The sequence below is a fragment of the Streptomyces scabichelini genome (assembly GCF_011045015.1).
GTDB classification, from domain to species: Bacteria; Actinomycetota; Actinomycetes; order Streptomycetales; family Streptomycetaceae; genus Streptomyces; species Streptomyces scabichelini.
Genome location: NZ_JAAKZY010000064.1, coordinates 1 through 47,985, shown reverse-complemented (window position 1 = coordinate 47,985; position 47,985 = coordinate 1). Strand labels below are relative to the sequence as shown.

At 68.3% G+C, this 47,985-nt stretch carries 40 protein-coding genes and 7 pseudogenes; 15 read left to right on the top strand and 32 right to left on the bottom strand.

The window, feature by feature from the left end; genetic code table 11:
• Both G5C60_RS52220 and G5C60_RS52215 read right to left on the bottom strand, forming a co-directional pair.
• Positions 1-136 (bottom strand): annotated as a pseudogene (locus G5C60_RS52220) (ammonium transporter); the annotation flags it as partial.
• A gap of 586 nt (positions 137-722) precedes the next feature.
• Positions 723-1,709: a helix-turn-helix domain-containing protein gene (locus tag G5C60_RS52215; protein ID WP_241266957.1), complete on the bottom strand. Its 987-nt coding sequence runs from the start codon at positions 1,707-1,709 to the stop codon at positions 723-725.
• Positions 1,710-1,879: 170 nt separating this feature from the next.
• On the opposite strand from G5C60_RS52215, the gene G5C60_RS21305 reads away from it, so the two are divergent.
• Entirely contained in the window at positions 1,880-2,704 is an 825-nt protein-coding gene (locus G5C60_RS21305) for an SDR family NAD(P)-dependent oxidoreductase (protein WP_338145880.1), read from the top strand.
• Between the two features lie 318 nt (positions 2,705-3,022).
• Here G5C60_RS21305 and infA read toward each other — a convergent pair whose 3' ends face one another.
• A complete protein-coding gene (gene infA / locus G5C60_RS21295) occupies positions 3,023-3,247 on the bottom strand; it encodes a translation initiation factor IF-1 (RefSeq protein WP_165261626.1) in 225 nt (74 codons plus the stop codon).
• Positions 3,244-4,035 (bottom strand): GNAT family N-acetyltransferase, encoded by a 792-nt coding sequence (locus G5C60_RS21290; protein WP_165261624.1) that lies wholly within the window; start codon positions 4,033-4,035, stop codon positions 3,244-3,246. Before G5C60_RS21290 ends, infA begins: the two co-directional genes overlap by 4 nt.
• Before the next feature lie 383 nt (positions 4,036-4,418).
• On the opposite strand from G5C60_RS21290, the gene G5C60_RS21285 reads away from it, so the two are divergent.
• The 3 genes and pseudogenes from G5C60_RS21285 to G5C60_RS54215 form a co-directional block, all read left to right on the top strand.
• Complete coding sequence (locus G5C60_RS21285) at positions 4,419-5,186, top strand: SDR family NAD(P)-dependent oxidoreductase (protein ID WP_165261622.1); 768 nt, start codon at positions 4,419-4,421, stop codon at positions 5,184-5,186.
• The gene (locus tag G5C60_RS21280; protein WP_241266956.1) at positions 5,180-6,133 is read left to right on the top strand and encodes an AraC family transcriptional regulator; all 954 of its coding nucleotides are present in this window, start codon (positions 5,180-5,182) and stop codon (positions 6,131-6,133) included. Before G5C60_RS21285 ends, G5C60_RS21280 begins: the two co-directional genes overlap by 7 nt.
• 121 nt (positions 6,134-6,254) lie before the next feature.
• Positions 6,255-6,461 (top strand): annotated as a pseudogene (locus G5C60_RS54215) (IS630 family transposase); the annotation flags it as partial.
• A gap of 259 nt (positions 6,462-6,720) precedes the next feature.
• On the opposite strand, the gene G5C60_RS21275 reads toward G5C60_RS54215, so the two are convergent.
• Together G5C60_RS21275 and G5C60_RS21270 are read right to left on the bottom strand one after the other, a co-directional pair.
• Entirely contained in the window at positions 6,721-7,089 is a 369-nt protein-coding gene (locus G5C60_RS21275; protein WP_241266955.1) for a hypothetical protein, read from the bottom strand.
• A gap of 61 nt (positions 7,090-7,150) precedes the next feature.
• Positions 7,151-7,951 (bottom strand): SDR family NAD(P)-dependent oxidoreductase, encoded by an 801-nt coding sequence (locus tag G5C60_RS21270; protein ID WP_165261620.1) that lies wholly within the window; start codon positions 7,949-7,951, stop codon positions 7,151-7,153.
• An 86-nt stretch (positions 7,952-8,037) separates the two neighbouring features.
• Here G5C60_RS21270 and G5C60_RS21265 point away from each other — a divergent pair, with 86 nt between their 5' ends.
• Positions 8,038-8,889 (top strand): MmyB family transcriptional regulator, encoded by an 852-nt coding sequence (locus G5C60_RS21265; protein ID WP_165261618.1) that lies wholly within the window; start codon positions 8,038-8,040, stop codon positions 8,887-8,889.
• Between the two features lie 232 nt (positions 8,890-9,121).
• Here the strand turns inward: G5C60_RS21265 and G5C60_RS21260 are convergent, their stop codons facing one another.
• The 4 genes from G5C60_RS21260 to G5C60_RS21240 form a co-directional block, all read right to left on the bottom strand.
• A complete protein-coding gene (locus G5C60_RS21260) occupies positions 9,122-9,862 on the bottom strand; it encodes a DUF1963 domain-containing protein (protein ID WP_165261616.1) in 741 nt (246 codons plus the stop codon).
• Between the two features lie 153 nt (positions 9,863-10,015).
• A complete protein-coding gene (locus tag G5C60_RS21255; protein WP_165261614.1) occupies positions 10,016-10,495 on the bottom strand; it encodes a MarR family winged helix-turn-helix transcriptional regulator in 480 nt (159 codons plus the stop codon).
• 11 nt (positions 10,496-10,506) lie between these two features.
• Positions 10,507-11,568 carry an alkene reductase gene (locus G5C60_RS21250; protein ID WP_165261612.1) on the bottom strand — a complete coding sequence of 354 codons (1,062 nt, stop codon included), beginning with the start codon at positions 11,566-11,568 and terminating at the stop codon, positions 10,507-10,509.
• Between the two features lie 244 nt (positions 11,569-11,812).
• On the bottom strand, positions 11,813-12,655 hold the full coding sequence (locus tag G5C60_RS21240; protein ID WP_165261610.1) for an alpha/beta fold hydrolase: 843 nt from the start codon (positions 12,653-12,655) through the stop codon (positions 11,813-11,815).
• A gap of 113 nt (positions 12,656-12,768) precedes the next feature.
• Here G5C60_RS21240 and G5C60_RS21235 point away from each other — a divergent pair.
• Positions 12,769-12,874, top strand: a pseudogene (locus tag G5C60_RS21235) (IS5/IS1182 family transposase); the annotation flags it as partial.
• A 46-nt stretch (positions 12,875-12,920) separates the two neighbouring features.
• On the opposite strand, the gene G5C60_RS21230 reads toward G5C60_RS21235, so the two are convergent.
• The 4 genes from G5C60_RS21230 to G5C60_RS21210 form a co-directional block, all read right to left on the bottom strand.
• Complete coding sequence (locus G5C60_RS21230; protein ID WP_165261608.1) at positions 12,921-13,340, bottom strand: thioredoxin domain-containing protein; 420 nt, start codon at positions 13,338-13,340, stop codon at positions 12,921-12,923.
• Positions 13,341-13,620: 280 nt separating this feature from the next.
• Positions 13,621-14,445 carry a hypothetical protein gene (locus G5C60_RS51195; protein ID WP_206439799.1) on the bottom strand — a complete coding sequence of 275 codons (825 nt, stop codon included), beginning with the start codon at positions 14,443-14,445 and terminating at the stop codon, positions 13,621-13,623.
• 152 nt (positions 14,446-14,597) lie between these two features.
• Entirely contained in the window at positions 14,598-15,584 is a 987-nt protein-coding gene (locus G5C60_RS51190; RefSeq protein ID WP_241266954.1) for a helix-turn-helix domain-containing protein, read from the bottom strand.
• Positions 15,585-16,417: 833 nt separating this feature from the next.
• Positions 16,418-17,428, bottom strand: coding sequence for an NADP-dependent oxidoreductase (locus tag G5C60_RS21210; RefSeq protein ID WP_206439798.1), 1,011 nt, complete (start codon positions 17,426-17,428; stop codon positions 16,418-16,420).
• Positions 17,429-17,539: 111 nt separating this feature from the next.
• Between G5C60_RS21210 and G5C60_RS21205 the strand changes: the two genes are divergently transcribed.
• The gene (locus tag G5C60_RS21205) at positions 17,540-18,133 is read left to right on the top strand and encodes a TetR/AcrR family transcriptional regulator (protein ID WP_165261604.1); all 594 of its coding nucleotides are present in this window, start codon (positions 17,540-17,542) and stop codon (positions 18,131-18,133) included.
• 178 nt (positions 18,134-18,311) lie between these two features.
• Here the strand turns inward: G5C60_RS21205 and G5C60_RS21200 are convergent, their stop codons facing one another.
• From G5C60_RS21200 to G5C60_RS21160, 9 genes are all read right to left on the bottom strand, one after another.
• The gene (locus G5C60_RS21200) at positions 18,312-19,025 is read right to left on the bottom strand and encodes a GNAT family N-acetyltransferase (RefSeq protein ID WP_165261602.1); all 714 of its coding nucleotides are present in this window, start codon (positions 19,023-19,025) and stop codon (positions 18,312-18,314) included.
• Between the two features lie 91 nt (positions 19,026-19,116).
• On the bottom strand, positions 19,117-19,920 hold the full coding sequence (locus G5C60_RS21195; protein ID WP_165261600.1) for a mycofactocin-coupled SDR family oxidoreductase: 804 nt from the start codon (positions 19,918-19,920) through the stop codon (positions 19,117-19,119).
• Between the two features lie 211 nt (positions 19,921-20,131).
• The gene (locus G5C60_RS21190; protein ID WP_165261598.1) at positions 20,132-20,458 is read right to left on the bottom strand and encodes a LysR family transcriptional regulator; all 327 of its coding nucleotides are present in this window, start codon (positions 20,456-20,458) and stop codon (positions 20,132-20,134) included.
• Positions 20,459-20,673: 215 nt separating this feature from the next.
• The gene (locus G5C60_RS21185) at positions 20,674-24,759 is read right to left on the bottom strand and encodes an amino acid adenylation domain-containing protein (RefSeq protein ID WP_165261596.1); all 4,086 of its coding nucleotides are present in this window, start codon (positions 24,757-24,759) and stop codon (positions 20,674-20,676) included.
• 68 nt (positions 24,760-24,827) lie between these two features.
• Entirely contained in the window at positions 24,828-25,652 is an 825-nt protein-coding gene (locus G5C60_RS21180) for an SDR family oxidoreductase (protein ID WP_165261594.1), read from the bottom strand.
• 24 nt (positions 25,653-25,676) lie between these two features.
• Positions 25,677-26,393, bottom strand: coding sequence for a thioesterase II family protein (locus tag G5C60_RS21175; RefSeq protein WP_241266953.1), 717 nt, complete (start codon positions 26,391-26,393; stop codon positions 25,677-25,679).
• A gap of 460 nt (positions 26,394-26,853) precedes the next feature.
• Complete coding sequence (locus G5C60_RS54210; RefSeq protein ID WP_420907396.1) at positions 26,854-27,327, bottom strand: alpha/beta fold hydrolase; 474 nt, start codon at positions 27,325-27,327, stop codon at positions 26,854-26,856.
• Positions 27,328-27,539: 212 nt separating this feature from the next.
• On the bottom strand, positions 27,540-28,643 hold the full coding sequence (locus G5C60_RS21165; RefSeq protein ID WP_165261592.1) for an FAD-dependent monooxygenase: 1,104 nt from the start codon (positions 28,641-28,643) through the stop codon (positions 27,540-27,542).
• Between the two features lie 286 nt (positions 28,644-28,929).
• Entirely contained in the window at positions 28,930-29,715 is a 786-nt protein-coding gene (locus tag G5C60_RS21160) for a GNAT family N-acetyltransferase (protein ID WP_165261590.1), read from the bottom strand.
• A 312-nt stretch (positions 29,716-30,027) separates the two neighbouring features.
• On the opposite strand from G5C60_RS21160, the pseudogene G5C60_RS21155 reads away from it, so the two are divergent.
• Positions 30,028-31,114 (top strand): annotated as a pseudogene (locus tag G5C60_RS21155) (PQQ-dependent sugar dehydrogenase); the annotation flags it as partial.
• Between the two features lie 657 nt (positions 31,115-31,771).
• Here G5C60_RS21155 and G5C60_RS21145 read toward each other — a convergent pair.
• The 3 genes from G5C60_RS21145 to G5C60_RS21135 are packed head-to-tail and all read right to left on the bottom strand — an operon-like array spanning position 31,772 to position 35,521.
• Entirely contained in the window at positions 31,772-32,815 is a 1,044-nt protein-coding gene (locus tag G5C60_RS21145; protein WP_165261588.1) for a LacI family DNA-binding transcriptional regulator, read from the bottom strand.
• A gap of 52 nt (positions 32,816-32,867) precedes the next feature.
• A complete protein-coding gene (locus G5C60_RS21140) occupies positions 32,868-33,803 on the bottom strand; it encodes an ROK family protein (RefSeq protein WP_165261586.1) in 936 nt (311 codons plus the stop codon).
• Positions 33,800-35,521 (bottom strand): class I mannose-6-phosphate isomerase, encoded by a 1,722-nt coding sequence (locus G5C60_RS21135; RefSeq protein ID WP_338145879.1) that lies wholly within the window; start codon positions 35,519-35,521, stop codon positions 33,800-33,802. Before G5C60_RS21135 ends, G5C60_RS21140 begins: the two co-directional genes overlap by 4 nt.
• 240 nt (positions 35,522-35,761) lie before the next feature.
• Here G5C60_RS21135 and G5C60_RS21130 point away from each other — a divergent pair, with 240 nt between their 5' ends.
• The 5 genes from G5C60_RS21130 (at position 35,762) to G5C60_RS21110 (ending at position 43,430) form a co-directional block, all read left to right on the top strand.
• Positions 35,762-37,075: an ABC transporter substrate-binding protein gene (locus G5C60_RS21130; protein ID WP_165261584.1), complete on the top strand. Its 1,314-nt coding sequence runs from the start codon at positions 35,762-35,764 to the stop codon at positions 37,073-37,075.
• Positions 37,072-38,037, top strand: coding sequence for a carbohydrate ABC transporter permease (locus G5C60_RS21125; RefSeq protein WP_165261582.1), 966 nt, complete (start codon positions 37,072-37,074; stop codon positions 38,035-38,037). The genes G5C60_RS21130 and G5C60_RS21125 overlap by 4 nt, the downstream gene beginning before the upstream one ends.
• A gap of 3 nt (positions 38,038-38,040) precedes the next feature.
• Complete coding sequence (locus G5C60_RS21120; protein ID WP_206439797.1) at positions 38,041-38,856, top strand: carbohydrate ABC transporter permease; 816 nt, start codon at positions 38,041-38,043, stop codon at positions 38,854-38,856.
• A 36-nt stretch (positions 38,857-38,892) separates the two neighbouring features.
• Positions 38,893-40,086: a glycoside hydrolase family 76 protein gene (locus tag G5C60_RS21115; RefSeq protein WP_165261580.1), complete on the top strand. Its 1,194-nt coding sequence runs from the start codon at positions 38,893-38,895 to the stop codon at positions 40,084-40,086.
• Positions 40,087-40,193: 107 nt separating this feature from the next.
• Positions 40,194-43,430 carry a glycoside hydrolase family 38 N-terminal domain-containing protein gene (locus tag G5C60_RS21110; RefSeq protein WP_165261578.1) on the top strand — a complete coding sequence of 1,079 codons (3,237 nt, stop codon included), beginning with the start codon at positions 40,194-40,196 and terminating at the stop codon, positions 43,428-43,430.
• Between the two features lie 223 nt (positions 43,431-43,653).
• On the opposite strand, the gene G5C60_RS21105 is transcribed toward G5C60_RS21110, so the two are convergent.
• The 3 genes from G5C60_RS21105 to G5C60_RS21095 all read right to left on the bottom strand — a co-directional run bounded on the left by G5C60_RS21105 (position 43,654) and on the right by G5C60_RS21095 (position 46,103).
• Entirely contained in the window at positions 43,654-43,818 is a 165-nt protein-coding gene (locus G5C60_RS21105; protein WP_420907395.1) for an ABC transporter permease, read from the bottom strand.
• 669 nt (positions 43,819-44,487) lie between these two features.
• Entirely contained in the window at positions 44,488-45,486 is a 999-nt protein-coding gene (gene ilvC / locus G5C60_RS21100) for a ketol-acid reductoisomerase (protein WP_165261576.1), read from the bottom strand.
• A 182-nt stretch (positions 45,487-45,668) separates the two neighbouring features.
• Complete coding sequence (locus G5C60_RS21095) at positions 45,669-46,103, bottom strand: cupin domain-containing protein (protein ID WP_165261574.1); 435 nt, start codon at positions 46,101-46,103, stop codon at positions 45,669-45,671.
• A 218-nt stretch (positions 46,104-46,321) separates the two neighbouring features.
• On the opposite strand from G5C60_RS21095, the pseudogene G5C60_RS54205 reads away from it, so the two are divergent.
• Both G5C60_RS54205 and G5C60_RS53715 read left to right on the top strand, forming a co-directional pair.
• Positions 46,322-46,483: pseudogene (locus tag G5C60_RS54205) on the top strand (IS110 family transposase); the annotation flags it as partial.
• A gap of 289 nt (positions 46,484-46,772) precedes the next feature.
• Positions 46,773-46,859, top strand: a pseudogene (locus tag G5C60_RS53715) (hypothetical protein); the annotation flags it as partial.
• A 168-nt stretch (positions 46,860-47,027) separates the two neighbouring features.
• Here G5C60_RS53715 and G5C60_RS51180 read toward each other — a convergent pair.
• The 3 genes and pseudogenes from G5C60_RS51180 to G5C60_RS21080 all read right to left on the bottom strand — a co-directional run.
• Positions 47,028-47,480 (bottom strand): annotated as a pseudogene (locus tag G5C60_RS51180) (alpha/beta hydrolase); the annotation flags it as partial.
• A 47-nt stretch (positions 47,481-47,527) separates the two neighbouring features.
• A complete protein-coding gene (locus G5C60_RS51175; protein WP_206439796.1) occupies positions 47,528-47,692 on the bottom strand; it encodes a hypothetical protein in 165 nt (54 codons plus the stop codon).
• A gap of 29 nt (positions 47,693-47,721) precedes the next feature.
• A partial coding sequence (locus tag G5C60_RS21080) for a zinc-binding dehydrogenase (RefSeq protein ID WP_165261572.1) occupies positions 47,722-47,985 on the bottom strand: 264 nt, incomplete at its 5' end.

Below are 47,985 nucleotides of genomic sequence, written 5' to 3'. Positions count from 1 at the left end.
CGCGGACCATGCCTCCGTAGAAGAAGGCCAGGCCCGGTGTCATGAGCATCACCAGGGCAGAACAGATGAGCATGAACCCGGTGTTGGCGGCAGACAGCGTGGGAGCTTCTGCGGCCAGGGTGATGGCCGGTGCCATCGGCGTCTCCTCGTCATATGGAACGGCCCTGTGCGGGCTGTGCGATTGCGTGATCGTGGAAAGGACCGGGGCCTTTGAAAGACCGTCCGTCAGGTAACGGCACGAGACGACGCTCTCCGGTTCGGCCACGAGGAATGCGGCAGACCGGTCGTCTCTAAGGACGTACGAGGGGTCGGCCCCATGGCCAACTCAATCAGCGGTCGGCCAGGGAGCACATACTCCAGTGATTCCGCTCAATACGCGCGCGTACGCAGTCGTTGCGCTCGGCCGGTGCACCAGAATCGCTGAGCGTTACCCGAGATCGTCGCAGTGTCGCCCGTCTGTCAAACCGTGAGGACACTGGCCGGGGTTGGCTCGTAGCACCGCCCATCGTGCAGGAATCGACACCACATCCAACCAGCGAGCGGGACTTGCCGGGTCCCGACCGTCTCCCCTCGCTCATGCGGGCGGACAAGAAGGCGAGCGCCTGTCTGACCGTCGTGCTCGACGGGTCGCGCGGCGCCGAACTCGTCTGGTGCCCTGGCCTGGCGGTCGGCCGGTGGCCGACGGGGTCGAGGTCGAGGTCGGGGTCGGGGTCGGGGTCGGTTCAGCGTGCGGCTGCCCCGGTCGAGCGGGCGTACTCGGTGGGCGTTTGGCCGTAGTGCTTCTTGAAGGCCCGGATGAAGTGGCTGCTGTCGGCGAACTGCCAGTGAGCGGCCAGTTCCGAGACGCTCCACCGGCCGGATGGCGCGGTGAGGGCGAGCCGGGCTTCTTCCAGCCGCCGGTGGCGGATGTAGGTGGTCACCGACTCTCCCACCGCGGCGAACGCGCGCTGCAGGGTACGTACCGAGATGTTGAGCTCGCGTGCCAGCATCGCCGGGGACAGCTCGGGATCGGCGAGGTGGCTGTTGGCGAGGCCCTTCGCGGCCCGGGTGAGCGCGGGCGCCAGTTGCGGTTCCACGTCGTCGAAGCGACGCACCGCGACCGCCTTGGCCAGTTCGATCAGGGTGCTGTGGGCGGCGTGCACTCCGGCCGGGCCGAGCTCGGCCACGGTTGCGTGGATCATGTTCGAGTGGGCCGTCAGCATGCGCACCTCGGCCGAGTCCGCCGGCCCGGCGATACTCCGGTCTCCGAGCAGAGGTCTGAGCATCGCGGAGGGCAGGAAGAGAAACTGCGCCGTGGTGTCCGGCGCCATCTCGAAGGGTGGCTGCCGCTTGAAGTGCCCGAGGAGGAACTGTCCGGCCGATACGGTGTGCTCGTCACGATCGGGCAGGCCGCCCACCGTCCCTGCGCCGCGCCGCACCACGTACATCCGCACCAGATCCTCAACGCCACCCGGGGCGTTCGTGGTCCGGGGGGCCGACGCGCCGTGGAGATCACCGATCGCCGCGTCGCGCACCCTGGCGACGCGTCCCTTGAGCCGGAAGTCGGCGATCGTGGCCGGGCTGAAGGTCGGCACCATGAAGGCGTCGCCCATCTGCGTCTGCCAGCCGCGACGGAAGGCGTCGAATCCTCGCGGTGCGGCGCCCGGGACCGTGGAATCCACGGCGAACGCCCCACGCGCCCCGCCAGTCTCCGCTCCAGTGCTGTTCATCTCCGGTCGATCCACCTCGTGCTCGCTGTTCCAACGCCTTCGTGTGGCGCACATGTACTGTCCGGACGCCGCTGTGGTTCAAGTGCGCGCCGTGCCGGCCTTCATAGGCTATGGCGGCAGGCGCAAGCCCGGACGGTTATGGGCCCGGTGATACGAAAGACGAGACACTCGTGAAGCAACAGAATTCCAGCCGCGTGGCTGTCGTCACGGGTGCCGGTACCAGCCTCGGGGCCGCCATTGCGCACCGGTTCGCCACGGATGGGTACACCGTGGTGCTCGTCGGCCGCGCTGAGGCGGCTCTGCGGCAAACGGCCAAAAGGGCCCGGACCGCACGGAAATGGCATCCCTGGGTCGGGGATGTCTCGGACCCGGCCGCCATCACCGCGGTCATGAACGGTGTGGCGGAGCGGTTCAGACGCCTGGACGTGCTGGTCAACCACGGGGGCGTGGCGATTCCGGGCACCGTCGAGCAGATCGACATCGACAGTTACCGGACCATGATGAGTACCAACATCGACGGCGCCTTCTTCGCCTCGCGAGCCGCACTGCCCCACCTGCGGGTGGCACGTGGATGCATCGTCAACGTCGGATCCATGGACGCGCTCAGCGGCCACCGGGGCCAGGCCGTCTACGACATGACCAGGGGCGCGCTGGCGAACCTGACCAACGCGATGGCGCTGGACCACGGTCGGGAGATCCGGGTCAATGCCGTCCACCCAGGCGTGACGCTCAGCAGCCGGTTCCTGCGCGACACGTTTGTTGAGGGAGCCTCGCTGCACAAGCGTGTCGTGGATCGCGTACCCATGGGCCGGCCCGGCGAGCCGGCCGAGGTCGCCGCCGTGGTCGCGTTCCTCGCCAGTCGGGACGCCGCGTATCTCAACGGAGTCCACATTCCCGTGGACGGTGGCCTGACCGCGTCAAACGGCCAGACGAACCTGTACGGAATCGATCCGGCGACGAAGACGGATGCGGACGGGGAGCGCATCAGGCGGTGATGCCGCCGCCGTCGTCGAGATCCACGCCCTGCCGTAGTCCGAATGTGCCGATCCGCCAGGGCGCCGGCTGGGATGACGTACCGGCTGAAAGTGGCTCCGACGAGCAGCGCGGCGAGGAACGACACTCGGTGGTTCTCCGTACTGCCGAAGTGGCGCAGCGCCAGCCCGTGTGTCACCCCTCCCCCGCACGGCGGGCGATGTCCGCAGGGTGGCCCGGCTGTAGCCGCGCTCGGGTGCGAGCCATCATCGGGGCCCCGGTCACGCAAACGCCGTGACCGGGGCCGAAGGATCAGCTATCGCGGAAGGTGGCGACCGCCGCTAGTTCCGGTACCGGAACACGATCCGGCCGCGTGTCAGGTCGTACGGCGGGAGCTCCACCAGCACCCGGTCTTCCAGCATGATCTTGATGTAGTTCTTGCGGATCTTCCCGCTGACGTGCGCGAGCACCTGGTGGCCGTTCTCGAGCTGCACGGTGAACATGGCGCTGCGCAGGCACTCGACGACCTTGCCCTCGACTTCGATGACGTTCTTGTTCTTCGTCATCGCACCAGCTCCAGGTTGCTGCTCATCGGCCGGGCGCCGATGCCCTCGAACAGCGCCGAGGCTGCCTGGTTGGACTCGTGGACTTCCGCCCAGGCCGCGGCGAGCTGGGAGCGGTGCAGCGTGGCCAGCGCGTGGGCCAGCAGCGCCCGCGCGATGCCGCGGCGCTGCTCGCCGGCCCGGACCGCGACCAGCCCGATGCGCGGCCGCTTCACCCTCGCCACCCGGATCAGACCCAGGTAGCCCTCCGGCGCCGCGGCCACCGCGTACTTCGACGGGTCGACGATGGTGTCGCCTTCCGGGCGGGCGATGACCTCCGCGGGCATCGACTGCCACCCTACGGTCGCCTCGACTTCGTCACGGATCGCGCGGTCCACCGCCCGCAGCAGCCTCTCGTCCGCCTGACCGGCGGGCACGATCGTCACGCCCGAAGGCGGCAGGACTCCTTCGAGCCCGGTGACTTGCGGGTCGGTCGGCACGACGTACTCCCACTCGCGGCGCCGGATCGTGAAACCGGCCCGCCGCCAGCCGGCCGTCAGCTCGACGTCGGCTTCGTCGACCACCGTGTACAGCGGCGCCGGCAGCTGCGCCAGCATCGCCTCGGCGAGCCGGTCGAAGGCGGCGTCGTGCCAGGCGTCGATGCTGACGAACAAGCGTCCGTCGGGCCGGTGCGCCGCATGCCCGCGGCCGACCACCAGGTCGTCATCCAGTGCATGCCATTGCCTGTCCGCGACGCGCGTGATCATCACCGCGTTCTCGCTCAGGCCAGAGGTGAAAGGCTTCGTGTTCATCGGAGTCTCCATCCGGGAGTGCCTCGGTCTCTCAGGCGCTCCTGGCGACACCGAACGTCAGCCGCCGGACCGTGACGGGTTGAGGGAGCACCCATGGGTAACTGTGTTCACGGGGCTCACCTCCCTACGACGACTTCACGGTCCACCACGAACGTAGCAGCGGGGCGCCGCCGCGCTCCAACTCTTTTCCCATGAGCTCGTGACGCGATCATGATCCGGTCTTCTTGAGACGTCTTGAGCAAACGAGGCTGCACGCCAACGAGGGGAAGAAGTCGTGGAGTTCGATACGTCGCTCTCAGCGGACCGCGACGCTGTACGGAGGCCAAGGAAGTCCGGACTCGCAGCGATGGTGATCGCCCGGATTCCGACGCGACACTGGAACCATGACTGAACACCAGCGTTCCCAGACGCCGGTCTGCGAGTCGGCCGTCGAGGACGTGCCGGTCGCCTTGGTGACCGGTGCTGCGCACGGAATCGGGCTCGAAGTCGCCAGGCAACTCGCTCAGCTCGGGATCGATGTCCTTGTCGCAGCGCGGGATCCCGACAAGGCCGAGGCTGCCGTGCGGGGTGTCGAAGGGGTCAGCGCGCTGCCGCTGCCGCTCGACATCACCGACCAGGAGTCGGTGGATCTGACGGTGCAGGCCGTCGAGACGACGAAAGGCCGACTCGACATCCTCGTCAACAACGCCGCAGCGCACCCGCACCGGAACGAGACAGTGACAGACGCCGACCTGCATGCGGCCATGAGCGTGGTCCAGGTGGACCTCTTCGGTACATGGCGTATGACGATCAGTGCTCTCAAGCTGCTACGGCGCGCGCCCAGACCGCGTGTCGTCAACGTCAGCTCAGGTGCAGGCTCCCACTCGGACGACCGCTACGGGCTGGCTGCCGCGGACGGGCGCTACGCCGGCCACGCCATCGGAAAGGCAGCGGTAAACGCCCTGACCGCCGCCCTCGCGGCAGAACTTGCTGACACTGCGATCGTGGTCAACGCGGTATGTCCCGATGTCACGGCCACCGTGCCCGGCGCGGAGGCGCTGGGAGCGCGGCCGGTTGGGGAGAGCGCACCGGGGGTTGTGTGGGCGGCGACGCTACCCGACGACGGCCCGCGGGGCGGCTTCTACCGGGACGGTAAGCCTCTGGGATGGTGACGTTGTCGGACGATTACCTCGCGGACGTCTTCCGCCACGTAGAGATCCACGGCGTGATCTCGGGTGGGTTTGCCGCGAGCGCACCATGGGTGTCCTGCGGTGAAGTCACCGACGCCGTGAAGATCGTCGCGGTGCTACGTGGGCACGCTCACCTGCACACCGACGAGGGAGCTTCGACGCACCTGATGGAGGGCGACGTCGCCATCCTCAGCCATCGCTCCTGGCTTGCGCTGCGCGGCGGTTCACAGCAAGAGACAGCACGAGAAATCCCCCCGCCGGTGGGGTGGTCCGGATCCCTCGTCGATACCGCTGCGCATGCAGACACGGTCGTCGGCGGACACGTCCAACTCGGTCCCACGGGACGCGAGTTGTTGTATCCGGGGCTGCCTCCTGTCAACCACATCCAGGGCACGCACCCTGCGGCACGACGACTGCGTGCGGTTCTGGGCCTCCTGCTCGAAGAGTCCTCAGGCAGCGAGGCCGGCTCCAGATTCGCTGTCGAGCAGTATGCGCAGCTCCTCGTGCTCGAATCTCTGCGCGCGTCCGCCGGTCAGACCGATCTTCCTCCGGGTTGGCTCCGGCTTCTCGCGGACGAACAGTTGCGCCCCGCTGTGCAGCTCATGCACAACGACCCGGGCCGCCCCTGGCAGTTGGAGCAACTGGCGCGAGCGGCCATGATGTCTCGGACAACGTTTGCGGAGAGCTTTCGGCGAACGAGCGGGTTCACCCCCTTCGCATATCTCCATCGCTGGCGCATCATCCTGGCCGAACATGCTCTCCGGCACAGCAACATCAGTGTCAACGCGCTCTCCGCACGGCTCGGTTACGCCTCGCCGAGCTCGTTCAGCACCGCCTTCCGGCGAACCGCGGGCGTGCCACCCTCGGCCTACCGGCAAGCACGCGCCGCGCCGATGTCTGGAGATCTTCAGAAGTCTGGAGATCTTTAATGGCGCGGGTTACGTCGGGCCGTGACGACTGGCGCGGGCCGCGCTACTGACCTTGGCGTCATAGCGTCTGGGTCTTCGCTGACCAGGTGACAGAGTCCATCTTGGCTGGTGGCCCGGAAGTATGCGGTATCCGGACGGGGGCGGGCTAACCGCCGAGCAGCGCACGCGCCGCGAAGAGGTACGCATGCGGGCCGCCGACCCCTTCGAGGAGGGCAGCGCTGCGTTCCCAGGGGGCCACGGCTACGACGGCCGGCTCGGCCCCAACCTGCAGGCCAAGCTCGCCGCCTGGCTGGAGGAAGGGCCGACCGCGCACGACTGGAGGGACGACGACCAGTCCATTGCCACCGCTGGCGCGGTGGCAATGGACCAGCGACTCTGGCCGCCCGTGAGTCTTCAGGGCCCGCTCGAGCCGGATGCGGTCATAGGCCGTCCGTCCGGCTCTGAGGGGGTCCGGCGCGGCAATGCGCCGCACTTACCCGAACAGATCGGGAAGCCTGGGCCCTGCTCACCCTCTACCAAACACTCCGCATGGCGATGGTCAACGACAGTGGCATGCGTGCTTTGGGTTCTGCGGCGTCCCGGGTCCGTCACTGTGTCAGGGCTCGTTCATTGGCGGCGACGGCCCTCGCCAGCAGTGCCGGGTCGGCCAGCGTGGCGGGGTGGCGCAGCATGTACGAGACGTTGTTGAAGGCGCGCGTGACGTCCCCGTCGGCGAGGGTGGCGGCCGTGATCTGTTCCATGGCCCACCGCTGCTGCCGTACGTCCTCCGGTACCTCGGCACCGTTTTGCGCATCCAGGCGGGCGGCGTCACCCCCGGCAGAGATGGCCCAGGCGGCATCCACGACCACCTGCTGAAGCCGGAAGAACTCCCGGGCGGCCGTGCCGAGATCGGGACCGCCACCGAGGTAGGAGGCCAGACAGGAAGCGTGCAGCGCGGCGGAACGGGACTGCTGCATGATCAGGTGACAGCGGGGTTTATGCAGTCAGGGCTGACGAGGGTGCGGTCGCATCGTGGGCTCAGGCTCGTGCGCCGCCGTCGACCCGCAGGACCGTGCCGGTCACGTAGGAGGAGCGGTCGCTGAGCAGCCAGGCGGCGGCCTGGGCGATTTCGTCGGGGTCGGCCGCGCGGCGCAGCGGGGCGTGCGCTGTAAGTCGCTCTTGGAGACCGGGCGACTCCGCCTCCCACGTACGGATCATCTCGGTCAGCGTGTTTCCAGGGGCGATCGCGTTGACGCGGATGCCTTCCGGGCCGTAGGTGACCGCCGCCGACTCGGTGAGGCTGTTGACCGCCCGTTTCATCGCACCGTAGACGGGCAGCTCGGGGTTGCCCATCAGGCTGCCGACGGACGAGTTGTTGACGATGGCACCCGTCCCGGCGGTGGCCCGGATGGCGGCGACCTCGGTGACCATGGCGAGCCAGACGCTCTTGAGGTTCACGGCGTAGACGTGGTCGAAGTCGGTCTCCGGCATCTGGTCCATAGGGCCCGGGGTCTGGATCGTCGCACCGTTGTTGAAAGCGATGTCGAGTCGGCCGTACAGGTCCACGGCGCGGTCCACGGCGGCCCGTACGTCGGCCGTGTCGGCCAGATCGCACAGCACATACTCCGCGGTGCCGCCCCCCGCCCGGACCTCCTCGGTCACCGCTTTCAGCTGTGCCTCTGTCCGGGCCGCAAGCAGCACGCGGGCGCCCTCCCGGGCGAACAGCCGCGCCGCGGCGGCGCCGATACCGCGCCCGGCACCGGTGATGAAGGCGACCTTGCCGGCCAGCAGGCCCAGGGTGGCGGGGGCGGACGTGTCGGTGGTCGGTGTGTTGTCCATGGCAGCGAGCCTGCGACGGTTCGCGGAGCCGATCCAGGCACTGGCAGTACCTGGATCGGCTCCGCGCCCCCGCGCACACTGGGGGTGTGGACAGACGAGAACTGGCGGCCTTCCTGCGCAGCAGGCGCGAGCGGATCACCCCGGCCGACGTCGGCCTGCCCACCGGGCCGCGCCGCCGCACCCCGGGGCTGCGCCGCGAGGAGGCGGCGCAGTTGGCGTTCATCTCGACCGAGTACTACACGCGGCTGGAGCAGGCCCGCGGCCCGCGCCCGTCACGCGAGGTGCTGGCCCAGCTGGCCCGAGCTCTGCGTCTGTCGGACGCCGAGCGCGACCATCTCCACCACCTCGCCGGCGCACCGCCGGGTCCGCCGCCCGGACCCTCGCGCGAGGTGCGGCAGAGCATTCTCGACCTGCTGCACCGGCTGCCCCAGGCCGCCGCGATCGTGACGTCCGCGACGTTCGAGGTGATCGCCTGGAACGATCTGGCGGCCGCCCTGATGGAGGACTTCTCCGCCCTGCCGCGGCGTGACCGCAACCTGGTGCGCCGTGTGTTCCTCGGGCCGCACCCGCAGGGGAGGCGGTTGTACGGGGTGTCGGACGCGGACGCGTTCGCCCGCCACTCGGCGCAGCGCCTGCGCGCCACCGCCGCCCGTTACCCCGACGATCCCGAGATCAACGAGCTGGTGGGTGACCTCCTCTCCGGCAGCGAGGAGTTCACCCGGCTGTGGGCCTCCCATGACGTGTGCGCCGAGCCCACCCTGTGCAAGACCTTCCAGCACCCGCTGGTCGGCCCGGTCACCGTCAACTGCGATGTCCTGGACGTCACCGACCGGGACCAGCAGGTCGTGATCTACACCGCGGCACAGGGCTCGCCCTCCGAGGAGGCCCTGCGGCTGCTGTCGGTCATCGGCACACAGCGCATGGACGTGGCCAACTGAGCCGCACCAGGATGGGGCAGATGATGCCGGTCCGCGCCCACCCATCCCTGGGGCCGCACTACTCCTGAGTGCCAAAGCGGCCAACTGCAACACTCACCGGCTAACTGGCGTGCTCAGTCACACGGCTGTGACTGAGCACGCCAGTTAGCCACTTTGAGCATCACAGTTGGCCGCAGAGCAGCGACGCATTCGCGTCGCTGATGCCGACTTTGGGGAAGCGACTGAGGCTGCGTCAGCCGACAAAGTCAAAGCAGGCCCGGGCCCGGTCGAAGCGCCGGGCGGCCAGGTCGTCCCGGCGAATCACCCAGTAGACGATGCCCAGCTCACCTTCCGTCAGGTCCTCGCCGCCGACTTCTGCGAGCAGCACCCAGTCGCCCGGACCGTGGTCGTAGTCCGTGAGGGGATCCGCGTTCCATTCCCAGGGGTAGCCGCCTAGCTGCACCGGTCCGTCCGTCTGCATCTCGCTGCATGTCTTCCACCACACCGAGCCCAGCTCGTCGCCGTGCGGGAACTCCTCGGTGTCCGAACCGCGGTTGGGCAACGAGGGCTCGATCGTCAGATGTAGATCTCGGGCCGGGTGGACCCGCGGCTGCCACTCGCCGTCTGGACCACGTTCGGAGACGGGCGTGCCGGCCGGGACGTATACGAGCCGGTACCAGCCGTCGCCGCTCCACGGGTCCTCCGTGCTCGCGAAGAAGAGCAGCGTGCCGTCCTTCGGCAGCGGAAGGTCCGTCGCGCCGGGCGGGATGGCCGCGAGGTCGGCCCAAGCGAGGAACGGCAGGTTCGGAACGGGCTCGTCCTCGGGCATCGGCGGCAGCCCACCGAGCCGTCCGGCCACCGGGCCGTCGAGCGGCGCCTCACCGGCGGGGCTCAGTATCGCGCAGGGACGGACAGTGGCGAGCCACCGCTCGACCTCGTCCTCCGGTAACCCACGACTGCGGGCTTCGTCGCGGAACGGATTCATCGATCTCATGTCGCAGAGTATGCCAGCGGCCTCTGCGACGACTGCCGCACTTCGGCTCACGGAGCACGCTCCTCTCCCGCCCGACTTGGAACATCGCGGCCATGTCCTTGACCAGAAGTGATCTGCACTCCAGGCCGGAACCGGTGTGCAAGCCGAGGGGAGTTACTCAGACTCTTCCCGCGGCAGCGCGCGGCTGTTGATCGCGTCGGCGATGGCGTAGGCGGTGCGGACGAAGGACTCTGCCTGCTGCGCCGACAGGTTCTGCGCGGAGGTCTCCTCCAGGGCCCGCCACATGGCCGCCAGGGGCTCGCGCATGGCACGGCCCTTGTCGGTGAGGTGGACCACCATGACGCGTCGGTCATGTGCGGCCGGCTCCCTGACGAGCAGGCCGGCGTCCTGCATGCGGCGCAGGGACTTGGAGACGGTGGACTGGTCCAGGCCGACGCTGTCGAGCAGCTCGGACTGGGTCTGGCCGTCCCGGTCGAGGAGTTGCATCAGCAGCAGCTCCTGTCCGGGATGCAGGTCCATCTCGCGCAGCATGGCGGCGGCGTAGGCGCGGTGAGCGCGGGCGAGCTGGAAGATCGCGTAGCTCATCGGACCCTCGCCGGCCGTGGAGGGGGTGCGGTGTGTGGAGGCGGGCATGATGCGGTTCCTCAGACGGTGTGGGTGGGGTAGTCGGTGTAGCCGGCCGCTCCGCCGCCGTAGAAGGTCGCCGGGTCGGGGGTGTTCAGCGGCGCGCCGGCGCGGAGCCTCTCGACCAGGTCCGGGTTGGCGAGCGCGAGGGTGCCGACGGAGACGAGGTCGGCCGTTCCGTGGTCGATGTCCTTGGCGCGGGCGGGCAGGTCGGTGCCGCCCCGGTTGAGGATCAGTGTGGTCGGCCACAGCGTGCGCAGAGTGGCCAGCAGCTCCTCGTCGCCGACGTGTATCACGTGGAGATAGGCCAGTTCGAGGGGGCGCAGAGCGTCCAGGAGCGCCGGATACAGCTCGGCGGTGTCGGACTCGGTGATGTCGTTGTAGGGGTTGCCAGGGGAGATACGGATACCGGTGCGGGCGGCGCCGATCTCGTCCGCCACCGCGGCGGCGACCTCGACGGCGAAGCGGATGCGGCCCTCGATCGAGCCGCCGTAGCCATCGGTGCGCTGGTTGGTGTTGTCGGACAGGAACTGGTGCAGCAGGTAGCCGTTGGCGCCGTGGATCTCCACGCCGTCGGCGCCCGCCGCGACAGCGGCCGCTGCGGCGCGGCGGAAGTCGTCGACGGTCGCCGCGATCTCCTGCGTCGACAGAGCACGAGGGGTCGGCATCTCCTGGGGCCCGGACGCGGTGAACATCACGCCCGCTGGCCGGATTGCCGAAGGGGCGACCGGCGGGCGACCGTGGGGGGTGTTGTCGGGGTGGGCGATGCGTCCGGTGTGCATCAGCTGGATGACGATCCGGCCGTCGGCCGCGTGCACGGCGTCGGTGACCTTGCGCCACCCGGCGATCTGGTCGTCATTGTGGATGCCGGGGGTCAGGAGGTAGCCCTGGCCGTCGGCGGAGGGCTGGGTTCCCTCGGTGATGACGAGCGCATGCGAGGCCCGCTGGGCGTAGTACTCGGCGTTCAGCTCGGTGGGGACGCCTTCAGGTGTGGAGCGGTCACGGGTCATGGGGGCCATGACCAGGCGGTGCGACAGAGACATGCCGCCAAGAGTGGTCGGCGTCCACAGGGCGTTCAGCATGAGGGGTCCTTCGATATGGCGGTGACCGGCCGGTCACCGCAAAGGCAGCGAGTGGTCGTGGGGAGACGGTGGGCGGGCGTGCCCAGTCGACGGTCAGGACGAGCTTGCCCCGCACTGCCCGGCGTCGCTGACCTGCTGGGCCGTGGCCGCCTGGTCGAGTGGGTAGGCGGTGACGGTGGTGACAGTGGTGATGAGCTTGCCGGCTCTGGGAGCTTGCGACTCAAGCCGCTCACTGTGCGGGGAGTCAGCCGAAGAACTTTTCCAGTTCGGCTGCCAGGGCCTCCGGCTGCTCCTCCGCGATGAAGTGGCCGCTGTCCTCGATGCCGCTGTAGCGGATGTCGTCGGCCTTGGCTGCCATCATTGACCGCATGAAGTCGGCGCTCTGATGGGCGAGGGCCAAGACGGGCATCTCCAGTGGGGGATACGAATCGTTGTCGGCCACATCCTGGTGGAAGGTGTGGAATACGCCGAAGCCCGCGGTCAGCGCCTCGGGTGTGTCGTAGGCCTGGGCGTAGATGGCCCGGCTCTCCTCGCTGATCCGTTCCGGGTGGAGCGCGAGGTGTTCGGCCGACCAGTCGATCACGTGCCGGAACCGCCCCGCGAGAAGCTTGGCGGGCAGTCCCTCGGCCTGGCTCAACGGGTATATCCACAGGTTCAGATCACCGGGCCCGGGGAACGGCTTGGCGAAGTGCTGGAATACCTGCGAGAAGGGTGCGCCTTCCCACAGGGCGAGCTTCTTGGTGGCCTGCGGATAGTTGGCGGCGAAGCTGTAGGCGACCATCGCACCGATGTCAGCACCGGCAATGTTCACCTGCTCGTAACCCAGGCCGCGGACCAGTTCGTAGACGTCCTTCGCCATGGTCTTCTTGTCGTAGCCGCCCTCGGACTTGTCCGACTCTCCCTGACCGCGGTAGTCCACGGCGATGACGCGGAAGTGTTCGGCCAACGGGGTCATGATCTTATGGAGGCCGTGCCAGGTGCGCGGAAACCCGTCCATGAGAACCAGCGGCTCGCCTTCGCCGCCGATGACGTAGTGGAGCCGGGTGCCGTTCACGTCGGCATAACGGTCTTCGAATCCTTCAAGCATGTGTAGCTCCTACTCGGGCTGATCATTTCTGCCATGGGCGGATCAGCGTCGGCGGGGCGGGGGTGCACCTGCGGGGCCTACTGCTGGACGGGCAGTGGAAATAGGTGGAGCACCCGCACGCGGTGTCGCTGACCGGCGGAAACCGCGGGCGACGTCACGCAGTTGCTGCCGCTGCTGGACAAGGTCCCGGCTGTGGCCGGCGCTGTCGGCCGCCCCAGAATCACCCACCGCCACGTCCAACGCCCAGCTCCGTGAGATGACTTTGCTAGGACCTCTTGAGCCAGCGTTGCAGCGCCTCGGGCACGTTCGTCGGATGCGAGCTGAAGCTCAACCGGATGTCGGGCTGGAGGTCGATGAGCACGTTGACGATCCGTTCGAACAGGACGGTGTACTCCGGGACGTTCTTGATGCCGCCGCCGATGAGCACCACCCCGAACGAGCGCCCGTCGAACAGTCGGCGCAGCTCGGCCTCAGCTTCGTCGGGATCCAGGCTGACATAGCCCTCCTCGCCGTCGATACCTGCGGCCTGGAGCGCAGCCCAGCTGCGCTTCCTCATGGCTCGCAGGTCCTCGAGCGTCGCAACCCCCGGCGGAAAATCGTCCGGCGAAAGCGCATCAGCCGTGATGCCGAGGGTCAGCACGCGTTGATTGATCGGAGGCTTCACTTGAGAGTTCTTGTGGGACATGGGGTCGCTCCTCCAAGGCAATATGGCCCCCCTCTGATGGCACACCCATGGGGTCTCCTCAGTTCCGTGGGGAAGTCCAAGAGAAAATGTGGCTGGCCACATGATTAACGTAGCAGCAAACGCATGGCTAGCCAAGTATTTGCGGACGCGAGGGCGAAGGTGGCGACCTCGGCTCGCTTCGGGGCGCGCCGACCACTTGCGTGGCCGACCACGTCGACGGGGGCACCGAGCCCCGAGTCACGCCATGCCTGCTCTCCCATCAGCTCCGCCAGGCGCCGCTTCAATCGGCGGACCTGTGCCACGAGGCGGGCGTTGCGGGCCTGAGAGTTGGCGAGGTCGGTTGCAGCGACGCCAGACTGACCGGTGGGCCGGCTGAGGACGGTGGTCCGTGCGGCTCGCGTTCGGCGGCACGGATCAGCGCGAGCAGGTCACGGTGGCGGTAGAGGAAGGCGCGGTCGACCCCGGCCTGCCGGGCGATGCCGCTCACGCTGATCGCCGTGCCGATACAGGTGGCCTGCACGATGGCGGATTTCACACGCTGGCGGCGGCGCTCACTGCCGGCGCGGCGGCCGCCGGCCATAGCGGTGCTCATGCGGACCTCGTGGCGTGGATGTCGGGCAAGGGCCGGCCGATGCGGGGCATGCCGAGCATCACGCTCCGGCTGCGGCGTACGAGGGCGACGGCCCTCCCCGATCTGAGCCTGCTCCTCGGCCGTGAGGTCACCGAGATCAGCCTTGACCCGGTCAATCAGCCGGCGCACCCTGCGGATCTCCTCCTCGGAGGGCGTGGCCTCGCTGCGCGCCCAGTCGTCGGCGCCAAATGCCGACAGGAGCTTCTCCCGCCTGCGCAACAGGTCAGCCAAGTACGCCTGCAGGTCGGGCAGGTAGGAGACGTCGGTGCGGAAGTGGTCGCAGCCCACGCATCGGAACGGGATGGGACAGCTCTGTCCGCCGGCCGCGACGTTCGAGGGTTCCTGGCAGACGCCGTAGCGGACGCTGACTTCGCCGATCGCTCGCCGGACGTGCTCGGAGTCCAGCAACGACTGGGCCTTGCGCCAGACGCGGGTGCCATTACGGTCGAACTGCAGGGCGATCAGCCGGTCCACGTCCGCATGCCGTTGGGCGTAGCTGAAGGCGAGCGCCCATCTGACCGTCGTGCTCGACGGGCTGCGCGGCGCCGAACTCGCCCAGGGTGCCCCGGCCTGACGGTCGGCCGATGGCCGTCGGTGTCGGAGTCGGTATCGGTATCGGTATCGGTTCAGCGTGCGGCCGCCTCCGCCGAGCGGGCGTACTCGGTCGGCGTCTGGCCGTAGTGCTTCTTGAAGGCCCGGATGAAGTGGCTGCTGTCGGCGAACTGCCAGTGGGCGGCCAGTTCCGAGACGCTCCACCGGCCGGATGGCGCGGTGAGGGCGAGCCGGGCTTCTTCCAGCCGCCGGTGGCGGATATAGGTGGTCACCGACTCCCCCACCGCGGCGAACGCCCGCTGCAGGGTGCGCACGGAGACGTTGAGCTCGCGCGCCAGCATCGCCGGGGACAGCTCGGGATCCGGGAGGTGGCTGTTGGCGAGGTCCTTCGCGGCCCGGGCGAGCGCGGGAGCCAGCCGGGGTTCCACGTCGTCGAACCGGCCCTTCACCACCGCCTTGGCCAGCTCGATCAGGGTGCTGCGCACGGCCTGCACACCGGCCGGGCCGAGATCGGCCACGGTTGCGTGGACCATGTTCGAGTGGGCCGTCAGCATGCGCACCTCGGCCGAGTCCGCCGGCCCGGTAATGATCCGGTCCCCGAGCAGGGGTCTGAGCAACGCGGCAGGCAGAGCGAGCAGCTGCACCCTGGTATGCGGCGCCCTCTCGAAGGGTGACTGCCGCCCGAAGTGCCGGAGGAGGAACTGTCCGGCCGATACGGTGTGTTCGCCGCGATCGGGGAGGTCGCCCACCGTCCATGCGCCGCGCCGCACCACATGCATCTCCACCAGATCCTGATCACCGCCCGGCGGGTCCGCGGTCTTGGCGGCCGACGCACTGTGGGCATCAGCGATCATCACGTCACGTAACCGGGCGAAGCGCCCCTTGACCCGGAAGTCAGCAGTCGTGGACGGGCTGTAGGACGGCAGCGGGAAACCATCGCCGAGTTGTGTCTGCCATCGGCGACGGAAGGCGTCGAATCCTCCCGGTACGGCGCCCGGGACCGTGGAATCCAGGGAGAACACCCCGCGCGACCCGTCCGCCTCCGCTCCCGTGCTGTTCATCTCCGGTCGATCCACCTCGTGCTCGCTGGTGTTGCTGGACCTACTTCGCCAGGATCGTAACCCTGGCATCAGAGACGCCACGAAACGTGGGGCAGCTCGATCAACAATCCAGAACACCTACCGTTTCGGGTCAAGGGTCGCGGTGTCGAGCATCCCTGCGACTTCGGCGAGTGTCGCGGACGAGGCGCCTCTGAGGCAGACCTGGGCATCGACAGGGAATGACGCCTCGTCAGGACGCGCTGCCCAGCCCCGTCGGACCTCCGTGATCCAGGGCGAAGGCGTAGCGTGCCAGCGTCTACTGGACGGCGAGCCGCTCTGCTGGGTCGAGATCCACCTCTCCCTCCGGCGTTGTGTTGAGGTGGCTGCTTCCCCAGCCGAAAGCGGCAGTTGTCGTCATTGTCAAACCTCGCTCGTGCTCGTGCTCGTGCTCGGGTATCGGGTATCGGGTGGAAGATCGGGCGTGCACAGCGACAGCGGCTATCCGGCCGGCCAGCTCTCCGGCGTGCGCCGGGAGGGCAGAGGCCGTGACATGAGCGGCGGGCCGCCCTGCGACCGGCCGCTCCACCGTCACGACGCCGGACCGCTGCCGCCGACGAGGGTGATGTGCCGGCCGGTGATACGCGCGGTTCCGCCGACATCAGGAATGCGACCGTCTCGGGGATCTCCTGCGGCGCACCGAGCCGACCGCACGGGTCCGCTCGGTGCGCCGCAGCGAGCATCGCGGCCACCTCCACCTGGTCGCCAGACGCGCCCCAAGGTTGCCGCTTCGGCATTTCGATGGCCGCCGGTGCCCCGCGGACGGGCGCCGGACGCGTCGGTGAAACGGCTCGTTCCTAAGCGACCGTGAGCACGATCTTGCCTTGGATGTGTCCTCGGGCGGCGCGTTCGTGCGCTGCTCGGGCGTCCGCGAGCGCAAACGTGCTGTCGATCGCGACGCGGACCGTGCCCGCGTCGAGCAGGCGCCCCAGCTCGGCGAGTTGCGCGCCGCTCGAGCGGACCTGGGCACTGGAGACCGTGACGCCCAGCTTCGCGGTCTCTTCGTCGTCGAAGTCCCCGGGAAGTACGGGGAACTGGGCGCCGCCGCGCTTGAGCGTGCGCAGGAAGCGCCTGCTGTCGGGCCCTCCGACGGTGTCGAGAACGAGGTCGACGTCGTGCACGAGTTCCTCGGGACGACTCTTGGTGTAGTCGATGAACTCGTCGGCGCCGAGCTCGCTCAGGAACCATTCATGGGCGCCCGATGCCACCGCGATGACACGCGCACCCTTCCACTTCGCCAACTGCAGTGCGAAGTGCCCCACGCCGCCCGCGGCGCCGTTGATGAGCACCGTCGTGTCGGCGTCGAGTGCCGTCGGGCGATGCCGTGCCGCCTGGAAGGGCGAGGGATGATCGTGTCCGAGGTCGATCAGGAACTGCCACGCCGTCAGCCCGGCCATGGGTGCCCCAGCGGCGTGCACGTGGTCGATGCCGACCGGCTTGTGTGCGAGGTCCGAGGCGGGCGCGGCCACGTACTCGGCGTATCCGCTGCCGTGGAAGCTGGGAAAACGCAGAAGACCGAAGACTTCGTCACCTACGGCGAGACGGTCCACGTCCGCGGCGACGGCCTCGACGACGCCCGACACGTCCGTTCCCGGAATCACCGGCAGGCTGACCGTCGATTCCGTCTCCCCGGGCATTCTGGTCAGCCCGTCGCGCAGGTACCAGTCCGGAGGATTGACGCCGACCGCGTGCACGCGAACGAGCACCTCACCCGGTCCCGGCTCGGGAACCGGCACCTCGTCGTAACGCAGCACCTCAGGGCCGCCGTGCTCATGGAGCCGGATCGCCCTCATCGTGTGTGTCGGCATCGTTTTCTCCTGCCCGCGCCGCGGGATAGCCTTATTCGGATCAGCGCTCCACATAAGTGGATCGCTGATCCGAATATATGGACCACTGATCCGGATAGTCAAGAGGGACCGATGCGGGCCGACGCCAGGAAGAACCGCGACCACCTGCTCGCAGTAGCGGGCACCGCCATCACCGAGCAGGGCGTCGACGTGTCACTGCGCGACATCGCGCGCAGGGCCGACGTCGGACTCGCGACGCTGCTGCGTCACTTCCCGACGCGCGAGGCGCTGCTCGATGCCCTGCTCCGCACGAGCTTCGACGAACTGACGGCACAGGCAGCCGATTTCGAGACGTCAAGTTCACCGGAAGACGCTCTCGTTTCGTGGCTCCGCGACTGCGTCGGGTGGACAACCGAGTATCGGGGCGTGACCGTGCTGATGGCAGCCGCCATCGAGGACACCGAGTCCGCACTCCACGCTTCGTGCGTCACCCTGCGTGCGGCCGGTGCACGGCTCCTCGCCCGTGCCCAGGCCGCGGGCGCGGCGCGCACCGATATCGATGGCACCGATCTGTTCGCGCTGATAGCGGCGCTCGCCTGGCTCGGCGATCAACCCTCGCTCGCGCCACGCGCCGATCACCTCTTCGACGTTGTGGCGAGCGCGATCCTTACGAGCGCAGGGAGCAGCCATGCCGAGGGGGAACGCCGCCCTCAGATCCGTAGCTGACATGGCCACACGCCGACCAGCGGACTCGGCCGCGCGCTCGGCAGGGACGGGTTCGACGCAGATCCTTCGCGATCACCGCGGTTTTCTCACCCTGCGTGACCCGCTCACCGGCCTCGTACCGGATCCACTCCAGATCAACTCGTACCGGATCCGCTCCAGATCAATAGGCACTCAAGGGTCAGCCGATGGGTCGAAGCACTCGCACTGTTATGTGCATGCGGTCGCGGAAGCCGAGGTGCTCGTACAACCTGCGCGCCCGCGAGTTGTCCCAGGTGACGAGGAGGAACGGCCGCCGCCCACTCGCGACGATGTCGCGCACGAGCGAGCGGGTGATCGCCCCGCCCAGGCCGCGACCGGTATACCCGGCGTCTGTGCACACGGCGCTGATCTCCGCCCATTCACCCGGGTGCATACGCTCGCCGGCCATGCAGACGAGCTCACCCTCCTTCCACAACCCGCGGTAGCCGCCCAGTTTGACCGTCTCACGCTCGAACGGGCCGGGATGGGTGCGCTCGGCGAGAGCCACCATGGCGTCGACATCGGCAGAGCCGAGCGGTGTGAACGCCGGGTAACCGGCCTCCGGGCGTGAGCCGAGCGCAGCCGCCGACGGGCTCCACACCATCTGGAAGCCGGACAGCACCTGCAGCTCCTGCCAGCCGGGCGGGGTCTGCGAGCAGACGACGGCCACCGTGTCGCTTCCGGTCGCCTCGGCGAGCTCGTCCCACGCGGCCGGATCCCGCTCGTCCGCGACCGCGGCGAACGGAGAGACCGAGGACCGGTACCGCCGAGCCTTCTCACCGCCTACGGCATGGACGGCATCGGCTCCGGTGAGCGAGAACCAGACAGGATTGTCGAGCTCGGCCGCACGCTCGGATCGGTGGCGCTCGGCCATTCGTACCTCTCTCTGGAGATCGGAGTTCGATACTCGAGCGGCGGGGACTGGAAACGGGGCGACAGCCACCGTTTCCAGTCCCCGACCCTACTCAGATGACGGCCATGCCCGCGTCGACGTTGAGGACGGTGCCGGTGACGTAGCGCGCTGCGGCGGACGCCAGATACAGGACGGCGTGTGAGGTGTCGTCGCGTTCAACGGAGGTCGCCGACAAGGCAGTTGCGTAGGACGCCTGCTCCTTGGAGCTCAGCTCGTCGAGCCCGAGCCCCCGGCCGTCACCCATCCCGGTGCCCCGCACCGCCCCGGGAGCCACCGCGTTCACCCGGATGTTGTGCGGGCCCCACTCGATCGCCAGCGCCTTGGCCAGGCCCACGACGCCGTGCTTGGACGCGGTGTACGCCGACATACTCGCTCCCGCCACCAGGCCCGACACCGAACTGATGAGAATCACCGAGCCGCCGTCGTCGGCGGTCAGGTGCGGTTGAGCGGCGAGGCAGGTATTGCGGACGCCGAGCACGTTGACATCCAGGATCACCCGCCAGACCTCCAAACTCTGCTCCTCGAACCGGCCGCCGGCGACGACGCCCGCGTTCGCCACCACGACGTCCAGGCCCCCGAGTTCGCGTACGCCGCGGTCGACCGCCTCCTTGACCGCCGCGAAGTCGCGGACGTCCACCTTCGCCGTCACGATGCTGCGGCCCCGGTCCCGCACGAGCTTCTCGGTCGTCGCGAGATCCTCCTCGGTCGCCATGGGGTAGGCCAGTTCGCTGATCGGCGCGCAGATGTCGAGGGCGATGATGTCCGCGCCCTCTTCCGCGAGCCGCACCGCGTGATTGCGTCCCTGCCCACGTGCCGCTCCCGTAACGAGCACAACCTGCCCGGACATCCTGTTCATAGTGGATCCTTTCGCATGACGCGTAGCGCGCGTTGAAGTACAGGGAGACAGCGCCGACTACCCGCGCGCCGAAGCCCTCGACAGCTTGCGAGGACGCCCAGAGGACGATCCGTCCGGCATCCACTGAACCAGCGGCTGACCCGCGCGGCCATGCGCCGTTGACCGAGCCGTATACGCGTTTGTGCGACAAAGGGGACTCAGCGTGGAGCCGTCAGGCCGGAACCGCTTCGACCGTGCACACGTCACCGAAGACGGCGACAGTCGAGGCACCGGCCCAACCGTGGGCCAGTGCGGCATCGGCCGATTCGACCAGGTTGCGAGCCTCCTGACTGAGCATCCGGCCGGCCTCGGTCAGCTCGGCTCCATGCGGGGCCCGGCTGAACAATGCCGTCCCGACCGCGTCCTCCAGGGACCGGATCGCCCGCGACAGCGCGGGGTGTGTCACGCCCAGATGTTCGGCCGCCTTCGTGAACGTACCTTCGTCGGCAACCGCGAGCAGATAGCACAGATGCTTGAGTCTGGGTGCGCTTTTGGTCACGTTGTTGCCTTCGCGGTTGCGGCTGCGGCTGCGGCTGCGCTGATCATCCTCATCCGCGGTCGGGGTGGCGTTCTCGTCGGAGCGGGCGCTTCACCGATCAAGTAGTCGTCGACGTCGACGGCCAACACGACCTGGACCTGCTCGTCCACCGACACCAGCCGCGACGGCTTCCGCCAGTTGCTCGCCCGGACACGTGACCGAAGACGGTAAAGACATCAGTCGGACTTCTCGATGATGCCGGCCACCAGCTCGGCCACCTCCTCTGGGCGGGTCCGGGTGAAGTAGTGGCCGCCGCCGTCGATCTCGTGCAGCCTCGGCCGCTCGACGAACAGCTCCCACTCACGGTAGCCGTCCTGGTAGGCAGGGGTCAGCGGATCGTCGGTCGCCATCACCACAGTGCACGGCGTGGTCAATTGCCGTCGGTTCCCCGACTCCCGCCCGGCGAGCAGGAATTCGTTGGCGAGCAGCGCGTCGTGCCGGAACGTCCGGGTCACCAGATCCTCGAAGTCACCACCGAGACCGTCCAGTTCAGTGGTGCCGGTCCACTCGGCGAGGTACTGCCGGACGTCGGCGAAGGTGAGCGATTCGGTGTCGCGCAGCGTCTCCCTGATGTGCTGGGCCGGCTGGAACAGCATGGCCGCGAGGAAAAGATGCCGCACCTCGCGACCGCGCTCGGTGAGCAGCCGCGTGATCTCGATCGCCAACGGCGAGCCGTTGCAGTGACCCCACAGCACGACCGGTCCGGTCACCGTGCGTTCGATCTCCGCAGTGATCAATTCCACGGTGTCCGCGAAGCTCCGCAGGTCATCCTTGGTGGATCCTGGCGCATGACCGGGAAGTTCCGCGGCGACCACCATCAGCCGGTCGTTCCGCCGTACGAGGGCATCCGCGACCGGCTTGAAGTGCACGGCGTTGCCACCCGCGTAGGGCAGGCACACGACGGTGGCCACCGGATCCGCGATCTCGGCCGTGAAGCGGATCAGCACATCCCTGTTTCCCGGGGGCGCACCGGCAGCCCGCTCCGCTGCGTCGACCAGCTCCGTCAATCGGGAGCACCGCATCACGTCCCTCAGGCTGACCAGGTCGTCGAGCAGGAGCGCCACTCGCATGGCCGCGAGCGAGCTGCCGCCGATCTCGAAGAAGTCGTCGCCGAGTCCGATCTCCCGGGCCGGGATATCGAGCACCTCGGCCCAGGCCGCATGCACTCGCCTGCCGACCGCGGTCAGCTCAGCCGCGGACAGCTCACCCGGCGCCGATTCGACCGCCGCCGGTCGCGGCGGGACAGCCTCCTTGCCATGGACGACCCCGTCACCCGCCGAGCCGGCCCGTGCCGGTGTGCTGTTGGTGTCCGGCGACACCGTGTGCCCAGTGGGCGCTGTGGGCACGGTGGACTCGCGGGCGGAGACCAGCGCGCTCACCTCAGTCGCGGTCGAGTGCACGTACAGCTCACGCAGCGACACCGCGGGCAGTCCGGCCCTGCGCAGCGCACCGGACAGCCGTACCGCGAGCAACGAGTTGCCACCGGAGGAGAAGAAGTCGTCGTGCGGGCCGACGTGCTCGCCCAGAACCTCCCGCCACACCCGCAGTACCGGGTCGTCCGTGAGGTCCTTGGCGTGGGTGACCGGGGTGGCATGAGTGACCGGGGTGGTGGCATGGGTGACCGGGGTCCCGGCGGCCGCCTTCAGTCTGCTCACGTCGACTTTCCCGTTGACGGTCAGCGGCAGTTCGGGGAGCAGGGTGATGGTGGCAGGGAGCATGTGGTCGGGCAGATATCGCGCCGCCCGCCACCGGATGTCCTCCGCGGACACGGCGTGGTGCTTCGGCACCAGGTAGGCGTCCAGGCGGACGTCGGCCGCGTCGGCCGCGTCGTCGGTGTCGCCGGCCAGGACGACCACCGCCGCGGTCACGTTCTCGTCCTCCAGCAGGACCGAGCGGATCTCGTCGAGTTCGATGCGGAATCCGCGTACCTTGACCTGACCGTCGATCCGCCCGAGGTGGTCCAGCCGTCCGTCCGGCCGCAGTCTGCCCAGGTCTCCGCTGCGGTAGACCCGTTCTCCGGTGACAGGATCGCGTACGAACCGGTCGGCGGTCAGCTCCTCCCGGTTCAGGTAGTGGGCGGCCACTCCCGCACCGCCGACGTGGATTTCGCCGGGCACGCCGAACGGCTGGACCCGTCCCGCGGCATCCCGCACGGACACCGACCAGCCGGGCAGCGCCTGGCCGACCGAACGCGTACGGGTGCCGACGTCCTGCGGCGTGAGGGTCTGGCTGGTGACATGCACCGTGGTTTCGGTGATGCCGAACATGTTGACCACGCGGCATCGGGTGTGCGGGTGCCGGCGGAACCAGTCCTGCAGGATCCGCACGTCCAACGGCTCGCCGCCGAAGATGACCAGACGCACCGCAAGGTCGGCGGAGCGCCGCAGGTCGGCCTCCTTGAGCGCGGAGAACGCGGACGGGGTCTGGTTCAAGACGGTGACCCCGTGTCGTACCAACAGGTCGTGTAAGTCCTCCGGGTCGCGAGTGGTGAAGTACGGCACCACGATCAGGTGTCCGCCGGACAACAGCGCGCCCCAGATCTCCCAGACGGAGAAGTCGAAGGCGCTGGAGTGGAACAGGGTCCAGGTGTCCCACGGGCCGAGCTTCAGATCCGCGGTGGTCGCGGCGAGCAGCGCGCCGACGTTGCGGTGCGGCACCGCGACACCCTTGGGGCGCCCGGTCGAGCCGGACGTGTAGATCACGTAGGCGATGTCGTCCGGGCCGACGTCCGCGTCCGCGGTCGGTGAACCGTCCGCCGGGGACAGCTCGGTGGGGTGCAGCACCGTCACCCCGTCCACGGTGGGGAACTCCCCCGAGGTGGAGATCACCATCCGGATCCCGGCGTCGGCCACCGTGTAGGCAAGCCGTTCCGCCGGATACGCGGCATCCATGGGGACGTAGGCGGCGCCCGCTTTGACCACGCCGAGCAGGGCGATCACCAGGTCGGCGTCGCGGCCGAGGCACACGCCCACCCGGTCTCCAGGCACCACCCCGCGGCCGCGCAGCGCACCGGCGACCGCGTCGGACAGGGCGTCCAGTTCGGCATAGCTCACTGAGCGGTCCGCATCGGTCAGCGCGGGGGCGTCCGGCTGTGCGGCCGCCACCACCCGGAACAGTTCGTGGATGGGCGCGGCCGAACCGTCCGTCCTGGCCGGGGTGCGCCCCGCAGCCAGGATGCCGACGGCCTCGTCGGCGTCCACCAGCTCGATGTCGCCGACACGGCCGTGTACCGGCGTTCGTCCCAGCGCCTCCACCACGCGGCAGACATGTCCGGCGAACTGTCTGGCGATCACCGGGTCCAGCACGCCCTCGTCGTAGTGCAGGACGCCGCTCAGGGTGCCGTCCGTGCTGTGCTCCCACGCCAGCGTGACCGGAAAGACCGGAGCGAGGGCGGGCCGATACACGTCGTCGGCGCGACCCGCGGTCACCAGTACCCCGATCACGGGCGCTCCGGACGGCCCTTCGCCGCCCGGAGCGGCGGTGACCGCGGCAGCGACTGCGGCGGCGGCGTCGAGCAGTTCGGCGGCCGACACCGAGTCGTCGACCGGAAGCATGACGGACCGTTCCGTGGTCGCAACTTCCGGACCCTCGGTGACCAGGGCGAACTCGGCCTGCTCTGCCGCGCCGTAGCGGGTCAGTACGGTCGCTGTCGCCGCCACGAGCAGCGCTACCGCGTCAGGTGCGACCGCGGTGGTGGTCAATGCGACCGTGCCCGTCCGGCCGGCCCTGGATGACTCCCCCAGGCCCCATGGCAGGGCGGACCGGGGATCCTGTCCCTCCGTGTCAGCCCTCGGTTCGGACAGCGGCGCCGCGGGGTCGGGCAGCACGACCGGACGTGACGGGTCGAACAACGCGGTGGCCAACTGGTCGAGGGCGCGCCGGTCCACGAACCGGCGACGCGCCACCAGCACCAGGTCGGCCGCGCCGTCGGCGTAGCGGAGCACGACGGCCCGCGCGACGACCGGGGCGCCGCCCACTTGGCGGCATGCCTCCCGTGTGCGGCGGGTGTCCGCGACCACGTCGTCCGACCTCGCGTGCAGCGCTTCGTCGAACACCTGGATGTCACGGAGCACGGAGTGATGCTCGGCCAGGGTTTCCAGGTTCGCTCGTACGGCCATCGGGTCGATCCCCGTCGGCAGCCGCCTGATCAGGCTGTGGCAGGCACGGGCCGGATCCGCGGTGTATGTGTTTCCGGCGAAGAACCGGCCGCTCGCGCGATCGTTTCCGGAGATTTCCCGAACCGCTTCGCTGGAGATGGACATCACTGACTCCATTGTCGTGTGGCGCAGGCATGTCTGGTGGCGTGGAGGGGGAGCGAAGAGGGAGCTGATCAGCGGGCGGAGTAACCGGCATCCACTGTGATCACCGTTCCGGTGACCTTTCGGGAGTCGTCACCGGCGAGCCAGACCGCGGCACCGGCGACATCGGCCGGGTCGACGAGTGACTTCGTCGGCACCGACTCCAGGTCGACGGCTACCTGCTCCTCGAAGCTGATGCCGAGTGCGTCGGCGACCACCGCGGTCATGTGACCGTCGACCGCAGGATCGTCACGCACCGGCCCAGGGCACAGTGCGTTGACGCGGATGTTCAGCGGCGCGTAGTCGAGCGCGGCCGACTTGGTCAGGCCGATCAACCCGTGCTTGGAAGCCACGTACCCGGCGAAGTAGCGGTACCCGACGAGGCCGGCCGTCGACGCGACGTTGATGATGCTGCCCGACTGCTGGGCGACCATGACCGGTGCGACCGCCGTGATCACACGCCACGGCCCGGAGAGGTTCACATCCAGTACGACGCGCCACTCGTCCTCGGTGAAGTCATGTGTGGCCTTGCCCGCCGGTGCCCCGATCCCCGCATTGTTGATCAGAACGTCGATCCGCCCGAACCGGTCCACGGCGGCCGTGACGGCCGACTTCACGACGGACGGCGAACGCACATCCGCCGCGGCGAGGAGCACGGACGCGCCGTTCTTGCGGCACAACTCCGCGGTCTGTTCCAACTGCTCCGCGGTACCGAGTGAGTAGGGGATATCCGGCTGGTCGTCGGCTATGTCGGTCAGGACGACGTCCGCGCCCTCCTCGGCGACTCGCACGGCGCAGGCACGGCCGATGCCCCTGGCCGCTCCAGTGATCAGGACCGTTTTGCCTTGCAGTCCCATCGATGAACCTTTCGACCTGGGTACTCAGCGTGCAGCGATCGTCGTGGAGATCAATTCGAGCAACGGATGGACGTTGTTGGCCAGATACATGTGTTCGCCGCGCATCTCGACAAATGAGAACTCCGCGGTGGTCACTTCCTGCCAATGGCTCACGTCTTCGCGGGAAACGAATGCGTCGTCGTCAGCGAATACGGCGGTCACCGGCACGTCGAGCGGGACAGCACTCCGTGGAACATAACTCTCGTCCATCTCGAAATCCGCACGGAGTGCTGGCATCAACAGCTCGCGCACTTCGAGGATATCGAATGCGGCGTGCCGATACCCGGTCGTCTTCTCGACGTATGCAAGGAATTCCTCGTCGGTCAGTCCGGCCACGTCGCTGACCCGGCTCGAAGAAGGCGGACGCGCCGCGCTGATGAACAGGCGCACAACCTCGACGTTTCCGGTCTCGGTGATTCGCCTGGTGAGTTCGTAGGCGAGTGCGGCACCGAGGAAGCAGTGTCCGAACAGCGCGATCGGACCGCTGCCTGCCGCTTCCAGCGCCTCAGGGAGCAGTCCATCCGCCGCGGCGTGCAGGTCCCGGTAGGGTTCCTCATCCAGCCGCCGCTCGCGACCGGGCAGCTGCAGCGGTTTCGCCACCACTCCGTTCAGACCGAGCTTGTTCCACGGATGAAAGAAACTCGCACCGCCTCCGGCGAACGGCAGGCAGAGCAGCGGAATTTCTTTGTGCTCGGGACTCAAGACAGCAACAACTCCTCGACAGCGTAGGGAAGTACGCACCCGAAGTCCGCGCAGCCGAGAAATCCGACCGGAGCGGGTCGGCCGGGCGGCCGGGCGGGCCGACTCGGCACGCGCAATTGCCTGCTCTGCGGCCTCTCAGCGACGATCACGACAACTCACTGAATCATCGCGTGGATCCCGGCGGCCATACGTCTTGAGCCCAAGTCCATACGCGTCTGTGCCGCGCCCTACCCCTGGGTCCGCGCCCGCGTCCTTCGCCAACGGCCACGCACCGCCTCCGTCCCCTCCGTCCTCGTCGGGCCGTTCCTGAGATCGGCGTTCCGCAGCCCGAGGTGGCGCAGGGCGGGCAGGTAGCTGGGGTTGTTGCGGGCGTATCGATTGCCAGACCTCCACGGCCTGACCCAAGAGTGGATCGACGAGCTTGGTGAATCCGTACCGCTCTTGTGGACGGGAACGCGGGTTACCGGTCAAGCCGCGTAGCCAAGCCACAAACTCTCCACCAGGGCGGGCCAGAGCAATGTTGTCCTTGCCCAAGATGCAGGCCGCTTCGATGCCCACTGATGCGAGCGTAGGCAGATCGAGCGACTCGGTCCCATAGGCGATCGGCTGTTGGCACACCGGGCGCCAGTACAACCGCGTTGTAGTACACAACCTTGCGCACGGTTCCCTGGCCCAGTTCGTGTGCGGCGGCCGGCACCGGGTAGCCGGCCCAGCTATGGGCTACCAACACAGCGCTGTCGACTGCGCTCTCTCGGACGGCGGCGACGACGCTGTCAACGGCGTCACTGAGGTGCGCGCTGCGGGCGTCGCTGCCGTACGTCATGTGTGGCAGTTGGGGGATGACGACGCCATGCTCCTGTTGAAGCAGCGCGGGCGGCCGCGCGTCACAAAGCCGGTCCCAACGGCTCCTCGTAAGCCACGCCCGTCCGCTCAGCCGGTGGTAGCTCGGTACCCGCAGCCAGTGAACGAATCCGGCCTGTCATAGCAGGCGAAGCGGGCGAATGAGGCGAGACCCTGCAGAGGCCGCGACGGTCTGGCTACTGACGTTTTCGGCCTGGGCTGACGGTGATCTCGCTGGTGGGTGTAGTGCGGTTTCGAAGCTGCCGCGTTATCCGCGCAAGGGATGACACCGCCGGAGGTTGCACGCTACGGCAGGGCATGCAGGAGGGCATGGTTGGCCTTGAAGATGCGCTCTCCGGCCAGACGGAGGGTGAAGTTGCGCAGTGGTGTGGGGAGATTGCGGGCCTTGTCCCGGCGATGATTCTGCTTCAGCACCCAGGCGACCCGCTCGGCACGGCGGGCCTGGAAGGCCGCGAGCGCCGCCGTGACGTCAGGCATGGTCATGAGCGTGTCGGCGAGTACGAGGGCGTCCTCGAGGGCCATCGCGCCGCCCTGGGCCATGCTCGGGGAGAAGGCGTGCGCGGCATCGCCGATGAGGACGGCGCGCGGGCGCGTCCAGACGGTGTTCTCGCTCTCGTGCAGCGCGGCAAAGTACGCGTCCGCGCCCTGCTCCAGTAATTGGGGGACTGGACCGCCGAAGTCGGTGAAGAGCGCGCGCCAGTCGCCGGCCGGAGCTGCGGGGACGGGGCTGTTGATGTCGGCGTAGCAGTAGACGCGGCCGGCACCGAGTTGCACGGTCAGGAACGTACGGCCCTTGGGGCCCAGCCGGCCCGTCCAGTCGGTGATACCCGGTATCGCGGTGTCATTGGCGATGAACCGCCAGCACAACTGACCCAGGAAGCGCGGTTCGGGGCCGCCGAAGAGGGAGTGCCGCACGGCGGAGTTGATGCCGTCCGCGCCTACCACCAGGTCGTAGGCGGCGGTGGCGCCGTCCGCGAAGGTCACGGTCCCGTCGTCGGCCACCGCGGTCACCTCGGTGTGGTAGCGGATGACAGTGCCGCCGACGGCCGTGCACAGCACCTCGTGCAGATCGTCACGGGTGATCGCCAGGCAGGGTCCGACCCCGCCCCAGATCCGTCCCACCTCGAACTCCGCGAGCAGCCGCCCGCGGTGGTCGTGCAGCCGCTGCCGCGCCACGGGCTCCGCCCGTTTGGCCACCTCGGCCCCCACCCCGATGCCCTGGAGCGCCCGCACGGCGTTCGCCGAGAGGTAGAGGCCGGTGCCGAGGGCCCGTCCGTCGTCGGCGCGGCGCTCGACGACGTCCACCAAAAATCCGCGGTCCAGCAGCGCCTTGGCCAGCGCCAAACCGGAGATTCCTGCCCCGACGATCAAAACACGAAGCTTGTCCACAAGGGGTTCCTTACAAGTAACGGGAAACGCGACGGCGCAACCGAGCCGCCCAGCACCCGGCTCGCGACAAGCGTCCCAAGCAGTCTCCGAAACTGCTCAAGCGCCGTACCCGGGCTGCCGACGCATACCGTTCATCCCACGGTGGCCTCAAAGAGCGAGTGTGAACTCACGCCGACCCATGGCGTCCACCTCACCATCGGCCGCGGCTGTAAAGCCATATGCGAGCGGCACTGGTTCATACGAGGTTGTGCATGCGCGAGGTTGTGCATGCGGGTGCGCGCCTACGTCATGGGACCGATGGCGGCGAGTACAGCACCACCTCGCTCACCGGCACGAACCCCAGCCGACTGTAGACAGGCAGCCCCTGGCTACTGGCCTGCAGCGTGCAGACGGACATCCCGTGTTCCCGTCCGATCGCCATTGCAGCTGCAGTGAGCGCCGCACCGATGCCTCGTTCGCGGTAGGCGGGATCCGTGCCAATCCAATAAAGACCGGCTACGCCGTTGCTGACGAGCACCGCCGACGTGGCCACCGCGCGTCCGTCGATTCGCCCCACCAGCCGGATGAGGAGACCGAGGTCAGTGCGTAGACCGGCTTCGGCGTCGATGACCGCATCCCGCAGGTCGGGGCCTATGCCGAATGACGACGCGTAGGCGTCGACGTAGTCCGCCAGGCACTCGGAGGTATCGACACGCTCGACGGTGAGTCCAGCCGGGAGAGGTGGCTCGGGCACCTTGTCGAGCCGGGCGGCCATGATCGGCATGCTGCCGATTCGGGCGTACCCCCGTCCCTCCAGCACTTGTGCCACGCCGGGGTCGCTGTCCGGTCCTATCCACCAGCGCCACGGCAAGCCGCTCAACTGCTTCTCTGCCTCGGCGACCGCGTCCTCCCCAGGGCATTCGCGCGCCCTCAGTACGCCGTTGAGCAATCTGTGCGGGAGGCCACTGCGGTAAAGGGCCCGGTCGGCGTCGAGTCCGCTCGAACTGCCCCAGGCAAGCCAATGAGCTCGGAGGTTGGCCATCTGCGGAAGGAGCGCATGGACGGACGTAGCGACCGGTTCGGCAGATTTCATGCCGGGATTGTATTCTGCGGCGATCTTCCGCCATGGGGTCGCAGTTCCTGGCACTGGGGTTCCGAGATCTTGTGTGAAAGGGGTTACGGCTGCGGACCAAGCCCGCTAACTTCCCGGAACTGAAGCAGCCAGAGCTCCAACAGAGCCCATAGGCCTCTGTTTTGACGGCGTGACGGCGCGCGCCGGTACTCCCCCCATGGCAGGCCCTCCGCGACCTGCCGCCACCCCCACCTTCTCCCGGAGAACTCTGTGCGCACGAGACTGCTCGGACACAGACGTGTCCGTACGCTGCTCACGGCCGTGGCGTGTGCCATGGGCCTGGCGCTCCCACTGAGCCCCGCCGCCGCGGCCCCCACCGTTGCCCGACCTCCCCGGCGGCAAAGCTCGTGCCGCGGCGGTCGAGGACTTCCAACAGGTCACCCTTGCCAAGGGCGTGGCCGAGACGGGCGGACCCATGACCCTGGCGGTCCTGCCGGACCGCTCGGTGCTGCACACTTCGCGGGATGGCACGGTGCGCCGCACCGACGCGGCCGGCACCACCACCGTGGCGGGTGCGCTCGGCGTCTACAGCCACGACGAGGAGGGCCTCCAGGGCGTCGCGGTCGATCCCGGCTTCTCCTCCAACCGTTTCGTCTACCTCTACTACGCCCCCAGGCTGAACACGCCGGGCGGCGATGCCCCGACCGACGGGTCGGAGTCCGACTTCGCCCCGTTCGACGGGGTCAACCGGCTGTCTCGCTTCGTCCTGAAGACCGACAACACCCTGGACCTTGCCAGCGAGAAGACGATCCTGGACGTTCCCGCGTCCCGCGGCTTGTGCTGCCACGTCGGCGGCGACATCGACTTCGACGCCGCGGGAAACCTGTATCTGTCGACCGGCGACGACACCAACCCCTTCGCCTCCGACGGCTACACACCGATCGACGAACGTGCGTCGCGCAACCCCGCGTACGACGCCCAGCGTTCCTCCGGCAACACCAACGACCTGCGCGGCAAGATCCTGCGCATCAAGGTCGACGCCGACGGCTCGTACACGATCCCGTCCGGGAACCTCTTCCCGTCCGGCACCGCGAAGACCCGGCCCGAGATCTACGCGATGGGCTTCCGCAACTCGTTCCGGATAAGTGTCGACAAGGCCACGGGCATCGTCTACGTGGGTGACTACGGCCCCGACGCGGGCACTGCCAGCGCCTCCCGCGGCCCCGGCGGACAGGTCGAGTTCAACCGGATCACCAAGGCCGGCAACTTCGGCTGGCCGTACTGCACCGGCGACAACGACGCCTACGTCGACTTCGACTTCACGACCGGCGCCTCGGGCGCGGCCTTCAACTGCACGGCACCGAGGAACACCTCGCCGCGCAACACCGGCCTCACCGACCTTCCGCTACCACCGCCGTCCGCTCAGCGAGAGCGACGGAAACCACCGTCAACTGGCCTACGACCGCATGTAATTCAACCCCGACGGCACGATCCGGCGCATCGCGATGCAGGTGAAGGACAACTTCGCCGACGGCAATGCCCTGGGCTGGAAGACGTACGGCGGGACATGGTCGGTCCGCGACGGGCGATACCGGGTGGGCCGCGACCTGGGAGGCAAGGCCCTCCTTGACACCAACTTCGCGGACTTCACGTACGACGCCGACGTCACGGTGACCTTGGGCGGCGGGGACGCCGGGCTTACGTTCCGGGTGAGCACTGGGGACCGCCCAGACATCCGTCACACCGGGCTCGACGCACCGGATCCGCGTCACCGCCGTCGGCTCGTCGATCAAGGTGTTCGTCGACGACATGACGACCCCCAAGATCTCCGTCACCGATGACACCTACCGCAGCGGCGCGAACGGCCTCCGGGTCTTCGACTCCGCCGCCTCCTTCGACAACGTGGCCATCGGGCCCGCCCGGTGACGTACTGGGCTCGTGGTCCGGAGCGATAGTGGGCCGGCGGGCTCGGGCAACGCTGGACGGGACGTGGAGGTGGAGGTGGGGGTCGGGAAAACGCGTCCGTTGCCCGCCGTGCGAGCCGGCGTTCGGTTACGGGCACCTGCTCAAGCGGTCGTTACTCGCTGGGTGGCGGTGCCCCGCGGGAGCGGTCGCCGGAGTGTGGGCCGTAGCGGATGACGCGGGTCGGGACAGTGATGCGGCGGGAGGCGGGCGGTTCGCCATCCCGGTGACTCAGGCGGTCGATCAGCAGGCGTGCGGCCTGCCGGCCGATCTCGTCGGCGTCGTACGAGACAAGTGTCAGTGGGAGGCCGAGGATGTCGGAGAGCTCGAAGTCGTCGAAGCCTGCCAGGGGAAGTGTGATCCCAGCTTTGTAGAGGGCTCGGATCGCGCCTTGGCTGATGCGGTTGTTCGTGCAGAACAGCGCTGTAGGGGCCTCGGGCCGGTTGAGGAGTTCGAGGGCCGCTCGCTCGGCCGTTGCGGCGTCGACGAGGCCTTGGCAGATGAGGGCGTTGTCGGGCTCGAGGCCGGCCTCCTCGTGTGCCGCCCAGAACCCACGCAGCCGTTCAGCCCCCGTATACAGAGCCGGCGGGTTGCCGAGGAAGGCGATGCGGGTGTGCCCTTCGGCAAGCAGGCACGCGGTGGCCTCGCGGGCACCGTGAAAGTCCTCGACCAGCACGCAGTCGGTGTCGAGTCCAGCCGGCGGCCGTGCGGCGAGGACGACGGGGACATGGCGCATGGCGCTGGCCAAGTGCTGCTGCCGGCTTCCGGCGGGGACGACGATCAACCCTTCGACCTGGTGATCGATGAGGCCGTCGATCAGGCCGGGCTCCCGCTCCACTTGTTCGGCCGTGTTGCTGAGCATCATCCGCAAGCCGTGTTCGGTGGCGACTTCCTGGACTCCGAGCGCGAGACGCGAGTAGAACGGGTTGGCGAGGTTGGTGACGACAAGACCGATCATCCCAGTGCCGCCGAGCCGCAGGCTGCGCGCGGTCTCGTTGCGGCGGTAGCCAAGCCGGTCCACCGCGGCGAAGACGCGTTCGCGCGTGGCTTCGGACACGCCGGGATCGTTCTTGAGTACCCGTGAGACGGTCATGGCACTGACCTGCGCGAGTCTCCCGACGTCATGCATGGTCGGCCCGCCGCCTCGGCGACCAGTCATGCTCCTTCTCCTTCCTCTGCCTGCGGCGGCGTCCCAGACCTGAGGTCGGCCCTCATGGAGCACTCTGTACGCCCTGCGCCCAGTGGGCGGCCCCGATCAACGGCGCCTCCGCAGGCTGCCTGGCCGCCAGGACGCGCGGAGCGGGCTTGGCGGCCTGAGCCAGCCCTGTCGAGAGCGCAGGGTGGATCAAGTCCCACGACTGGGCCATGGACCCGCCGATGACCACCGCAGTGGCCTGGAAACGGGCGATCCACGGAGCCAGGGCCTGACCCAGGGTGTCGAAAGCGTAGCGGAAAGCCTCCGAAGCTGCGGCGTTGCCCCCCTTGGCCAGTGCGGCAATCTCGTGGACGTCCGGGAGGACTCGATCGTCCGGGAGGGTCTCGAGGCGGGCGTAATGCGCGCGGATGGCACGGCGCGAGACCAGGTCCTCCAGCGGGACGTGGTGCACGGTCAGACGGTGCACGTGTCCGCCGGGAGGCACCTGAGGGCCGTCGTGTACGGGTAGGCCGTTGCGCAGGAACGAGGAGCCCACGCCCGTGCCCAGCGTCAGGCACACCGCACGCTCGTGCCCAGCGGCGGCGCCGGCGCGATATTCGCCGAGGGCGAAGGCGTCGGCGTCGTTGAGGAAACACAGTCGCTCAGCCCGGTGGACCAGCCGCTGACGCAGACCGGCCCCGACATCGACGCCGGACAGTGACTCGAACTTCCCGATACCCGTGAACCGGCCTATCCCGGTGTCGTAGTCGAAGGGGCCCGGCATGGCCACGCCCCAGCACAGCCGGTGCCCTGCGGGCAGTTCCAGGGCGGCCAGGGCGATGGCGTCGAGGATGCCGTCGGCCGGGGCGTGCGAGCCCAAGGGTCTGCGGATCACTGAGGAAGAGATGGGGCAGTCGGTCGCAGGGTCGACGAGGGCAGCGGTGACGTGCGTTCCGCCGACGTCGAGAACGGGGATCGGCGCACGGGTCCGCTCGGCGACGGCACTGGTCACGGCTCAACCACCAGAGCCTTCACGAGGTGCACCTCGTCGTCGCCCACCGAACGGATGCGGTAGGAGCCGACCGCGGCGGGCACGGTGATGGTCTCGGCGAAGGCCAGGAAGTGGGTGCGTCCGTCGCTGGTCTCGATGACCGCGCCCTGGCCCGAGGCGAGGTTGAGGATGTGGAAGCGGCCGGCTGTGTCGTCGACGATGTCGGCGGCCGGGGCTACGACCAGGCGGTGCACTGCGTAGAACATCTCTGGCAGGGCGCCGATGACTTCCTCTCGCCAGCCCTCGCCCGCGCGCAGCGTACGGGGCTGCTGGATCAGGTCTTTCGTCACGTCCTCCCCCCGCCGGGCGGTGTCCAGATTGGCGAATCCGTGTGCGTAGGGCAAGGGCCGGGATGCACCCGTGGCGTCCTTGCGGAGCCAGTCGTAGAAGCGCAGGGAGTACAGATACGGCGTCGCACTCACCTCCAGCACCAGATTGCCCGCGCCCGAGGCGTGCGGGGTGCCGGCCGGGATCATGAACAGCTGGCCCACCGTGGCCGGATGGGTCTGGATGTGGGCCTCGACGGGCAGCAGGGTGCCGTTGGTGATGGCGTCCTCCACCTGGCGGCGCATGGCGTCGACGTCCGCACGCTCGGTGAGACCGAGCAGCACCTGGGCGCCCGCCTCACTGTCCGTGACGTAGTAGGTCTCGTGCTGGGTGTACGGCCAGCCGAACACCTCCCGCATGTACTGCTCCTGCGGGTGGCAGTGCAGGGACAGGTTGCCGCCCTGCATCGTGTCGAGGTAGTCGAACCTGATCGGAAAGGATGTGCCGAACCGACGGTGCACCTCCTGGCCGAGCATGTCCGTCGGGTGCAGGACGCACAGCAGTTGGAAGGGGACCTCGACCTGCGCCCCGCCCTCTTCGCCGACAAGGACACCCGCCTCGGGAGCGATCAGCTCGTAGCCGAGAGCGGTGTTGCCGGCCTGCGGGGTGAAGCCCAGTTCACTTGCCGCCCACTGGCCTCCCCACGGGGTGGAGTTGAAGTACGGGCGGGTGCGCACGGGCCCGCCGGCCAGGTGAGCCAGGGTGCTGCGCAGCGCGGTACCGTCCAGCGAGGTGGGCGATGCCGGGTCCTGCATGTCGATCCACCGCTCGACCTGTCCCGCATACGCGTCGCGGTGCCGGTCCAGAAGGGGCCAGTCGGTGTAGAACAGCCGCACCAGATCACCGGGCTCGCCGAAGCGGCCCAGGTTGACGCCCACCGGCAGATGCCCGTGTGCCACGGCAGCCTCGGCGTACCGTTTCGGCAGGTCCGCGTACCACAGCATGTCCGGTCCGAACAGCGCCGCGCCCGGCCCGAACACCACCAACACGCCGCCGTTCAGGGGCCTCTCAGCCTGATGAATGGAGTCGAACAGGTCCCCGACCTGCGCCTGGGACAGCGGGGTGAAGAACGGGTCGTCGGCAGGGACGGGCCGAGCGGTGATCCGCTCGGCAGCTGACGGCGCATAGTGACTGCGCACGTCCAGCAACTCCACCTCACGCCCCGCGGAGCGCAGGGCCGTCGTCAGTCCGTCGGCCAGCGCACCCCAATCCAGCGCAGAAGGACCGTCCACCGCCAGAACGAGCGGGCCGGACGGCAGCGTGGCGACGGCAGCCGGCCAGCCTGCGATCACCTGCCCGTCGACGGGGTCGTAGCTGGGGTGGGGGTCGTACGAACGAGAGGCGGAATGCACTTCTTCTCCTCGCTAGGCTCCGTCGTGTTAGTTAACGATAACAGTGAGCGGCTGGAGCGGTCCAACCCCTTCTTTCGAGTTTCCTTTGCACCTTAATCATGCTTGACCTGCTGTTATTGCAGAGACGCGCTATGGCGGCAACATCACATGGCGACGAACCCTTGCTACCACCGGAGTGTTGTCGTTAACTTCAGGCTCACATCCGGCCATGCCAGGTGGCCCGTTCGGTGAAGGTGATCAATGACAGCATCGGGCACGCCCCGCCGCGCAGCCGCGCCGCTTGCTCGGCGTCGCTTCCTCGCCGGGTTGACCGCAGGTGCGGTCACTCTCGCGGTAGAGGGCTGCGCTCGCGGAACAAGCACTTCCCCGCAGCCGGGGACGACGAGCATCTCCAACGACAACGCCACGTGGGACGAGGGGTATCGCTCAGCCGGGCGCGAACTGGAGAAGATCACCGGGTATGCGTTGCGGCCGCTGTCGAATCCCTCGGTGACGTCGTATCAGCAGGTCGTGCAGATGACCCTGCAGACCTCGAAGGCCTCCGACATGGTCAAGTGGGCCTCGGGCTATCAGCTCAAGCGTCTGGCCCGCGCAGGCGGACTCACCGATCTGTCGAGCGTCTGGGGGCAGTACGCGGCCAAGGGGTGGGTGCGCGACGCGACCCGGGAGACGATGTCGTACGACGGGAAGGTCTACGGCGTCCCGCTGTACGAGTCGTACTACGTGCTGTTCTACAGCAAGCCTGTGTTCAAGAAGCTGAGGCTGTCCGCCCCGTCCAGCTGGGCTGAACTGCTGCGCTGTGCGGAGGTTCTCAAACGGAACAAGATCACGCCGTTCCTGGCCAGCCAAGTCGGGGGCTGGCCCGCGATCGAGTGGTTCCAGGAGCTGGTCACCAAGGTCGACCCGCGTTTCTACCAGAAGCTGGTGGCAGGCGAGGCGTCCTATCTCGACGACGCAGCGCGCCAAGCGATGGACATCTGGCACGACTTCATGCGCAAGGGCTGGATGACATCGCCCGACTTCGACCAGGCCCGCGGCCCCGGCGCGCTGAAGGCCGGCACGGTGGGCATGTTCCTGCACGGCACATGGCAGGCGCAGGGCATGAGCGCCGTCGGCATGAAACCGGGCGTCGACTACGGTGCCTTCATTCTTCCCACGGTGCGGCCCTCGGCCCCCAAGAGTGTGATCACCGAGTCGGGCGTCTTCGCGGTGCCCGCCCGCGCTTCCTCGCACGCCGCGGCCATGAAGAATGTCGGAGCCTGGCTCGACCCGTCGGTCCAGCGGGTGTGGAGCGATTTCCTGCAGGACAGCTCTGCCAACCCGACGGTGCGTTCGAGCAACCCGGTCGTGGCGGAGCTACAGCGGGACATCGCCCGGGAGCGCCGGCTCCCGCTGATCAGGTACTGGGAAGCCAGCCCTCCGAGCCTCATCCAGGGCAACACCAACGACCTGGGCGGCTTTATGGCCGGGCAGACCTCCCCGGCCACCACGCTGCGCCGGATGCAGGAGCGTGCACAAGACGAATGGGCCGCCTGGAGGCGTGACGAAGCATGAGCACTTCCTCGACCGACCAACGCACTTCCGCCACCGGCGGCGGACTCCCCATAGTGTCCTCACCCGGCAGTGCACCGCCTCCGCCCACGACGCACACGTGGCGCAAGAGGCGTGAGCGCCTGACGGCCGGGACGTTCATGGCTCCGGCTGTACTCCTGGTCACCGCCTTCCTGCTCGCCCCGTTCGTCTGGACCGTCTATCGAAGCTTCTTCAGCGACACCCGGACCTCGTCCTTCAGCTGGTTCGACAACTACTCACTGTTCGCTTCCGACCCGGCGTTGTCCCGCTCGATCCAGAACACGCTGATGTGGGTGGTGGGCACAGTCCTGCTCCCCTTCGTGCTCGGACTTGCCATCGCCTGCATGACCAACGCCACCCGCTGGTCGGGGCTGGCACGGCTGTGTGTCGTGCTTCCCTATGCGCTCTCGGGTTCTGCGGTGGCAGTGGTCTGGAACTTCATGCTCACGACCGACGGCGCCGTCAACCAGGTCCTGACCACGCTGAATCTGGACTCACTCGCCCAGGGATGGCTGCTGACCTGGCCGGGCAACACCGTCGTGATGATCCTCGCCAACGCCTGGCAGGCCACCGGCGTGGCCGTCATCCTCTTTCTGGTCGGCCTGCAGTCCATCCCGCCGGAGACCGTGGAGGCCGGCGCCCTGGACGGCGCGGGGAGCTGGCAGCAGTTCCGCCACATCGTCCTGCCTCAGCTCCGGCCTGTCTCGATCATCGTGATCGGCATGAGTCTCGTCAACGGCCTCAAGTCGTTCGACCTGATCTGGGTGCTCACCCAAGGGGGCCCCGGCCGTGCCACGGAGACCCTTGCGGTGTCCATGTACAACGAGACCTTCCTGGAACTGCGGCCTGGTGCGGGAGCGGCGATCGCAGTCGTTCTCACCGTGATCGTGCTGGCGGCTTCCTGGCTCTATCTGCGCCGTCAGCTCGACGTGAAAGGCGAATAACCAATGTCTCTGGGCCGAGTTCTGCGCAATGGCACCGTCGTGGTGCTCGCCGTGCTGTGGCTGGTTCCGACCTGGCTCCTGGTGGTCAACGCACTGGTTCCAGCCGAGAGTTACTCGGGCAGTCCGCACTGGCTGCCGGAGAGTTTCGGACTGTTCGACAACATGTCCCAGGCCTGGGACAAGGCCCAACTCGGCCCGGCGCTCGGCAACAGTCTCCTGTACGCCGTTGTCAGCGCGCTGGCCGCTGTCGGGGTGGCCACGTGCGCCGCATTCGCCACCATCATCATGCCCGTGAAGCGCCAGGTGCTGTGGTTCTGGGTGATCTACTCAGGCACGCTACTGCCCCTGCAGGTCTTCATCCGGCCGCTGTTCCTCTCCTACGCGGAGACTTCCCTCTACGACACCCAGATCGGGCTCGTTCTGATCTACACGGCCATCGCGATTCCCTTCGCGTTCTTTGTCATGCGCAACTATGCCCTCACACTGCCGCGGGAAGTCGTGGAAGCCGCGCGCGTGGACGGTGCTTCCTGGTGGCGGCTGTTCTGGCAGATCCACGTCCCGCTGAGCAAATCCGCCATGATCGCCGTGTTCGTGTTCCAGTTCGTGGCCGTCTGGAACGACCTGATGTTCGGCATCACGCTCACCACGAGCCGCAACATCCGGCCCATCATGGCCGCGCTCGCCGATCTGCAGGGCAACTACTCCAACGTCGGGCCCCCGGTCGTGCTGGCCGGCGCCCTCCTCGTCTCCCTACCGACCCTGGTGCTGTTCTTCTCCGCCCAGCGCTTCTTCATCAGCAGCCTCAAGATCCACCGCTGACCCCTGCACGCTTCCTGCCAGCCACGAAGGGCAACCATGCTGAGATCACTGCTCCGCCATGCCACCGTGACCGCCGCCTGCGCAAGCCTGCTGTGGAGTGCCGTCCCCGCGCACGCCCAGCCCGCTCCTCCCGCACGCCCTCACCCCGTGTCCTCCGCCGTGTGGGCCGACCGTGCCACCAACGCCTACGACGCCCTGCAAACCCACCTGTACGAGGGCGCCGACAACCACGGCCTGTACCTGGAACGCACGCCCCGGCAGCCTACGGACCGGGAGCACTCCTACCTGTGGCCGCTGCGCGAGGCCGCCGCGGCAACCGTGGACATGCAGCAACTCCCGCGCACCGGCCCGGCCTACCGCCCGGACGCGGCCGAGCGCTTCGGCACCGTCGAGCTGTACTTCGCGCCCGGCGCCCGGCCGGGCTACCAGTCCTATCTGCCGGCCCCGCTGGGAACGGGCGGTGACGTGTACTACGACGACAACGCCGTGGTCGCGCTGAGCCAACTCGACCAGTACGAGAGCACCGGCGACACCAAGTTCCTGAACCGGGCCGAGCAGGTCGTGCCCATCGTCGCCCGCGCCTGGGACGGCGACCCCGCCAAGCCCTGCCCCGGCGGCATGGACTGGTTCGACTCCCCCAACAACAACGTCCGCGCCACCAATGTCACGGCCCTGTCCGCCCAGCTCGCCGCCAGGCTCTACGAGCACACCCACAAGCGCACCTACCTCGACAAGGCCAAGCAGTGGTACGGCTGGGTGTACTCGTGCATGCGGAAGGAACCGGGCCTGTACGCCAACGACCGCGGCGACGACGGCAGCACCAACCCGACCCTGTGGACCTACAACTCAGGCTCCATGATCGGCACGGCTACCGCCCTCTACCGCGGCACCGGCAACGCCGCCTACCTGAACAAGGCCGTCGAGGACGCCCGGGGCTCCCTGGCGTACTGGACCCAGGGCAGCCGCCTGCACGACCAGCCGGCCATCTTCAACGCCTTCTACTTCAAGGACCTGCTCGCCCTGGACGCCGTACGCCCCAACCCCGCCTACCGGCAGGCCATGAGCACCTACGCGGACAGCGCGTACGCCACCAACCGAAACGCCGCGACCGGGCTGTTCCACTTCCAGCCGTCGGGCGGCGGCGACTACGACCCCAGGATTCCGGCCGAAACCCTCGAACAGTCCGCCATGATCCAGATCTTCGCCACTCTGGCCCGCACCAGACGCTGAGACCACCATCCCCAGCCGGCTGACCGCCCCCCTCGTGACACCGCGCTTTGGCCCGCACATCATCAACTCAACCCAAATCTCTCAACCCAAAAGGACAGCAACGCACCATGCCCAAGGCACCATTGACCCGGCCTTCCTGGTGGGATTCCGACATCGCGCGCGACATCCTGCGTGACCGCGTGGTCACCACCAGCGCCGGCATCGGCGACCTGCGGGTGCAACTGTCGGGCGAGCCCCTGCTGCGCCGCGACGGCAAAGGTGGACTGCTCCAGTCCATCCGACTGCGTCTGCGCCGCCGCGACGCGGACTCGCACAACGCCCTGCCGCGCATCACCCGGGCCCGGGTCACCACGAGCGGGGGCACCCCGGTCACCTGCGTAATCCTCCCCGGTCCAGGCTCCGACACCCGCATCCTGGTGCCGGAAGTGGACGCACCGACACCCCTGCTGCTCGAGCTGCCCGACCTGGAAGAAGGCACCCGGTTCGACTTCGAGGCGCGCCCGCAGCGTCACTGGACGCTCCACCTGGTGCAGCACTCCCACCTCGACATCGGCTACACCGACCCCCAAGGTCGGGTGATGGCCGAGCACCGCGCCTACCTCGACTCGCTGCTCGAGCTGTGCCACGACACCGACGACTGGCCGGAACCTGCCCGGTTCCGGTGGGCCGTTGAGGGCTTCCACTCCTTCCAGGACTGGCAGTCCAACCGCCCTCGCCGCCAGGTCGACAGCTTCCTCGACCGGGTGCGCGAAGGCCGCGTCGAACTCACGGCGATGCCGTTCAACCTCCACACGGAGACCTGCTCCACCGACGAACTGCACGAACTCATCCGCCCCGCGCTGGAATTGCGCGACCGGCACGGCGTCGACATCCGAACAGCCATGCAGACCGACGTGCCCGGCCAAGTGGTCGGCCTGCCCGACGTCCTGGCGGGCAACGGCATCCGCTACCTCTCCGTGGCGCACAACTGGGCCGGGCGCGCCGTACCGCACCTCGTCGGAGGGGAACACCTGCCACGGCTCTTCCGCTGGCAGGCACCCAGCGGCAACAGCCTCCTGGTCTGGCGCACGGACACACCGCACGGGCTGGCGTACATGGAGGGATCGATTCTGGGATTCGACGAGTCCTACCACCACGTCGACGACCTCCTGCCCGCCTACCTCAGCGCGCTGGCCGAGTTCCCCTACCCGCACGAAGGCCGCGGGATCCCGGGCTTCCCCATTCTCGATCACGGCGTCACAGCCGATCCCTATCCCTGGGACGTGCTGCACCTGCGGGTGCTGGGCAAGTTCGCGGACAATGGCCCGCCCCGGCGGATCATCTCCGAAACCGTGCGCCGTTGGAACGAGCAGTGGGCATTCCCGCAACTGCGGACCTCCCGGAACCAGGACTTCTTCGAGGACGCCGAAAAGCGTGTCGGGGACCAGCTGGAGACCTATCAGGGTGACTGGAGCGACTGGTGGGTCGACGGGGTCGGTGCGGGGGCCGTCCCGCTCGCTGCCACGCGCCGCGGCCAGGCCGCCCTCGCCGAGGCGCAGACCGTGGCTGGTTACGCTCAGTTGATGGGCGTGCCCGGCAGCCCGGTCATCACCAAGACGGCGCCGGCCGTCTACCGTTCGGCCTCCCTGTTCAACGAACACACCTGGGGCGCCGGTGACCCCTGGACCCACGGCGATCATGGACACGGCTCCGGCGAAAAGCAGTGGCACTGGAAGTACTCCCAAGCCCTGCGCGCCCACGACGACGCGGAGACCCTGCTGGACTCCGCCGCCGCACTGCTCGGCGAAGCCTTCGCGCCCTCAACTGGCGCTCTGGCCTGCTACCACATCGTGAACACCTGCAGCTGGCCACGCACGGAGACGGCGCGACTGTTCCTGCCCGAGAGCACCGTGGCACTGAGCGAGGCAGTGCGGGTTCTCGATGCCCGTACCGGCACGTCCCTGCCCTTTACGGAGGAAGCCCAGAGCAACGACCGCCACCGGGCAGCCGGCCGGTTCCTGCGCGTGCCTCTCACTGACGTGCCGGCCTGCGGATCCTTGCGCCTGGACATCCTCCCCGGTGCCACTTCCTCCACCGCCTCTACGGAAAACGGTGACAGCACCGACCTGCCCGCGGATCCGACCGTCCTGGAGAACGATCACCTGCGCGTCGCGGTTGATCTGAGCCAGGCCTGCATCGGCTCGATCCTCGACAAGCACACCGGGCGCGAACTCGTCCGGCGGGACGCCGTCATCGGCTTCAACGGCTACGTGTACGACGAGTACGCCACCGCCGGGGCGTTCAATCACCAGTCCAGCAAGACCGTCGCCGACGACTCGATGCACCTGCTCGCCTCGCGCCACACGGCACCGCCCGCAGCACTCGTCGAACGCCGCGTCGACGCCACCGGCCACACGCTTGTCTATGAATGCGCCCCGGCCGGCACGCGCCGACTCCGCGTGACGGTGCACCTGCCCCACGACGCGGCTCGCATCGACATAGAAAACCGCATCGACAAATCCGCGACGCTGACCAAGGAGAGTGCGTTCTTCGCCTTCCCCTTCGCCCTGGACGATCCCGCCGTACGCATGGAAGCGACAGGCGGCGTCACGGGCACCGGACTTGCGACCGTGCCAGGGTCCGCCACCCATATGCGAGCCGTCCGGCGCTGGATCAGTTTGAGGGACGGCCTCCACCACGCCGCGCTGGCCACGGCCGACGCGCCCCTCGTCCAGCTCGGCGGGATCGCGATCCCTTACGTTCCCTACCCGCAGTCGTTGCCGCAAGAGGAACCGGCCACCGTTTTCTCCTGGGTGCACAACAACATCTGGGACACGAATTTCCCCGCTCAGCAGGCCTTTGATCACGTCTTTCGCTACAGCGTCGGTTTCGCCGCCGCCGAGGGGACTTCCAGTGCCGCACACGCCTCCGGCGGACTCGGCGACCAACTGGCCATGCGTACCGCGGCCGTCACCAGCCACCCGCTCGTAGCGGTCCGCGCCCGTGCCGAGGCGCAGCTGAATCCGCCGGCGCAGATGCAGTTCCTGACCGTGGAGGATCCCCGTGTACGTCTCGTGGGCCTGACCGTCCCGAGCGAAGGAAGCCTCATGATCCGCCTACAGTCCAACGCCGATGTCCCGGTCACCTGCCGTCTGAGCACCCGGTTCCCCTTCACCCAGGCTCTCCACACGAACTACCTCGGCCTGTTCCCCAGCGAACTCAACCCGGAACCGGACGGCGTCATCTCGGTCGATGTGCCGGCCTTCGGACCGGCAGCAGTCACCCTCCAATTGCGTCAAGCGGCAGTCAGCACGTCGGAAGACCGCAGCTCCAAACCGCCAACTCCACAGCAACAGATCAGCTGAAGCACCGGACATGAGCCCCACCATGCCGGGGCGGAACGTAGCTGGGGCGGTACGTAGCTGAGGCGGATCGTCTGCTGCTCGGCCACCTTGGCGAGCCGGACCGCATCCAGCTTGCAGGCGCCGCTGAGGTGTTCGCTCCCGAGGGACGCGGGTGGGTCGGCGGGCTACACGCAGGACACTCTGCGTGGCCGCGGGAGGCCCGGCCGGGCTCGATGAAGGGTCGCTACGGTGCGGCCAGGGCTTCCCTCGGGGCCAGTTGGGAGGCGCGGAAGGCGGGGTAGAAGCCGGCCAGGGCGCCGATCACCAGGGTTGTGACGACGCCGCCTGCCATCGCCCAGACCGGGACGACCACGGGCCAGCCCTGGGAAAAGGCGTATGCGGTGGTCACGCCGACGCCAAGGAGGACGCCGCCGATTCCGCCGAGGTCGGCACGTAGTTGAGACTCGGTCAGGCCAGTTCCGCTCCCCCGCGTCCCCTGTGTCCGTCCTGCCGACGGACCGTGCGGAGCGACACCTGCTGCTCGGCGAAGACCGTCGCTACCCTCGGTCCCGGTGACGACCTCGAGACGATGCGGCGAGCGAGCGAACCACGAGCGCGCACTGCTGGACAGCAAGCTTCACGCCGAACGGCAGATCACCGCGATCACGGTGCGAAGACAAACCCGAAGACGATCATCCATCTGCAGTGGCACATGGCCCTGCGACCGGTCCACGAACTGAGGCAACGGCGAAGGGAAGAAGATCACGTTCTTCGGGTTCGTCACCCGACGACGAACCCGTCCCGCGCGGCACGCAGCGCCCCGCCGGGAACGGCCACCGCTGCCAGGTCACCCGCGTACGGCGCTACCTGAACGCCTTCCCCCGAGATACACCAAGTACGCGGCACCGATCAGCTTGACCACGCTGAACAACAGCGCCGACCGTTCCAGCAACGAGCCTCGACCCAGCACCACCCCGACCGCGGATGAGGATGATCAGTGCAGCCGCAACCGCGAAGGCAACAACGTGACCAAAGCGCACCTTGCGCGGAGGCTGCGTCGAGTCTCCTCGTCCTCGAGTCAGTCCTCCTCGTTCACCCAGCTCATGAGCTTGCGCAGCTCCTTGCCGGTGGTCTCCAGGAGCGACTCGGCGTCTGCCTGCTTGTACTCGTTGTACTTCTTCAGACCGCCGTGGTACTCGGCCATCCACTCGCGGGCGAAGGAGCCGTCCTGGATGTCGGCGAGAATCTGCTGCATCTCGGTCTTGGTGGCGTCGGTGATGATCCGCGGGCCGGTGACGTAGTCGCCCCACTCGGCGGTCTCGGAGATCGACCAGCGCATCTTCTCCAGGCCGCCCTCGTACATCAGGTCGACGATGAGCTTCAGCTCGTGCAGGCACTCGAAGTAGGCGATCTCCGGCTGGTAGCCGGCCTCGGTCAGCGTCTCGAAGCCGGCCTTGACCAGCGCGGCCGTACCACCGGCGAGGACGGCCTGCTCGCCGAACAGGTCGGTCTCGGTCTCCTCGGTGAAGGTCGTCTTGATGACGCCGGCGCGGGTGCCGCCGATGCCCTTGGCGTACGAGAGAGCCAGCGCGAAGCCGTTGCCGGTCGCGTCCTGCTCGACGGCCGCGAGGCATGGCACGCCGCGGCCCTCCTCGTACTGACGGCGCACCAGGTGGCCCGGGCCCTTGGGGGCGACCATGCACACGTCGACGTTCGCCGGGGGCTTGATGAAGTCGAAGCGGATGTTCAGGCCGTGGCCGAAGAACAGCGCGTCGCCGTCCTTGAGGTTGTCCTTGATGGACTCCTCGTAGACCTGTGCCTGGATCGGGTCCGGCACCAGGATCATGATCACGTCGGCCTCGGCGGCGGCCTCCGCCGGGGTCACCACGCGCAGCCCCTCCTCCTCGGCCTTCGCCTTGGACTTGGAGCCCTCGTGCAGACCGACGCGGACGTCGACACCCGAGTCACGCAGCGACAGCGCGTGGGCGTGGCCCTGGCTGCCGTAGCCGATGACCGCGACCTTGCGGCCCTGGATGATGGACAGGTCGGCGTCAGCGTCGTAGAACAGCTCGGCCACTTTGGGTTCTCTCCTTGTGTGCAGGTGTTGCGTCCCACCGTATGACGGCGGGTGGAAGGGCGTGGATGGGTGTTGCCTTGACAAGGCCCCCGCGGGCCATCTGCCAGACCTCGCGGAAGAAGCTCCAACACTCGCTCCGCGGCGGGCTGAGTCAAGTCCCGCCGCGGGCTGTCATACGCGGCTCACTGGAAGTCGCACCCAGGGTTGGGGGCGTCCTGGGAGAAGGGTGCGCCGTGCGGGAGGATGTAGAGGACCTCCAGAACAACGTCCGTGGAGCCGAGGTTGCGGCCGATGTGAACGCGGTCGGGCCCAGAGGGTTCCTTCAACGTGGTGCCGCTCTTGTACACGCCGTCTGAAGCACAGGTGGCGTCGTAGTGGCTCAACGTTCCTTTTTTGACGTATCCGTAGAGGGGGCCGTCGTGGTAATGCCAACCGGTGGCCTGACCCGGCGGGATGGTGACCTCTCGCAGGATGTAGTCCTTACCGCCGACTGTGGTCTGAGTGATGACCTTGCCGACGACTCCCGGGCCGCCGGGAGTCGCGTGAGCGGCCCCGGCAGGCAAGGTCACCCCCGCGAGCACCGCACCAACAGTGAGCATTTTGGATAAATTCCGCATTCGCTTCTCTCACTTCAGGAAGAAAGCATGAATATCGCGTACGTGTCTGTGCGCTCGCAACAAACATCGCCTGCCGTCGGCTGGCTCACGCGCTTCTCGTATTTCGTATGTGCTTCAGGCCCTGAACAGGCCGGGCCGTACCTGTTCCACAGCCTAGGAAGACGGGCACAGCACAAGCTTGAACCACACCGTCATCCGATAGAACACAACCGCCACATGACCGCGCCGGAACAACACATGCGTGGTCGGTGGGCGGGCGGCGGGTGGTGGTCCAACCCAGGGCCCCGCGCGTGGCGACACGGCTCATCGACGACGTCTCCGAGGTACTCGACGAGCAGACCGTCGTGGTCCCGGACACTGGCACCCTCGACATCGTGCTCCGCGACGGCACCTTCTACGAACCCCGAACCCCAAGCCTTGCTTGACGAAAGACATAGAGGCACCCCCGGGGCTCCCACAGATCCCGGCAGCACGGCGCCGAAGGGCCAAGTCCTTCATCCCTCGCACAGCACCGCATCGAGCTCGCCGCCCACACCGGACTCAACCCTGCCTGCGATGCGTTTAGCGCGGCCCTCTGCCACCACGCGGATACTCTCGAAGCAGCCCTTGCTCCACGGGTCATCACTTCACCGTGGCTCTGTTCACGTGTTCTGAGGGGGTGTTCTGTGAGTGCTCGGCGGAGTCGTAGTGATCGTCAACCAGAGCCCCGGCGGCGGGGGCCTGGAGGCGTTCGTCGCCGGCGACCGCCCGCTGGACGGCGAGGACGTGGTCCTGTGGCACACCTTCGGCCTCACCCACTTCCCACGCCCGGGAGGTGATGACCGGCCGGATCAGCGTCCAGGCTTCATCCGACAGGTCGCTCGGGTACGGCTCGCGTCGCCGTGGCCGGGACGTCGGGCCCGCCGGCGGCCTGCCGAGCAGGGCCGGCCATGCGGTGAGGCTGTCGTCGTAGGACCACAGCAGGTAGGGCGCGATGTGTGGATCGGGGGTGGTGGTGCGGTCGTCGAGCATCGGCATGAGAAGGATCTGCCGGGCGATCTTCGGGCCGCCGCGCTCGCGGGCGAGGATCGACACGGCTGCGGCGATTCCGCCGCCGGCGCTGTCACCCATCACGCCGATCCGGTCGGTGTCGACGCCGAGTTCGGCGGCGTGTTCGTGCAGCCAGCGCAGTGCGGTGTAGGCGTCCTCGAGCGGGGTCGGGAAGGGGTGCTCGGGGGCGCGGCGGTACTCGACTGACAGCATCGGTACGCCGCTGGCGGAGACGTAGCGGGCGAGCGGCCCGTCGAACAGGTCGATGTGGCCGAAGATGTATCCGCCGCCGTGGACGAACAGCACGGCCGGGCCAGGCGCCGCGCCGTCCTTGGTGTACCAGCGCATGGTGATCCGCGCTCCGTCGCCGGTGGTCGTGTAGTGCTCGCTGGTCTTCACGTCGGCCGGGACCGGCTGGGCCGTTCCCGCGGGCCGATGATCGGCTCCCACATGGCGCGCCGCGCCGCGATGTCCCCCACGGCCGGTGGTGTGGCGTCCGCCATCGCGCCGGCCATCGGGGCCAGCGCCTCGGCGATTTCGGGATCCAAACTCAGTGCCATGGCCTTTTCCTTTCGGTGGAGGATCGGCATCAGGCGGTGGGCGGGACGACGATGGCCTTGCCGTGCACCGCGTTTTCGGCGGCCCGGGCGTGGAGCGCCGGCAGCTTGGCCAGCGGCACCCGCTCGGCGACGTCGACGCGCAGCTCGCCGCGGTCGATCAGCGCTGCCAGCTGCGACAGCTGGTCGGCGTCGCTGCGGACGAACAGGTCGATGCCGCGTACGCCGCGCTCCTGGTCGGAGGGCGCGGGCATCCATACCGTCGTGTTCACCACGACCCCGCCCGGACGGACCAG

Bases quoted from the DNA above. Each gene is read 5' to 3' on its own strand.
- G5C60_RS52215 (WP_241266957.1), bottom strand. From the start codon at position 1,709: ATGAACAGCACTGGAGCGGAGACTGGCGGGGCGCGTGGGGCGTTCGCC.
- infA (WP_165261626.1), bottom strand. From the start codon at position 3,247: ATGACGAAGAACAAGAACGTCATCGAAGTCGAGGGCAAGGTCGTCGAG.
- G5C60_RS21290 (WP_165261624.1), bottom strand. From the start codon at position 4,035: ATGAACACGAAGCCTTTCACCTCTGGCCTGAGCGAGAACGCGGTGATG.
- G5C60_RS21285 (WP_165261622.1), top strand. From the start codon at position 4,419: ATGACTGAACACCAGCGTTCCCAGACGCCGGTCTGCGAGTCGGCCGTC.
- G5C60_RS21280 (WP_241266956.1), top strand. From the start codon at position 5,180: ATGGTGACGTTGTCGGACGATTACCTCGCGGACGTCTTCCGCCACGTA.
- G5C60_RS21275 (WP_241266955.1), bottom strand. From the start codon at position 7,089: ATGCAGCAGTCCCGTTCCGCCGCGCTGCACGCTTCCTGTCTGGCCTCC.
- G5C60_RS21270 (WP_165261620.1), bottom strand. From the start codon at position 7,951: ATGGACAACACACCGACCACCGACACGTCCGCCCCCGCCACCCTGGGC.
- G5C60_RS21260 (WP_165261616.1), bottom strand. From the start codon at position 9,862: ATGAGATCGATGAATCCGTTCCGCGACGAAGCCCGCAGTCGTGGGTTA.
- G5C60_RS21255 (WP_165261614.1), bottom strand. From the start codon at position 10,495: ATGCCCGCCTCCACACACCGCACCCCCTCCACGGCCGGCGAGGGTCCG.
- G5C60_RS21250 (WP_165261612.1), bottom strand. From the start codon at position 11,568: ATGCTGAACGCCCTGTGGACGCCGACCACTCTTGGCGGCATGTCTCTG.
- G5C60_RS21240 (WP_165261610.1), bottom strand. From the start codon at position 12,655: ATGCTTGAAGGATTCGAAGACCGTTATGCCGACGTGAACGGCACCCGG.
- G5C60_RS21230 (WP_165261608.1), bottom strand. From the start codon at position 13,340: ATGTCCCACAAGAACTCTCAAGTGAAGCCTCCGATCAATCAACGCGTG.
- G5C60_RS51190 (WP_241266954.1), bottom strand. From the start codon at position 15,584: ATGAACAGCACGGGAGCGGAGGCGGACGGGTCGCGCGGGGTGTTCTCC.
- G5C60_RS21210 (WP_206439798.1), bottom strand. From the start codon at position 17,428: ATGCCGACACACACGATGAGGGCGATCCGGCTCCATGAGCACGGCGGC.
- G5C60_RS21205 (WP_165261604.1), top strand. From the start codon at position 17,540: ATGCGGGCCGACGCCAGGAAGAACCGCGACCACCTGCTCGCAGTAGCG.
- G5C60_RS21200 (WP_165261602.1), bottom strand. From the start codon at position 19,025: ATGGCCGAGCGCCACCGATCCGAGCGTGCGGCCGAGCTCGACAATCCT.
- G5C60_RS21195 (WP_165261600.1), bottom strand. From the start codon at position 19,920: ATGAACAGGATGTCCGGGCAGGTTGTGCTCGTTACGGGAGCGGCACGT.
- G5C60_RS21185 (WP_165261596.1), bottom strand. From the start codon at position 24,759: ATGTCCATCTCCAGCGAAGCGGTTCGGGAAATCTCCGGAAACGATCGC.
- G5C60_RS21180 (WP_165261594.1), bottom strand. From the start codon at position 25,652: ATGGGACTGCAAGGCAAAACGGTCCTGATCACTGGAGCGGCCAGGGGC.
- G5C60_RS21160 (WP_165261590.1), bottom strand. From the start codon at position 29,715: ATGAAATCTGCCGAACCGGTCGCTACGTCCGTCCATGCGCTCCTTCCG.
- G5C60_RS21145 (WP_165261588.1), bottom strand. From the start codon at position 32,815: ATGACTGGTCGCCGAGGCGGCGGGCCGACCATGCATGACGTCGGGAGA.
- G5C60_RS21130 (WP_165261584.1), top strand. From the start codon at position 35,762: ATGACAGCATCGGGCACGCCCCGCCGCGCAGCCGCGCCGCTTGCTCGG.
- G5C60_RS21125 (WP_165261582.1), top strand. From the start codon at position 37,072: ATGAGCACTTCCTCGACCGACCAACGCACTTCCGCCACCGGCGGCGGA.
- G5C60_RS21120 (WP_206439797.1), top strand. From the start codon at position 38,041: ATGTCTCTGGGCCGAGTTCTGCGCAATGGCACCGTCGTGGTGCTCGCC.
- G5C60_RS21115 (WP_165261580.1), top strand. From the start codon at position 38,893: ATGCTGAGATCACTGCTCCGCCATGCCACCGTGACCGCCGCCTGCGCA.
- G5C60_RS21110 (WP_165261578.1), top strand. From the start codon at position 40,194: ATGCCCAAGGCACCATTGACCCGGCCTTCCTGGTGGGATTCCGACATC.
- G5C60_RS21095 (WP_165261574.1), bottom strand. From the start codon at position 46,103: ATGCGGAATTTATCCAAAATGCTCACTGTTGGTGCGGTGCTCGCGGGG.
- G5C60_RS51175 (WP_206439796.1), bottom strand. From the start codon at position 47,692: ATGGCACTGAGTTTGGATCCCGAAATCGCCGAGGCGCTGGCCCCGATG.